This window comes from Saccharopolyspora hattusasensis, assembly GCF_050972075.1.
Taxonomy (GTDB): domain Bacteria; phylum Actinomycetota; class Actinomycetes; order Mycobacteriales; family Pseudonocardiaceae; genus Saccharopolyspora; species Saccharopolyspora hattusasensis.
In genome coordinates this window covers 54,266-107,266 of record NZ_JBPCDC010000002.1, presented here as the reverse complement: position 1 = coordinate 107,266, position 53,001 = coordinate 54,266, and the positions used below count along the sequence as shown (strand labels likewise).

Genomic DNA, 53,001 nt, shown 5'->3' with positions numbered 1-53,001 from the left:
TCGGTCGTCGTCCGCGAGCTCGGCGTCATGCGGGAACGCGGGATGTTGCCGTGGGAGTGTTCTTCGCGCTCAGCGTGTCTCATGAGACATCCGGTGGGAAGCCAGCGATGCGTCTGGCCTCGGGCCTAGCGTTGTTGGCGGGGGCCGCGGGGACGAATGGGCGTGACAGTGGTTGAGACGTCCTTTTGGAGCTGCTGCCGGAGTGCTTCGTTGTCGTGGAAGAGTGCGGCGATCGCGGTGTGGGCGGCCTTGAGCTTCTTCTCCAGGAGCGTGCATTCCTGGGTCTTCGAGGTCAGGCGCTTCTTGAGGTCGGCGATGGTCGCGTCGCGTTTGGCCTCGCCGGGGGTGGCCTTGCCGTGGGCGGCGAGGTGCGCGTCCCATTCGGCCAGGATCGCGTGTGCTCGGTTCATGGTCGCGCGGCTGACCTGGGCCTCTTTGTAGAGGTTCTCCTTCGTGAGGCGGCCGTCGGTCCGTTGCGGGCGGCCCTCGAAGAGGCGGGTCATCGCAGCCCGCAGCGCGGCGGCGGTCTTGGGACTGATTTGGTCTTCGGGGGTGTCGGTGGGGTGGGTCACTGGGGCTGGCCTGCCATCTTGAGCACGTTGCGGGTGATGTCCAGTTCACGTTCGGCGAGGTCTCTGCGGCAGGCGGGTGTGGAGGGGCTGTTGATGAGCTGGAGCTGTTTGCGCTGGTGAGAGTCATAGATCGGTAGGTGCTCGGGGCCGATCATGCTGTTGGCGCATCGGTCCGGTCGGCATCGTTCGTCGAGGGGGCCGGTGTGTCCTTCGGGGACGATCGCGTTCTCCAGGCAGACGGCGCCGACTGGGTTGGTGTGATCGGCGGTGCAGTTGTTGAGCATGCCGAATCGGATGTGGATCCTGGTTGTTCGCAGAAGGGTCTCGGCGGTGCGGGCGTCGCCGTTGCGGGCCTTGACAGTCGTGGTGATCTGGTCGAAGGCGTCCTTGACGCGTTCGGCACCGGGCCCGAATCCGATCTCCTCGCCTTCGGTATGGCGGTGGTAGAGATCTTTGATCTTGCGGAACTTGACATTGTCCAGCGCGTCTTCGAGGTATTTGACCCACTCGGTGTCGGAGGCGGCGTAACTCTGGGTGGTGGCGTTGGCGAGGGCCCGTGTGGCGATGTGCTTGAGCTGGATGCCGCTGGCGATCTCGGAGCCGGGGAACTGGTCGGTGAGCATGGCCATCGTGCGGCGGAACATGTGGGGCCGGATGTAGGTGGTGGGGATCTCGTCGAGCCCGGTCATGGCCCGGTTGGCGTTGGCGAAGGCCACGAACGCGGCCAGCATCCTGACGCCGAGGATGGCGCCGTCCTGCATGCTGGCGGTGACTGGGGAGAAGATGCGTTCGGGGTGCAGGGAGATCGTCTCGGCGACTGCGAGGGCCTCAACGACGGGTTCGGCGACCCACCAGTGCTTGCCGGGGCGTTGGGTGGTGCCCTTGATCTTGGTGGAGGCGATCGCGGGAGTGCTGTAGTGCTCGACGACGGGCTCCCGCAAGATCTCGTGAATCTCCGAATCGCGCATCATAGAGAGGCCCACGACCAGCACGAATGCCGCATCGCGCAGTGCCGTTTTGAGGTCGTTCAGGGCACGGCGTTCGATGCCGGGGTGCCATCCCCCAGTGCTGCCGTCCGGCCGAGCGACCTGGCGGAGCTCCCCGGTCAGGGCATGGGGTGTGATCCGCCCCTCGGCTGCAGCGTCCAAGATGAGGACGCGTCGTCGCTTCGATGCCGGGGAGTCCGGAGAAAAGGCATTCGAGCGGGTGGACGCGTCGAAGCCCAGGAGAAGCAGCAGCAGGTTCCAATTCACCTGCGGGGTCTGGTCATTCGACGCTGCGGGATGGACCGGGATCTTGTTCTGAGGGTCCGCGAGCCACTCCTCAAGTCGTGCGTCAAAGCCGAGCATAGAGGAGGTCGCGACGGCCAGGAGCTCGCTGAGGCGACGGTCAGCACGCAGGACGTCGGGGGCGAAGTCGTGGATGTAGGCCCAGGCGGCCCTGATCAGCGGGAACCAGGTCTGTGGAGGAACACTGGGGGTGGAGATCTTCTCCATCCTGTCCCGGATGTCGCGGGCGACGTCGCGGGCACTCTGGCCCGACCACGGATCTCCGGCAGGCCAGGGCAGGCTGAGGGCTGGCTCGGCCGCTGCCAGGCTCTTGAGGGTAGTCACGTGGCACCTGACCGTTCCTGCGGCGGTGCCTGCGGCAGCTAAATCGGTGATGCGTTGCCGCAGGTCCTCCACTCTCCATGCGTCGGGGTGAGCCGGAAGCCCGCTCTCACGGCCCCAACGCGCTGCCGTCCGAAGGCGCGAGGCGATGTGGGCCAGAGTTCGCGGGTCGCCAGCCCTTTCCAGAACGACGCCGCTCTTGAGGACCTGGGGATGCCGCGGGTTGAAGACGAGCATGATGAACTCACGAGCCAGCAGATTCCAGTACGGGTCCTCCAGCTCCAGGCTGAACATGACCTTCCAGCCACTGGCGGAGGTGTTGGCGGGCCGCTTGAGAACCCCGTTGAAGTCCCAGCAGCCCGTATCGCCGAACCGGGGGACGTAGGCGCCGGGCTCGCGAGCCCCGGGCAGCAACGAGCGGCCGGCGACGACGGGTTCGTCGTCCCGGAACAAGGGCGGACGTCGTTGCTGGGGCAGCGTGACGATCATGCGTCGAACTCCGTGTTCGCGGCCAGCGGCAGGTCCAGGACGGCCTGGCCGGCTTCGATGTGCTTGAGGGCCAGGGCGATGTCCTCGGGCGTGCGGTCCTTCAGGACAGCTCGGAGGTTCACCCAGCTCTGCCCCCATAGTCGAGCGAAGACCGGCGGGGCCAGGACCGTACGCAGTCTTTCCAAGTGACGCTGGAAGAGCAGAAGTTGAGGCAGGTTGGAGGGCAGGATCCAGGCATTGCGGCACTCCAGGCAGCGCAGCGGCGCGACGGCGCAGAGTTCGCCGGGGCGGCTGTAGGGCCCCTGGTAGGGGTTCTTGCAGTGGGAGACGCCCATGTCGAGCTGGCCGGACATGATGGCCTCGGCCTCCTCGGCGGACAAGCCGGTGTCCTTGAGCAGGTCGCTGTCGACGGCCGCGGAGACGTCCGGGACGACGGTGGGGCCGTCGACGCAGTCGAGTGCCTTGTCGAACCAGTGCTGCTGAGCCGTGGTGATCGTCCGGCCGGACAGGATCCGAAGGGTGGTGCCCTGTGCGTAGTGGCCGGCGAAGGCTTCCTCGGTGTGATCGTCCGCCGCGTCGCTGATGCGGCCTTCGGTCACGATGGCCTTCTCGACCTTGACCGATTTCCGCAGGCGGCCGATGTTCCGGTCGCCCTTGATCTCGATACCCATGGCGTCCAGCCAGTGGGCGAACGTCCTCCGGGACTGGGGATCCCATTTGCCGAACTCGGGGGTGAAGCTGGGCGAGACGGCGCCGGTGACGAAGAGCGTGTCGGTGACGTGGGGTGCTTTGGCGCGGACCCGGGCGGTGGTTTCCAGGAGCTGGCGGACCACCGCGCTGGCCTCGCGCCGCGGCCAGTCCATGGTGATCTGGTGGTCACTCGCGCTCTGCGGCTCCAGCTCGTCGGCGGATGCGGGCTGGTCTCGAAAGGCCCTGTGCCGCAGCAGTCGGGCCCTGTTCTTGAGGAGGGTGAGCCGGACTCCCTTCGGCAGGAACTCCACCTGTTTCTCGCCGAACCCGGTGACCTCTTCCGAGGTGTAGCCGGTCGCGTCCATCAGCAGGACGCGGAAGGCATGCAGGTCCATGGTGTGCGGATACAACCTCGCGAACAGCTGTCTCACCAGCTGCTGTCGCGCCGACTGCGGAACGAGGGCCCTGCCGGGGGCGGCGGCGAACGCCTGCAGTTCTGGTGGCCACTCTCGGGACGGAGGTATGTGTCGGCGGATGTCGTCGGGGGTGATCTGCTCGTGGGCCAGTCCGCAGAGCAGGTCAGCGATGCTGGTCCAGCTGCCCGCGTTGGGGTGCTGTCCTTGCTCGGCCAGAGCCCAGCCCTCGTCCAGGCGCTTGCGGGTGGCGTGGACGCTCTGCCAGGCGGCGCGGATCAGGGCCCGCTTCTCCGGCCGGGTGAACTCGTCCCGTTCCGTCTTCTCGCCGCCTGCGAGGAGTGCGGGCCCGCGGGCCCACCTGGCCAGGTCCGGTGCAACATCACGATCGGAGTGGTCGTCGCGACGCACGACCAGCAGCCGCAGTCCGGCGGCCATCACCGCGGGATAGGTCGAGCTCGGAGCGTAGGTCTCGGGCAGGGACAGTTCCCAGCCGATCAGCAGGTCAAAGAGCCCCTGATCGGCCAGGCCCACCGCCTCTGCCTCCGGCCCGAGCTTCTTGTCGACGTACTCGCAGAGCCGGTTGATCGCCATGTGATAGGTCCTCGCGTGGGATGTGATGGCGGTGGCGGCCACGTACTCGACCCACTCGTCCGCCAGCTGCATTGCCAGTCGTGTGCAGCGGAAGCCTGACGGGTCCACTGCCAACAGCTCTCTGGGGATGCTGATCACTCGGGGGCCGATGCCGCCTGGAGGGACGGGATTCGCCAGGGCCATGAGCAGGCGTTCGCGTTCCTGCTTGCTCCGATACTTCCGGCGCGGCTTCGACATCAGCGAACGCCCTTCGTGCTGGCCAGGGCGTGGGAGGCGATCTCGGCGTAGGTCGCCTCGTCGTCGCCAACCCAGCTGGAGAACGCGGCCTCAAACTCGTTGATCAGGTCGTCCGTGTACTGGAGGTACTGGTAGGTGGTCTCCGGGTTGGAGTGACCGAGCCGACGGCTGACGATCAGCAACGGATTGTGCCGGATATGCCCGGTCAAGTATGAGCGGTGCCGACGGCGGCGAGCCTGCATGTCCGGCTCCTCGCCGTCCATGGCGTTCTCCAGATAGGTCAGCAGCTGCAAAGCGTACGTATGTCTCAGGTCGTGCCATCTCCAGCGCCGGGTGGGCAGGTGCGGAGTGGTCCGGTCGGCGAGTTCACTCATGCGCGTCCATGCCCGGTGGCGGTAGCCCTTCCAGGCGTCCGCCCCCGGCATCAGCCCGCCGCGGCAGACGAACAAGGACAGCGCCTCCAAGCCGAACTCGCCTTCGTGGACGGTGATCCGCCGCAGTTTGGCGGGCATGGCGGACATCTGGAACTCGCGCACGACGCCGTCCAGGATGCCCCGCACCCTCCCGCCGGCGATGTCGACCTCACCGACGACAAACAGGTCGCGGGCCTTGCGCTCCAGGCCTCGGGCGGCCCTGCGGACGATGTCCGGACGCTCCAGGAGGCAGAACAGGTCTGCGGAGGCGACCGCATCCTCGGGGACGTAGATGTTGCGGGCTTTGCCGTACTTCGCGCAGGCCTGAACCGTGTATTCCACGGCCCCGCCCGGCATCCCGGGCCACAGCCCCATCTCGGGAAGCAGCACCGTCGACCACTCCCGCCACCGTCCCCCCGTTCCCAGGGCCAGATCGGAACCGGCCCGGCCACGCAGCGGTGACCACCCGCGAAAGCGCTGGTCAACCGTGGCATCAGGCAGCTGTCCTCCCAGTCCCACGTCCCGGAAGTACCGGTACTGCTCGAAGTTCAGATGCCGGATGTCCATGCTGGACCGGACCTGCGGCGCCAGCGCGTTGCGTCCCCGTGCCGCCACCCGCGCCGGCCGGTGCGTCAAGATCTTGCGGTCGACGAGGAACCCGTAGAGGTCGTCCTGGACGAACGACTCCTTGCCCCACGCCGACCAGCCGATCGGCTTCTTCTGCCACCGGGTCCGCTGGTCGCGGAACGAAACGAGATCCGACTCAACCGCCGACAGCACGTCACTGCCCAGGCCCGCGAGATGGTCATCCAGGCGGCCGACCGCCCGCCCGTAGTCCTTCAGCGTCGTCTCGTCCAACAACGCCGTCGACAGGTACCTGCCGTACTCGCACAAGGGCGGCACCGGCATCTGCGTCTCCTCGTCGAGGAACACCGGCGTCCCGTCGAGCACACCCCGCCGCTTCAGCAACGCCTCCACCTCCGCCGCGGAGATGACGTCACTGTCCAGGAACCTCTCCAGCAGCCCGGACTGCACAAAGGCAAGATCCACTCTGCACCCTTCCCAGGGGCCCGGAGAGGAACTCCCGTCGGCTCACCTGTCTCGTACCACCACAACGGATCGAGACTGAACCACAGATCTCATGAGACAGATCTGAACAGCGGAAAGAAGGAGTGGATCACCGACGGCACCCGGCTCGTACGGCAGGAGACCGCCTTCGACTCGATAGAGGACGCCCTGGAGCGCACGGCGGAGGTTTACCGGCGCAACTTGTGGAGTACGCAGGCACGGCGGGTCGAGGTGTGGTGCGAGAGCGACTCGATCGCCGGGGTGCTCCAGCCTGTCACCTCCGCTTGGGGAGTGGGCTTGTACTCCTGTCGCGGCCAGTCCAGCAAAACATTCGTACACGAGGCGGTGCAGCAATATGTCCGGCAGGGCAAGCCCGTGACCGCGGTCTTCGCCGGCGACTGGGATCCCAGTGGCAGGTCGGTACCCCGCTCGGTGAACGAACGCATGGAACGCTACGGCAACGGGGAACTCGATCTGGACTTCCAGCAGATCGCGGTTAGCGCCGCCGACGTCCGCACGGGACAGTTCACCAGTCACGACGTCAATACCCGAGACGTCAACTACCCCCGCTTCCGCGAGGAATGCCAAAGCGAAGGTCTGGATCCGCACATCGCGGTCGAGGTCGAAGCCCTCAGCCCCGGCCTGCTGCGCAGCAGGCTCGACGACGCCCTCGCGAACCTGGTCGACGACGTGCGGCAGTGGAACATCCAGACCCGCATCGAAGAATCCGAGCGCGAGCTACTGTGCACACTGCAAGGTCACATGGGCGAGATCATGCAGCGCACCCCAGACGAGCGCGAAGAAGACGGCGACGGCGAGTAGCCCGCCAGGGGCGCCTGCCGTACCGCTACGGTCGCCACCGTCTGACAAGGCCTGCTGCTCCCGAAGGCCCGGCAGGGTGGCGAAATGAAAGTGCCCCCGGCGCGTACCGAAGTACTGGCGGCCCGGGGGACTTCGGCACCGATGCTAGCAGATCGACGCCGAGTTGGTACAACATCGCGGTGAGTTATCACCGGGCGTTGCCGCCGACCGAGCTCCCGCCGCTGCTGTCCGCCGAGAGGATAGGGACCTACCACCGCCTCGCGCCAGAGTGGGGCGTTGACCCGATCGAGCTATACCTGATCGGCGTCGAACTGGCCTCCTCCTACATGGCTGATCTCCACTTCGTCGAGGTCACGATGCGCAACGCCATGAACGACCAGCTAACCGCACGATATGGACCCCTATGGTGGGCCAACGCCGACTTGCTCGACGACCGATCCCAAGCCGCCATCGCCAAGGCCCACGCCGATGCCCACTTCGGCGACGGAGACCGGCCGGGGCGGTTGCTCGCGCAGCTGCCGCTCGGGTTCTGGGTGCACCTATTGGAAGTCGGCGGGCACACAGGCAAGCCGCCCTTCCGTCAGCGACGAGAATACGAGGCCCTGCTCTGGCGTCCCGCCCTGCGGCACGCCTTCCCGCACTCCTCCCGGCGCCGAGACGACGTCCACGCCACCGCAGCCCGCGTCTATGCCCTGCGAAACCGCGTGGCGCACCACGAGCCCGTCGTCAACGGCGTCCGGCTGCCCGGCGTTCCCCGCAGCGCACCCGGTGCCTACCGCAGCCCACGCGAAATCCACGACGATCTCGTCTCCCTCGTCCGGATGATCTCCATACCGGTCGGAGACTGGGTCGCCCACCACAGTCGCACCCCAGCCCTGCTCAACGGCGTGCCCCACTGACGGTGGTTACCTACGGAGACGTGAAAGTGCCCAGGCGGTGAGGAAGGGGTACCTGAAGAAATGAAGAGCGCCACCTGGCGGGTGGCGCTGACACCTGTCACAGGAGGATTGCCGAAGGGCCGTCTTTTGGTGGAGACGGCCCCTGACGCACCGTAGCAGCTAGGGAGCGAGCGCGGTGGCGAAATCGGGGGCCGTGTCGCCTGCCGTGCGCAACCGTCCGTCGGCACGGGAAGCGATGACCTCGGGGTGTGTGATCACGCTGCCGACCCAGGCCGCGACGACCTCGGGGGTGGGCAGGACGGAGATGCCGCGGTAGATCGGCGGCGGCGCCAGGCCCACGCCCGGTTCGTAGGTGATGCCGATTTCCCAGCCGGTCTCTTCGTGCCAGGTCAGGGTGAGGGCATCGAGGTCGGTGAAGGCGATGTCGTCCTGGGCGGTGTCAAGGTCGATGGTGGCGGTGCGCGGCACCGTGTCGGCATCGGCGCGGTGGGCCAGGACTCGCGTGTCGTCGCCCGCCAGGGCGGCGACGACTGCGTCGATGTAGTCGGCAAGGCTGCTCGGCATTGCTGCTGGTCCTCCTGATCGGGTGTGGGGGATTACAGGGTAGGGCGGTGGGCTGACACCGTCTGGTTGGTGGACTGCGGGCGAGAGGGCGGCGGCACGGGCCTGTTCGTGCCGCCCGGCATGGTGGAGGCGCCGGGGCGCTTGCCCACTGGTTGGGTGAGCGCGGCGGCCGCGCCCCGTGCGGCGGACCGCCGGGGTGTGTCCTGGTCGCGGCCGGAGGTGGCGTACGGGCCGGGCTCGGCGAGCCGCTGCCTGAGATCCCGCGCGGCGGCCGGCATCGGGGAGCCGTCGAGTTCGGCGCTGGCCTCGCCGCGCAGCACCGCATGGCGGGCCAGGCGCGGCAGCAGCGTCGGCTTGCCCGCCAGGGTGCGCGCCAGGTCCGCAGCCCGCTCCTCATCACGCAGATTGAGCCGCACGTCCAGGTGGTGGCCTTCGACGAGGCTCTGCGCTCGCAGCGCCCACCGCCCGTCGATTTGGGCGGCCTCGATGACCGTCAGCCCGCCGTGGTCGGTGAACTGGACCTTCGAGGCTGTCTCCCACTCGGTGTGGTCCTGTGCCGACCACGACCGTGCCACTGGTTCCGGCTCCTGGCCGCCTTCGGCCGCGTCCTGGTCGCGGTGCAGCGCGAGCGTGGCCTCCTCGGTGGCGTCCGCCGGGGCAAGGTCAATCCGCACGTCCACACCGGTGCTGGTCAGGGCGTGCGCGGCGGAGCGCAGCACATGCACGGTTCGAGGTGTGGCCAGCCGCCCGCGGCTGTTGTCGATGGCCCAGGCTCCTTGCGTGCCCGCCGGGGTGATCGCCGTTGGTTCCCACCGCCAATTGCCCACGGTGTGGCCCTGCAGGCGGGCCACGTGCAGCGCATCACGGATGGGATCGCCGGGCTGGGTGCCGAACAGCAACAGCCCGTGCTGCTGGGAGTGGTGCAGCACCAGCGTCCGACGCTGCCGCTGAGCAGCACCTCTCGTTGGCCCGCGTTCGGCCTGCTCGACTTCGGCCTCGACGCGGTCGGTCCGAGGGGCTGCAGGTACAGCACTCCGCTCGTACTCGCCGTCGGCCGCAGCGGTGCGGCTCGCGTGGACAAGCTCGGTGCGGCACAACTGCACGATCATGGCGAGGTCGCGCGCGATCGCCGCGTTCGCCGCCGCGCTGGCCTCGTGCGGAATGGTGATCTCGCGCGTGGAATGGTCGGTGCCCGCCGTGTCGTCACGGTGCTGGAACACCGAGTAGCCCGCGCTGACCAGCACGCTTGTGAGAGCGTTGTACACCGCCTGCTCGGAGCCCGCTGCGATGTTGAACCGGGTGACCGCCCATTCCACCGTATCGTCGTCCCTGCTGGGGAGTCCGTCGTTGAGGGCGTCCGGCGCGATGTGCACCGGGGGAAGATCGCCGAGGTCGATGGAATCGGGCACCGCGTCATCGAGTAGTTGACCGGTGTGGTGCCATGCCAACGCCTCCTCCAGACCCTCGACCGCCCACCGGAGCGGCTCGGTAGCGGCGCCGACGTCAATCACGCCTGGCTCAGGAAAGAGGCCCGTAACGGCTCCTTCTCGGACGACGACGGTGAAGCCCGCCTCGCGGGACAGCTCGACGAGCTGATCCCATCGATGCTGCAGCTCGGTATCGGTGAGCGCCACGAGATCAGCTTCATGCGCGCGCTCGGCCGCCGACTTCGGCCGTGGCTGCGCGTTGCGGGGCATGGTCATCGGTGGCGGCGGCGGTGGCGCGGGCCAGCGATCTGGCTCAACTGGGGCAGGTTCCGGGATCAGCGCCTGCTGCTCACCGACCTCGGCAGCCTGGTTGACATCGAGGGCTTCGGCGGTCGAATTCGCTTGCTCCACCTTCGTGGTGGTGTCTACGACCTCGGAGACATAGGACGACGCCGGGTCCGCGCTGGTCGGAGTGGGGTGAACACTGTGGGCGAGGTCGTGGATGATGGTCCGCCAGTCGCGACCCATCTCCAGCTCGGCGGTTTCGAGCCCGTCGAGCGCCTCCAGCATCCGCCGCGGATAGTTCCGGACTTGGGGATCATCTGGTACAAGAACGTCGACCTCTTCGCCGCCCACGTTGACGATGAACATGCGGGCCCTGGTGTAGCCGTGATCGTCGACCTCGGTCCAGCCGCGCGTCGTGAGATAGGTCGTGAGGCCCTGCGGTGTGATCGTCCGCAGCGCTTCTTCGAACTGGGCACGTGCGGCCTGCCGCAGGTCGGCGGCGCGCGCCCGCGCGGCGGCCATGTTCTCCTCGACGGTGTCCTTGCCCGCGGGGGCCCGCAGGCCCAGGCGGTCGAGTGCTTGCTGGAGGCTGGCGCGTTTGCGGGCGTCGCCGTCGTCGATCTCACCGAGCTGGACATCGACATCGACGGTGAACCCTCGGCTGCGCAGCTGTTCGGCGGTGGTGGCCAGGCATTCCAGGGTGGTGGCCGTGACCGGCCGGTCCCTGGTGCCCACGATGTACCAGGCGCCAGGGGTTTCGGTACCAGTGTGAATGTTGTCCGACCACCACCAGTTGCCGGGCCGCTGCCCGGAGCGCTTGATCTCTCGGAACACCTTGGACAAGGCGTCGCTGGGCTGGGTGCCATACAGCACTACCCCGGCGTCCTGCCGGTAGTGCAGCTGAAGGTGCCGCTCGGGCTGGGAGCCGTAGCCCTGGCGGCGCAGGTCGGACGCGGCGGCCGAGAAATCACCGCCGTGCTTGACCACCGCGTAGGCCCGCCACTTGGAGTAGGCGTGTTCGGAGTCGAACACCGTGGAGGTGGAGAAGACCCACAGGTAGTCGCCGTGGTCGCCGCCGGTGACCGCCGAGATCCCGCGGGTTTTTCCGGGCCGTCGCCAGTAGGTGGCGTTGCCCTGGGTGGAGACCGCAGTCCAGCCGTGCGGTTCGAGCACGTCGTGCCAGCTGCCGCGGACGTCGAAGTCCCGGCCCGGGGTGAGCTCGCCCTCTGCCGCGCTGGTCGGTGCGGGCGTGGGGATCGGTTCGGGGGCTGGCCTGCGGTCGAGTGCGCGCAGGCTGATGTGCAGCTGGTCTCGCTGCGCGGCGGTGATCACCGGCAGCGAGCCGGGGTGGCCAGTGACGATCTCCCATGCTTGGCCGCTGGCGTGCGTGCCGGGTGGGGATCCGGCGGCGACGACCATGCCGTGTTCACCGCGGGTTTCGGCCAGCACCCGCAGCGGGCGCCGACCGCCGGAGGCGACGGTGTCGCGTTCGGCGGCAGTGAGTTCGGTGTCGGTAGCCTCGCGGGCCGCCAGGCGCTGGTTACCCTCCACCCCGCCCTCGACCCGCACGAGCAGGTGGTAGCCCCCGGAGGGGGAGCGCACCACCAGACCCTGCTCGACCACCTGCCGATACAGCTCAGCCGAGCCGGCCAGCACCGACTCGCTCCACTGCTCGAACAGGCCCTCGGCGACCGCGCGGCCCTCGAATTCGATCATCTCCAGATCACCGGAGACCGCACCGCAGACCAGGCCGATGCCGTAGCGGTCCTGCTCACCGAACCAGCCGAGCAGTTCAGCGTCGGTCGGGCGGCGCTGCTGGAACTCGGTCCACGACTTCAACGCCGGCGCCTTGGACCCATCGGTGCACACCGGGATCACGCTGACCCCCGCCGCAGACCAGGCCCGCGCTGCCTGCAACGTCGAATCCCAGGACACTCCGCCTGTGGCTTGCGCGGCACTGCGCTCAACCACCTCGCCGTCGACCACAGCGGTACTGGCGGGGTCGTCGCGCTCCAGCTCAGCGTCGACGTCGCCCTGTACGGTCCGCGCGGATGTCGCGGCTCGTTCGGCCCGGGTGCGGCGGGCGATTGTGTCGGCGACTTTCTCCAGCCGGGTGACGGTGACGCCAGTTCCAGCGTCGTTCAGCATCTGCCCCAACGGGCTGCTGTGGGTCCGGGTGGTGTCCAGCCACTGGATGGCGCCGCGCAGCGCCTGCACGACCTCGTCAGGTCCGTTCTGCAGCGCGGCGGTGACCCCGTCGGTCACGAACATGGGATCCGGCTTGGCGTCGAGCAGGTGCTGCCGCACCAGCCGGAGCGCGATCGGGTTCGCCCGGCTGGACGTCTCGTCGGTGGGGATCCGCCACGCCAGGCTGCGCACGCGCTCCTTCCCGGAGGAATTGCGCTCCGTGGGGCGCAGCTCGTCCTGGCTGAGGAATGCGTTCTGCAGCTCAGCGACCATGCGTGCCGCCTGCAGCGACTCCGGTGTCGCCGAGGCCTCCCGCAGGCGCGACGACACAGCGCGAAGCCGCTTGATCACCAGCGGCGCCGCCGGGTCCAATGGCGACAGCTCGTCTACGGGTGGGGCCCAGGCCAGCTCCAGCACGTCCGCGACCTCGCTCAGGCGTACCGCCAGGTTGCGCGGACCCGCATCGGAGCGAAGTACTCCGGCAACGACCTCGTTCACCAAGGGCGGGGAGGTGGCGAATTCTAGGGCGAGTGCCAGAGCATGATCGATGTGCCGGCCGTAGCGCACGTCGGTGGACGCCAAGACCAGTCGGTCCGACAGAGGCGCGCGCCACAACGGCTGCAGACCGTACACCAGAGACGAAATCTGCCGCACTGCCACGTGGCGGCCCTGAGCGAGGTAGCCGGGCGCTCCTAGGGAGAGGAACGAGCTGGTCCACTGATCGCTGAGGGTAGCCAGCTCGGTGTAGCGCAGCAGCAGTACCTCCGCAGCGGCTTGCATGCTGACCTGGGTGCGTACGGATTCGTCCAGCGTGGCGGAGGTCTGGTAGCACACCAGCTCATCCGCCGAGGTGTACAGCGCGGTCATCCACCTGGCGCTTGCGGTGTCCTCCATCAGCCAGGTGTGCACCGTCCCGCCGACGGTTCCTTCTACCGTCGAGGACACCTCCTCGTCGCGCTCCAGCGCGATGCGAAGCAGCGCGCGTTCCGGATCCCCGGATGCCAGACGTGCCTCGCGGGCGATCCCCCGCGCGCGTTCGGCGGTTTCAGCCGGTTGCGTCGCCGCGATCGTGGCCGCCTCGTCAGACGTGTCAAGAACGTCGTCCTGCTGCTGCGTGATGGTCACGGCCTCGTGCGCGGCGGAGGTTTCGGGTGCGGCATGGTCGAGGTCGAGGATCCAGTCCAGCGACCCCAGCTCGGTGCGCAGTTTGCCGCGGGTGACGGTGACGTAGGACAGCCGCAGCTCGTCGGGGGCGGGCAGTTGCAGCTCGTCGTTTTCGTCGGTGGTCGGGGCCCGGAAGTCATCGGCGATGCGCACCGTGTCCCATTCGCGACCTTTGGCCTTGTGAGCAGTAGAGACCACCAGGTCCGGCCCCGGCTCGCCGTGCTCGTCGACCAGCTCGTCGACCATGTCGATCAGCCCGTCCGGGGTGTGCCGGTCCACGAGCCGGACGAACGTCAACAGCCAGGCGACATCGTGCTCGGTGGCGTACTCGCGCACCTGCTGCCAGTCGGCGAACCCGGACAGGTCCGGGTGCTTGGTGGGTTTCCCGCGCTGCAGGTCTCGGGCCGCGCGGGCGATCTCGCGGATCTGCCCGCCGCCGCCGGCCAGTGCGACGCGTTTGCCCGCGCTCAGCCCGTCGGCCACCGCGTTGATTGCGGCGATGTTGGTCCGGCACAGGATCGCATTCGGGTCCTCGACCGGCTCCAGCCGCGAGTCCAGCGCCGGGTTTCCCTCCAACCGCAGGTCGGCGCGCAGCAACGTCAGGAACCGGTTGCCGAGCGCGGCAACCTCCGGGCCGAACCGCCAGGACTGCGTCAGCGGCAGCACCTCGGTGGCCGGCCAGGTGCGCAGGGCATCGCGGGCGCCGCGGAAGCCGTAGATGGCCTGGTGGGAATCGCCGACGACTACGGTGGGCATGCCCTGCTGCTGTACCACGTGCTCCTGCACAGGGTTGATGTCCTGCGCCTCGTCGAAGAACAGCAGGTCAGCACGAATCTCCGGGTTCGAGAGCGCCCAGATCTTCTGATAATCGTCGTGGGAGAACGCCAGCAGCCGCCCGTTAGGGGAGGCGATGTCCTCCCACGCGTTGCGGGCGTAGTCCAGCACGATCTGCCCCGGCCCCTTGGGCACCCGCAGCGAGGATGCCAAGTGCGTGGTGGTGATCTGCCGGTCGGCGCTGTCGCGGTAGGCCTTGAGGGTGTGCAGCACCAGCGCCCCCAGCCGCTCGGGCTCCAACAGCTCATCGTCGCCGTAGGGCACCGGATCAGTGACCCCGAGCGCGGCCGCCACATCCCGCGGCCACCGAGCCCCCTCACCGCGGTTCATCCGGGCGATCTTGTCTCCGAACGGGCCGTTGGCCAGCTGCCGTCGTGCCAGGGCATGCATCGTCACGGCCGTGACGTTGCGTGGCATCTTCTCCCGGGCCTCTGCGGCGATCGTGGCGTTGAAGCAGATGTAGGTGATCCGCTTCGTCGGGTGGGCTTCGGCCATCATCCGCAGCGTCGTGGTCTTACCGGTCCCGGCCAGTGCCTTGACCGCCACGCTGGCGGAGGCCGGATCCGGCGAAGCTACGGCACGCTCGACCGCGTCGAGGATCTCCTGCTGCTGCGCCGTCGGCGGGAACGTCATCTCCGACGGCGCCGACGCTGCCTGCTGCGCGGCGTTGACCTCGGCCACCATCGACCGCACTGCCACTTCCGCCGCGTCCCGGTCCCTCACCCGGCCGTAGTACTCCCACCGCTGGTCTTCCGGTCGCCAGCGGAACTTGTGGTCCTTGAGCACCTTGCGGACCCGGGGCGGATCCCGCCGCGGATCGGTCCCCGAAACCACCAGCAACCGACCCCACCGCTGCACGGTGATTCCCGCCGAATCCTCGCCAGCGTCAACCTCGAAGGCCCAACCGGCCTCCAACGTCGCCTCCTCCGCGGCTGGTTCAGTGACGGGGGCCTCGGCGTTCGTCGAGTCCTGGGCGGTGGCTTCCGTGTCCTTGTCCGTGTGCTCGGCACTGCTGGTCGCCTCACTGCCAAGCGGCTGACCTGCTGTTACAGCACTGCTCTGCTTAGCATCGGCATCCTGGTCAACGGCGTCAACGGCGTCAACGGCGGCGGGTTCGGCGGGGGCGCGTCGGATCTCGTCGATCCTGCGCATCGCTTGCTGTCGCAGCGCAGCGGCCCGTGCTGCAGGAATCTCTTCGATGGCGGGTTCGCGGTCCAGAAGGTCGTCGGGGGGCGAGTCGAGCCGGGCATGCTCGTCGTACTGGTCCGCTTGGTCTAGGAGAGCGGAGACGTCAACGGGCAGAAGACCTGCCTGCGCGGCGTGGTCGGTCTCGGTCTCGGCCTTCCTGATCAGGGCAGTCCGGTTCTGGTTCGCGAAGCGTGACAGCTCGTCGGCGGCCGCCAGTTCGGCCTCGGGGGACCAGGCCGGATCGGTGATGACCGTGCGCGCCGTATGGTCGATCGAGGGGGCGCCCGTGCCGGGCGCCCGCCGCCACACGTAGCCGTCCCTCCATAGCTGTTCGGCGACCCACCGTGCCTCCGCTTCGAGCAGCTGTCGATCGTCCTCACCCTTGGATTCCACGTCCGGTGAGATGTTCTCGACCTTGGCGGGCGAGGCGTCGGCCTCCAGCTCCTTTTCCCCGGCTGGGGCGTCCAGGTCGATCCCAAGCTCGTCGAGGCGCTGCAACGCCTGGGCACGCAGTGCGTCGGCCGCAGAGGCCAGGGAATCCGCAGGTGAAGGGGCGTTGTCCAGGAGGTTGTCGGGGCGGGGGTCCCGAAAGGCCGCGGTGTCGAGGCGGTCGGCGCGGTGGGCAAGGTCGTCGACCTCTGAGGGCAGCAGCCCGGCGGTGCGGGCGCGGTCGACGGCGGCGTCCAGCCGGTGCTCGGCGTCTTCCCGTGTCCTGACCACGGCGTCCTTGAGCTCGTGGGCCGCCTGGCCCTCAGCTTCAGGTGACCAGGTGGGGTCGGTGGTGATCACACGCGCGTCGTGATCGACCGTGCCGTCCCCGCTGCCGGGTACCCGCCGCCACACATAGCCCTGGACCCACAGCTCTTGGGCGAAATCCAGCGCCTCTTCCTGCGGCAGCTGCTCCCGCTCCTCACCGGCAGGAGCCGAAACTCTCGAATCCAGGACATCACGGGTGTTCTGGCCAGTGCTGTCGGCAAGGCCCAGCGCCATCTCCGGCTCTACGGGAGGCGTTGGTTCCGGCGGCGTGGCGACTGCGGGGTCCGTGCTGGGCTCGGCGGCCGCGGGGCCGCGCTCCATAGCGGGCACCATCTCCACGGTGCGCACATCGGCGTCGGCGAACAGCCCACGATCGAGCAGGCGCTGCGCGCCCTGCTCCAGCGAGGCATCCAGGTAGATGTCCAGGACCGGTTCGATGTGGTAGCTCCTGCTCAGCCGGACGAGCAGGTCACGGGTCCGCGACAGCAGGTCCTCGGTGTGCGGCTGGCCCTGGCTGCCCACCGCCCGCCATGTCCCGGTCTCGATCTTCTCCCACTTGCCGACCCGGTTTTCGAAGTGTTTGTAGTCCCGGAACATCGAGCGTGGGTGGTCATGACTCTCGACCAGGCCGAGCATCATCAGCCCGTGCTCACGGGACAGGTGCAGCATCCGGCGGCCGCGCTTGGTCTGCGGCACCGGCACCGGACGTGCGGGCACCAGCTCACCGCTCACCGCCAGGCCGGCGGCCTGCTGCGGCTGATCGCCCACGCGATCCGCCTCGTCAGAGGCGGCTTGGGCAGCAGGGGTGGCCGTGGCCTCCGGAGCGCCGTCGTGGATTCCGAGTTCGCCGAGTCGACGCAGGATGGTCCGCCTCAGCGCGTCAGCCTGCCGCGCCGGATGGTCTTCCAGGTCGTGCTCGCGTTCCATCAGGTCCTCGGGGATCCCGAGGTAGTCGGCTCGGTAGTTCAGCCAGAATGCTTGGTAGTCGTAGTCGGCGATGTCCTTCGGCAACTCGCCGAGGGCCTGGGCATGATCGACGGCAGCGTTTGCTTGGGCGCCGAGCGCGACCCGCGCCTGGTAAACCTCAAAACTCAGGGCGTCAGCTTCCTGCACCTCGTCCGGGAGCGCGTGGGTTGAGTCGGTGGTGACTGCACGCACGTCATGATCGACCGCGCCGTCGCCACTGCCAGGCTCCCTGCGCCACACGTAGCCCTCTCGCCACAGCTCCTCCGCGATTCTGCGTGCTTCGGTACGAGCCAATTCGTCGTCCGAGGCGTCGTCGGGGCGTTCGGTGTGGGCCTGGATATCAAGAGCCAGCGCCAGAGGCTCTTCGGCCTTCGCGCCCTCACCGGGGTCGGGAGCCTCGTCGACCGGCGCCGCCTGGGTTGAGAGGATGCGGGAGTCCTTCCGGGCATCACGGTCCCGGTCAGTGCTGGCTTCTTCGTCGTGGACGGGCTGCTGCTGGTCCGGTTCAGCTGCCGTCGCGGCCGGAGCGTTGTCAGCTCCAGCGACTGCTGCGGTGTCGGTGGCCGCGGTTTCGGTGGCCGGGGGCGTGCTGGCGGGCACGGTCTCGCCGTCGACCACCATGGGCGGCAGGCTCTGCGTCAGGCCCGGGATCTCCGACACGTCCGGGACCTCGTGCAACAGTTCCACCTCGGGTCCGGCAGGAGCCGAGCGGTTCTCGGTGGTCTGCTGCTGGGCAGCGGTCGCGGACTGGGGTTGGCCTCCGCTGAGATACTCGGCGAAGGCGCGGGCATCGTCGGCGTCCAGCTCCAGTTCTTCGTCCTGATCCACGGTCTGCAGGTCGACATCGTGGGGAAGGTGCCGATCGGCGACGAAGAGCTGCACGTCGCCCCCCAGCAGCCCTGCCATCGCTCCGGCGTCCTGTATGACCAGGTCCGCCACATCATTGGGGTCATACGCCTGCTCGTCCGCAGCGTCCGCAGGCTGGTTGTCCGTGGCGGGGGTCGGCTCGGTGTCGCCGTTTTCCATCTGGGATTCGATCGAGGCCACTCGCTCGCGGGCGGACTGCAGCTCAGCGGCGTGTGGGAACGGCTTGCCAAGCTGCGCCTGGCCCTGCTCGATCTGGCGTTCCAGGGCATCGTGGTCGGCCTGCAGATCAGCGACGCGGTCGGCGGCCTGGTCGACGGCGTCGCTGATGGCTTTGGTGATCCGCCAGTACTGGTTGGCGTGGCTGACCCATTCCGGGCGAAGCGCGACGGTGCCCAGCCCACCACTGCTGAGGTCGGCATTGAGGTGCCACGCACCCAGCACCTGGCGGGCGCGAATGGTGACGGGGATGCCCTGGTAGGAGATGCGGTCATGGCCGCGGCTGCTGCGGCCGACCATCGACGCAGTGAGCAGCTCACCAAGCACACCGTTGACCTTGTCCTCGTCCAGTGGCTGCCCGCGGCGCTGCCAGCCACTGGAGTCGGTTCTGCGCGCCAGCTGGTGCGCGGTGGTCATCTTCTGGCGCAGGACACGCTGCCCGTACCGCCAGTTCTCGATGTCCTGGTCCAAGGCGCGCTGGGTGCGGGCGTGGCTGGTGGCCAGCCGCTGCAGCCGGGTGACCTCCTGTTTGACCTCGGCCTGCTCCAGCAACAGCGGGTTGCCGGAGGCCAGGGCTTTGGCCTCGTGCATCTGCAGCACGGTCTCGTCGAGGTCGATGTCGATGTCCTCGCGAGACGGCGAGCCGCTGAAAAGCTGCGCGATGAACCACGCTTTGCGCTCCAACGTTTGCCACATGAACGCGTCGAACGATCTCTCGGTGATGTACTTGTAGATCTCCACCGGCTCACCGAGGTCGAGCATCATGTTGCCCACCCGCAGGCCGCGGCCGTCGCGCTGGGCGACGTCGGCCGGTCGCCACGGGGCGTCGATGTGGTGCAGGGCCACGATCAGATCCTGCACGTTGGTTCCGACACCCATTTTGTCGGTGCTGCCCAGCAGCACGGCGACGTCGCCGGAACGGCATTGGGCGAACAGTGTGGCTTTCTGGGCGGTGGTGTTCGCCTCGTGGATGAACCGGACTTTGTGCGCTGGTACGCCCGCGTTGATCAGACCGTCGCGGATCTTGCCGTAGACCTGGTCGCCGTGATCGTTGCTGGGCGTGCCCTGATCCAGAAAGCCCAGCTGGAGACTGCCGACGCGCCCGTCGGGCCACTGGCGGTCCTGGGTGCGTTCGTAGATGCCGGACATGGTGGCCACGACCCGCTCCACCTTGCCGGGCTCGGGGTCAATGAGCCCGACCAGCTCCGGATCCAGCGCGGCTTTACGGCCATCGCTGCAGATCTTGAGCATGTTGTCGACATACGGCGGGGTCGTCGCCAGCGAGTCGATGCGCCCGGTGATGTCCTCGATGTAGTCACGCTGCACGGCCGTGGGTGGGATCAGGACGTTCTCGAAGCGGCCGGCGGGACGTTTGAGCCCCAGCTTCTTGGCGTCGCGCACGTCGGCGATCGCGTTGTAGGCGCCCATCAGCTCGGGCGGGTTGCGGAACCCGACCGGCCGGTCCTTGAGCCGGAAGCTCACCCCGTCGGTGCCGACCTCCAGCCGCGAATCGATGCGAATGAAGGTGTTGAGCCACAGGTCGAAGTTCGCCACGCCCATCTGCTTGAGCCGCTCGGGCTGCAAGTAGTGCTGCATGACGTAGATCTCGACGGGGTTGTTGCTCAGCGGGGTGCCGGTGAAAAAAGTCGCGACCCGACCGGTGGGGTTGGTGCGCCGCAGATAGGCCAGCTTGTTGTCCAGGTCGGTGGCCCGGTTGGAGCCCTTGGGCAACGAGATCTCGGGGTTGTTGGCGCGCAAGTGGAGGTTTTTGAAGTAATGCGCCTCATCAACCAACAAATAGTCGCAGCCGAGCATCTCGAAGGTCACCGCACCGTCATCAGCGCGATGGGCTCCCAAGCCCGCCTTGAGGGTGACCTGCTCGCGTTTGAGTGCCTTGGCCAGCGCCTTGGTGCGCCGCGATTTCGGGTTGGGGTTGCATCGCAGCGCGTCTTCCAGCTCACTGGTGTGCTCGGCGAGGTAGGTCGCCTGGGTGCCCGGTGTCACCGGCAACGACTCGAACGCCGAGTGGGTCATCACCACCGCGTCCCAGTCCCCGGTGGCGCAGCGCGCGGCGAACAGCTTGCGCTGATACAGATTGGTCCGCTTGCCGAGCTGCCGTTCGTCGGCCATGAGGATCTTCGCGCCGGGGAACAGGCGCTTGCCGTCGCGGACGATCTGCTCCAGCAGATGGTTGGGCACCACGAACAGTGGTTTGCGCGCCAAGCCCAGCTCCCGCAGCTTGAGCGCCGACATGAACATCGTGGCGGTCTTCCCGCCGCCCACGTCGTGCCCGCACAGCTGGCTGGGGTTGGACAGGATGCGGTGCACCATCTCCCGCTGATGCGCATACGGGTCGAAGCCCGGGTCCAGGCCGGGGAACGTCAGGTGCGCGCCCTCGTAGGAGCGGTTGATGAAGCTGTTGAATTGGCGGTTGTACACCCCGCAGAGCCGGTCAGCGCGCTGCGGGTCCTCCCACGCCCAGTCCGCGAAGCGGGCCCGCAGCTCCTGCTGCTTGGTCACCGCGGCCTGCGTCTCGGCAGGGTTGGTGATCTTCTTGTCGTCGGCGGTGGTGTCCTTGATCTTCGGCGTGCGGCCGGTCAGCGCCAGCTCGACCAGCTGCACGCCGTTGATGCGGGAGGTGCCCCACTCCCGCGCGGCTGCGACGCTGAGGTCGCTGCGCTGGGTGAGGTTCCACTGGCTCACCTGCGGCTCGAACTCGATGTCCACCCGCATTTTGAGGACCTCCCGGACGAACTCCTCGACCACATCCGGCGGGATCCACACCGCCCCGAGCGAGGCGGTGATCTCCTCCGGTGTCAGCGGTGTCGGCTGCACCCCTTCCAGCGCCGTGACGTTGCGCTGGTAACGCTCCGGGTCCGCGTCGTGCGCGGACCGGGCCAGCTCCAGCTTGCTGACCACGTCCCCGGCCAGGTACTCCTCCCGCTGCTGCCAGGCCAGGGCAGCCGGGTCGAAGAAGATCAACTCACCCAGTGCCTCCGGCACTGCGTGAGGCGCGGTGTCCAACAGCTCGCCGATCCGATCCAGATCCACCCGGCCGGTCTCATCGAGGCTGATGGTCAGCGCGTGCTCCGGGTTCTCCGCCCGCTCCAGCCGGGGGCGAGGCCGATTGACGCGCCGGTGGAAGATCGCCGCCTTTTTCCCGGTGTTACTGGCGTCGTCGAAGTCCTCAAGGGACAACACCAGCGGGTAGTCCGGATCCGCGGCGAACCCGCCCATCGACGGCCGCCGTCGGGTGACCTTCGGCAGGCCGGTCTGTTCGTCGGCGCTGTCGGAGTTGTCCGCCCCCGGCTTCGGGGTCTCGGTGGCCACGGTGATCGTGGCGCGGTTGATGAACCCGAACTCGCCCTGGTAGGCGTCGTAGCGGGTGTTGAGGCGCTCCCGCAGCGGCTCCAGCGCGTCATCGGGCAGGGAATGGTCGGCCTCGGCCTCCAGCAGCTCGGCCGCGGCGTCGCGCACCCGCACCAGGGCGGTCAGCTCCCGCAGCGCCTTGCCGGTCATCGGTCCTTTGTCGACCCGGACCTCAGCCACCTCGCCCGGATCCTCACCGCGCTGCTTCGCGGCGGCCCGCGCCTTGTCGGTGGCCTGTTTGCTGGCTTTGCGGTCCTGCACCATCACCGGCGCCAGCACCCCGCCAGTCACCTGGAACGCCCTGCCGTCGCGGATGTGGAACGAGCCCTCCTTGCGGCCCTCGGCGTCCGCCAGCGGCACATCGGGCACCTGGGCGGCCTGGTCGCGCCGCACCGCCGCGAACACCCGGTCCTGCGCCCGCGCGCTGGCCACGATCTCGCCTGCGGCCCGCTCGAACGCCTCCACCAGCTCCGCGCCCTGCGGGCCGACCACGCGCATCGTCCGCCCATATGCCTGCGCGTTCTGCGGCACCATCTCGCCCAGCACCCACTCCGGGTGCTGGTGGAACACGGCGTTGACGTGCGCACCGTCCAGCGCCGGGTGCGGCACGCTGCGCACCCAGGCCGGCGCATCCTCCAGCAACTCCGGTGCCTGCTCGCCCGGGAGCCGCTTGCGCAGCACCAGCACATCCACCGGCACCTCCGTGCCGCCCTCGGACAACGCGCCGCTGGGCAACCGGAGAGCCCCCAGCAAATCCGCCTGCTTGGCGATCGCCAGCCGCGCCAGCGGGGTCTTGCCATCCAGCGTGAAACACGTGGTGACCAGCACCGCCACACCGCCCGGCGCCAGTGCGTCCACCGCACGCCAGATCGCATAGTTGTGCAGGTTGGCGGTGACCGACTCCGGAACCTCCGGGTTGACCTCATGCACCGCGACGTCCTCGAATGGCACGTTGCCCAAAACCGCCTCCGCCAGCGGCAGCGACGTCTCCTCCAACGCCGACGCCCGAATCGTCGCCTCCGGGTGCAACAACGAGGCGATCCGCGCGGTCGAAGGATCCTTCTCCACCCCGACCCAGGCGATCTCGCTTCGCAGATCCGCCGGGGTACGGTCCAGGAACATGCCCGTGCCGCAACCCGGCTCCAGCACCGTGCCACCGGAAAACCCCAGGTCCCGCAACAACTGGTGCATCCGGTCGGCGACCAAAGGCGGGGTGTAGAACGCGTTCGGGGTCGCGAAGAATCCCTCCCCGTATTCCTCCGGCGACAGCAACGCCAGCAGCTGGCCCTGCATCTGCGCCCACGCCCCCTCCGGTTCCGGCCCCAGCGCCTTCGCCAGCGGGCCCCACCCCGAGAACCCCCGCAACACCTGCAAGTCAGCGTCGGAGGCGTCCACACCCGGCTTCACCAACCGCTGAGCGGCCTCCAGCGCCGCGATCGACGCCCGCGCCCGCCCGATCTCCCCAACACCCCAGTCCGCCGACGGCAGATCAGATGATTCGGTGGCCACCAGCACCCCCAGGTCAGCGGAAAACAGCTCTGCCCACCACCGTGATCACCACCTGGCCCACCAGCACCGAATTGACCAGTTGACCTCTCAGTCAATCGGCATACGACTTACCGAAGCGAGAAACCGGGTGTTCGAGCGCTGCAGCGGGGCGGCACGACCTCGGTGTCGAGGGCAACGGCTGGCGCGAGGACCGCACCCGCCTGGATATCGAGGCCGACTTCCCGACCGGCGAATACGAGCCCCGCCGCCGCTGACTCCCGATTACTACGAAGACATACCGGGGCCCTTAGCCGAAGAGGGCGTGCCGATGGCCTCGGCCGTCGGCACGCCGGCCGGCGGCGCCGGTTCGGCCTTGGCGGGGACCGGGCGGAGATGTTGCCCGGTGCTGGCCGCATCAATCACTGCATCACTGTGCATGGGTGGTGTAGGAGTCGGCCGCTTCGCCGGCCACGCCGAGGACGGCCACGCGCACGGCGGTGCCGGGCTCGATGCCGTAGTCGGCGGCGCGGACCAGGAACCCGCAGCTGCACACCACGTCGAGTGCGTCGGCGACGTCGGTGTGGCGGCCGATTTCACGCCAGCCGCCGCTGTCGGTGGCTCGCACGCTGACCGTAACCGTGCCGGGTTCGAATACCTCGACGTCCACTAGATCCTCCAATGTCAGATAACACGCATTAGGAGTGCCGCTGCTGGGGGCGTCGTCCCAGGAACGAACGGCATGGGACACCGCGGCCGTCGGCGCGGCCTGGACGTCCTCGGGCACGAACCCCAACCAGGGCAGCGCGCACAATTGCACGGCAAGCCCAAGCTTCGCCGGGGTGCCCCGCGCGGACTTGTTGACCCAGGCCACGTCCTCTGGGGTCAGCGTGAAGTACTGGACCAGCTCGTCACGGCTGACCTCGACCGGCCACGACTCCACATCCCCAGACGATCACCCGGCATGATCACCGGGACCACATAACAGCAGGTCGGAACCTAAAACGTTGTCTGCGGCGCGAAAGCTACCGGAACGCCGTAACGGGATGGGCCGAGCCGTTTTAGCGGCTCTACGGCGGCGCTCCGGAAGGAGCCGTGCGTTGGTCGGCCCGACGCGAAATGATCAGTGCATGGATCCGTGGGTATCGAACCTCATGCGATTGTTCGTCCGCCCCCGTCGAGGCTCTCCACAGCCACGAAGTCGATCGCAGTTTCAGCGGCTGCACCCGTTGGCCACCGGCCCGATTGGTCTCGGCGACGTCCGCACGGCCAAGCCGAACGTGGTGCGGGACCACCTGCGGCGAACACGACAGGAGTTCATCTGGGCCTGTGACGACCTGACCGACCTCGACGTCACGGTCGACCGGCAGTTCGCCACGCCGGCAGCGTTAGTTGAGGCCGCGTTCGCTGACGTCGCGATGCGCGAGCATTACCACGTCAAGCGAGACGGGGTTCCGTCCGTGATGCTGCTGCTCCTGGAGCCGACGTTTAACAAGATCGCCACCGTCACCAAATTCCGCTACCTAGCCAAACACGGCGACGACTCCAACACTTCAGTCCTGGTTGTTTGCAGCTGGCTACGTCCCACCTGAAGAGATCGGGACCACAGAGATGATCCTGACCCTGGCCAAGCACCCTGACAGCGCCGCGGCCTACGCCGCGCTGAAGAAACTGCGCTGGCGGCCCACTACGAAGAAGTGCTGGGCACAGGTTGTTGAGCCGGTCGGGGTCGCGGTGTTCGTCGACGAGGACAGCTTCGTAGACGTCGGGGTTCCACCCGGCATGCAAGGGCGGTGTCGAGAGCTGGTGCAGGGCACCGGGTTCGAGGGCGTCGACCTCGACTTGGACACGCCCCTGAGCCCTCCCCGCGTTGGTCATGGCGGGTTCCTGCTGTGAACAAGTCGACCGCTACGTTCACCAACCACAACCACAACGACGAGGAATTGGCATGACTGGCCTCGACGAGGCAGACCTCGAACGCCGAGCCCTCAAGGCGTATACCCGCAGCCCGCACGAAACGGCAACGAAGGAGAAGCGACAGCATGAGCTGGATTCAGGTGCAACCGAGTGCGCCGCTGACCTGGAAAGCGATCCGCTGGACCGGGGCCAACCTGGACGACGTTCGCGAAGTGCTGGGCGGTTCCGTCTCCGAGGAGTACGGGGCCATCGGCGGTCTGTCGAACGGGAAGGCCCAGCCTGGCGACTGGATCATCTGGCCACCGCTCGGCATGCAGCAGCCGCCGTTCAGCGTTCGCCATGAGCAGTTTGTTACGGACTGGCAGCAGGACGAATGGACGCCCGAAGAGTGGGAGCTTGCCCGATCAGTGATCGCCAACGATCGCATGAAGGAAGCGCAATGGCGGGCCATGGAGGAGAAGTTCCCGGAATTGCGCGACTAATCCCATCACCACCCCACACAGTTGGGTGACATTCGGTGAGGCAGACTTACACCGTTTGTGATCACGCTTGGGAGGGGCGGGGTTTCGGTGCCAGAGCAACCGCACAGCGGAGGGTTCGCCGACCAGCTCGGCACCGTGATCTCCACGATCTCGTCCCCGCCGACATGGTGGCTGCTGCTGATCACCGGCCTGCTGGCGGTGTTCATCCGGTTCGCTGGCCGGTGGTTCTGGCAGGCGAACGTGCTGACCACCATCGTGCACGAGGCCGCGCACGCGTTGGTGTCGCTGCTGTGCGGCGGTGGTGTCCGCCAGATCATGATCACCTCGCCGGATTCCGGCGTGTGCATGTACCGCTGGATGGTGACCCGGGGCGAGGCTATGGTCCGGTCGTTCGCGGGCTACGCGATGCCCGCGCTGGCCGGGTTGGGGTGCGCGGCGCTGTTATCGAACGGCTACGCCTCGTGGGTGCTGTTCGCGGGGGCCCTGGTGATGCTCGCCGTGCTGCTGGTGGTTCGCGACGGCGTGAGCTTGCTGGTGGTGCTCATCGTCGGCGCCTTGTTCGCCACCGTGCTGTGGTGGGGGCCGTTGTGGCTGCACCTCGGCTTGGCGAGCTTGGTGATGTGGCTGCTGCTCATCGGCGAGATCCCGGGCGTGTGGGACCTGGTCAGGGACAGGTTCAGCTCCGAGGTGGCGTTCGAAACTGACGACGCCTGGTCGTTGTACTGCAACACCGGGCTTCCGGCGCCGGTGTGGTTCGCCGCCTGGTACGGCGTGATCGGCTGGTGCTGCTGGGAAGCGTTCTGGCTGCTCTGGCCGGTCGCGTAACCGGGCGCGTAACCGGGCGCGGGCCGCGCTGATCGCTCGGCGCAGCACGATCTGAAATCCACCACCAGGCGGCCGTTCGCGGGCTGTTCCCAGCGGCGATCAACGCAGCTGGTGAGCGTGTCACTTCATGCGACACTCACGGCGTGCCACGCCTGATCAGCTTCCCGTTTCGTTCGGATTGCACCGGATCGGCGTAGTGGGCGGGCTGAATGACGGGCTGGTCGACGTCGCGGTGGCCGACCGTCACGGCCACGCCCTCGGCGCGCAGCTCCGCGGCGATCTCCTCGGCCAACGCGACCGACCTTTTCCGGACTAAGAAACCCCAGGTCACCGTTCGGCCGCCTTCAGGACGCGGGGGAGGTGGATGTGCTGGTGCTCGATCTCGACGTGGTAGCCGAGTCGGCGGAGTTCGCGGGCACTGAGCTCGACCAGGGAGCCTGCGCGGTGCTTGCCGCCAGCGCATCCGATGGCGATGCTGCGGGGTCCGCATCGCTCGACGTAGTCGATCAGGTTGTCGAGCAGGTCGCGGGCGCCGCGTGTGTTCGCGACGACCTCCTGGACGCGCGGGTCGCGACCGTCGAGGTCGAGGATCCCGGCGGCCGCGGCGGGATCGCGCAGCCGGTCGCGAACGTCTTCGATGCGGTCGGCTTGCGGCGGTGGTCCGCCGTGGAGGTGCAGATAGCCGAAGGAGATCAGTCGGACGGTGTGCATGAGCTGGTTTCCTTTCCTAGCAAGGGTTTTGAGTGGGTCGGTTCGGTGATGATCGGCAGCCTCCGTGCACCGGCCCGGCGTGTCGGCCGTTAGTCCGGTCAATAGGTCGGTGGCGGCCGCCGATTCCGCGCGCCGGGCGTGGCCAGCACGTGGTCACGCACCCGCGCGTCCAAGCCGGTCAGGTACCGCATGGCCGGGTCGCGGTGCGGGTTACGCAGATGCCGGCGCGCGTCGAGCGTGATGTCCGCGTCCGGCGCGGGCGCGGGAATGCTTGGCGGCGCCCGCCCAGCGCGGAAGACTTCAGGGGTTGGTCAGGCGGTTGTGCTTCGGGTGACGGATCCGTTTTGTTGACCGGTGCGCCGGATCTCGTGGATCAATTCCTCATCCCATCGTCATCCCTCCGCTCGTTGCGAGGCGATCCACTGGAGCCGCTGGTGGACATCGGCCTTGGTCGAGCCGTCCCAGCCCGCACGGATGTCGTCGGCTGGTACTTGCGGCACGCGCTTGAACAGCGGCACCAGGTCGTCGGGGTGCAGGTGGTAGCTCAGCTGCCCGGCCGGGCTGGCGATGTAGAGCATCGGCATCTCGGGCTCGTTCGGGTCGTTGTAGGAGATCACCGACGGCCACAGTCCGGTCAGCGCAGCGAGCAGGTGCGCCCGTTCGCGGTAGAGGCAGCGCACCTGCTCGGTGTCGGCCGAAAGGTCAGTTCCCATCACGTCCTCTTCTTGTTGGGGAGTCCAGCAGCACACCGGTTTGGCAGCAGTTGCACCAACCTTCGCCGTCCCAGCCCAGCGGGTTGAGCACGTAGCTGCGCTGCCAGAACGGTCCCTTGCGGTGCCGCTGGTCGTGGTCGGCCCACGTCAGGTTCCACGGGCCGTGAACAATCCCGGTCGCCGTCACCGTCATTCGTCTTCCTCGAACCCGGCCAGCGCGTCCTCGCCGTAGATCTCGACGAACTGCCGGCGCACGTTGTCCTTAATGGCCGCCGTGTCCTGCACCTGCCGGACCAACTCGGGGTCTGCGCGCTCGAATGGATTGCTCATCTGTCCTCCTGTTCGTACTGGTAGTTGCTGTGATGGCTCATCAGCCCCGCCATCCGGTACGCCGGGGAGTTGTCGAGCTTCCGCTTCCCGTGGTGGTACAGCTCTGTCGTGCGCGGATCGCGGTGCCCAACGAGGTACTGCACCTCGTGCAGCGGCACACCGGCGTCCAGCAGTGCCGTGATGACGCTGTGCCGGGTGGAGTGGCTGGTCAGCCTCTCGAACGATTCGAGTCCGGCTTTCCGCGCGTACCGGCGGACCATCTCGATCAGGTCCTTGTGCTGGATGGCCTTGTCGCCGCCCTTGCCACGGTACGGAGCGGACACGAAGATCCGGCCTTCCAGCTCGTTGACCGGTAAGCCGTATCGTTGTGCCCGTAGTTCGAGGTAGCGGTCTAGACGCACGCTGACCAGCGGCGGAATCACGACTTCGAGGATCGTCCCGCCCTTGTTGCGGAGGCCGAACACGTGGTGCCCGCCCTTGCGGTAGAGCTGATCGAGCGTGCCATCCAGCACCGGCGCCGACCGTATACCGGTGGCGAGCATCAAGTTCAGCTCCGAGGCGTTGCGGCCCGCGGTCTCGGTGCCCACCTCGTCGGCGTAGCGGTTGGCGTAGTCGAGCAGCTGCCCGATCTCCTCCGGCGACATGAACGCCGTGTTCGACGTTTCACGCTTGGCCTCCTTGCGGCCGATCGCCCCGACTGGGTCGTTCTCCGTGGCTTTGTTCGTGCGCATGTAGCCGTACCAGGACCGCACAGCGGACTGCCGGGCGTTCCAGGTCGATGGTGAGATCTCCCCGAGCGTCATGAGCCAGTCGTCGACGTCGGCCCGGCGAGCTTCGAACGGGTGCACACCCTGATCACGGCAGTAGCTCAACCACGACGTCAGCGCGAACTCATACGACTTGCGCGTGTGCTTGCTGTCGCGCTCCAACATCTCTAACCACAGATCGGTCAACCCACGCGGGTTGTACCGATCATCGCCATTACGCGTGGCAAGAGTCTTGCGTTTTCTGGCCAACTTGATCACGTTGCCCATGAACACCCCCCTTCTTCTGTGAACCCAAGATAATCGGGATTATTTGGGGTTCGATCAGGTTACCAGAGTGACGCACGTCTTGCGCAATAGTTTTCTGTTGCGCAAGTTGCGCAGGTGGTATGGTGTGGATATGAGCGAGTTGAACGAGAAGGATGATGTTGCCTGGAAGTTGGCCCTGTCGAAGTTCGCGACCAAGCGGAGCGAGGTGAAGATTCACGTCCTCTTGGGCGGCGTGGTCCACTTGTTCGACCGCGGCGAGCACGTCATGTCGATCACGCCGAAGGACTTCGGTGTGGAGTACGAAGGACGGCGCAGCAAGGAGATCGAGGCCTTCGAGGCGTTCAAGGCCGCGCGGAACGCGAGTGTCGTGGACGAGCCACAGGCAGGTGACGGGATGATCGCCCCATGACGACCGACGACGAAGCGCTGCCCATACCCAACCAGGCCGCCGAGGAGGACCAGGTGACAAGCCAGACAATCGCGGACATCACTGCGAGAGCTCACGAACTTTACAACGAAACCGCTAGCCGTCTCGCGGCACTTCGGGCCGAGCACCCCGACGTGCTCGGCAACCACGACGAAGACGACGACGAGGACCAGCGCGCGCAGGCCAACTTCGGCAGCTAGCCGAGTTTCAGCTCGCTGCCGCGCAGTTCGAAGATGCTGCCTCGATCTACGAGATCCTGGAGCCCATCGACAAGTACACACGCAAGCCGACGATCCGGTCAGGCTGATGTTGGAACAGATCACCGAGTCGCTGTACTCGGCACGCAGCGCCGGACGGCCGCGCAGGACGTACCAGACCCGCTGCCACCGCAGAACTGAAACTCCGACGCGAAAGGGGTGAGCCTGATGTGCCATCGGGCTCACCCCTTTCGCCGTTTCCAGACCACCGCCTTCTGACCTTCTGACCAGAGATGCGGGCACTGTGAGCCCAAAAGCCGCCATGAGCTCGGCCCCGGGTTTGACTTTCTGAGGCTCGGCGGGGGGTGGCGTGGGTGTGTGGCCTACGGTGACGATTACGTCAACCTGAGCGCTTGCTAGGCGATTGCCTGAGCCGCATCGGTGACACGCCGTGGTTGCCCACTGATCTACCCCTGAGCATGTTTCCGCTGGTCAAGCAAATCCGCCCAGAATTCCGCCGATACTGCGGCAACCCCGATGGGTGCCCCGCCCGGACCTCGAACACCACGTGCTGGATTGCATGTGGCCGGGACCACCGCCGCGCAATCGAATGACCAGCCTCATCTCGGCGGGCCTTCTGCCGACCCTCACCACTGTGGACAAAAGTCAGCGTCGATCCCGCGAAAGATCGGCGCGCCTCCCGCGAATCGCCTAGGTGATTCGCTAGCTTCCGGTCCCATGGAGCGCAGGAAGTCAGGTCGCCGGTCGAAAGGTGACCGACGCCAGGTGAACACACTCCAGCCTCGTGTGCTCGCTGAGGCAGCCGCGGCTGAAGCTCAGCGCCGCGGAATGGACCTGACCGAGTTCGTTGGCGAGGCCCTCGCCGCTGCACTGGGCATGAACTATGCCGAAGCCCTCGCTGCTGCACTGAATCCGAAGGCTGACCAGGAGGTTCTGCCACTGGCCAAGAGCGCCTAGATACGGAAACGCCCCGACCAGTCGGTCGAGGCGAACTTCCGTTGCTACCTACGAACTTCATATCGCGCTGAAAACTTTCTCGACTGGCCTGTGGTTTGGCCGCCTCTTCGCCAGTCGGTGTAGTTCCTGCGCGGCTTTTGCCTTGCTGAGGTGCTTTTGACTGTAGCAAAAACACCCCGGCGCGACCCAGCATTGCCTGCGGACGACACGCGGGCGGATTACGTTGCGCCGACTGCGGTTCTCTCCGGGTACAGCCCGGCCAAGCTCGACGCGCTGGAACGTCGAGCATTTGCCGCACCGTTCGTGCTGGTCACGGCGGACAACAGCGGCGCTGGCACTGTCACCGACAGGGCCGAGGCCCGGCGCCTGGCGGCCGAGCGGCCCGAGGTGGTCACGCTCGTCGGCACGTTGGTCCCGCAGTGCTGGGCGGTGGACGTCGATCCCGCCGACACCGGTGCCGACCCGGAGGCCGGCGAAGCCGCCGGCGAGGAACTCGCCGTCTGGTGCGACGGGCACGGGCTTCCGTGGTTGCTGCGCGCTTCCGGCCGGCCCGGCGGCCGCCATCTGATTGCCCGTGTCCCGGCCGAGCTGGTGCGTGAGCTGCGGCAGCTGTGCCGCCGCCTGGCCGCCGCGCACGGCCCGGCCTGCACACCGCGCCGGACGCTGCGGCTGCTGACTGCGCCGCACCGGGCTGGGCTGGACGCGCCGGTGCTGGCGGGCACCCTCACCGCTTCCGATCTCCCGCAGCGCGCCGCCAAGCCCACCGCAGCGAGTGTTCCCGCTGGTCGCACCGCCCGCCGACGTCGCCGCAGCACCGCCGCCGAGGCCGCCGAGGGCGACCGGTCGCCAGGCGAATTCGGCGACGCGATCGTGCGGGTGCGCGCTGGGTGGGGGCCCGGCCGCGCCTGGAACGCGGCGAACGTACCCGGTGCCAAGTCTGCGGAGCGTGGCGAGCTGTGGTGGCGGTGCTACGTCTGGTCCGTCGCGGTGACCGTTGTGGCCGCGGAGGACGGCGCGAGCGAGCCCGAGGCGTGGGCACGGTTCCAGCGCGCCTCACCGGGCCGGGCGCGCCAGCTCGGCCTCGCCGCCTGGCGCGAGGCCTACTGGCAGCCTGCCCTGGCCGAAGCGCAGCGCGACCGCCCGCGCCGCAGGCACGTCGAGCGCCGCCCAGCTGGGCAGCCGGCGCCGCTACGCTCGCCGGAAGAGGTGAGCGCCGAGCAGGCCGAGGCCGCGCTGCTGGCCGACGCGCTGCGCGCCGCCGCCGCGGAGCAGGCCGCGCTGGCCGGCCTGCGGCCGCAGTTCGCGCACTCGGTCGCGGCCGCGGTGCACGCCCTGGCCGAGGTCATCACCACCCGCGAAGGCTCGATCTCGACCCGTGACTGGGCAGAGGCGTCCCGCCTGGACCCGAAGACCCTGCGCAAGGCCCGCGATTTCGCCGCTGAGCGCGGCGTCCTTTACCGCGCACGTACCTACGCCGAAGGTGCTGACGATACGGATGCGTGGCTGCCAGGCCCGGCAACGACCCCGTTCATCGAGGCTCGCCGCGAAACTTCCCCCACTAGGTGGTACACCCCCCTCCCCGGCCCCACCCCCACCGGAAAGGCCTGCCCGGTCCGCCTCCGACGGGCCCACGCCACCGACCGGAAGCTCTGGCACCTCCGGTGCCTCCTTTCAACCGCTACTGAAGCGTCAGGAGAGAACTTCGCTACAAGTCGACACCCCGCAGCCCGCGCACTGCGGAGTTTGTGGCACCAACGCCGATGGTGGACAGGCCTCGCCCCGGCTCAGCAGGAGGAGCGTCGACGGCAGCGGCGCGCGATCCTCGGCGCCCTGCACCGCTCCGAGCGTGTGGCGTGGTTCGAGTGGCTCGGCCGGCGCTCGGTCATCGCGGCGGCCGCCGACCGAGCCACTGACGACCAGGTCAGCCCGATCGACGTGGCCCTGCTGGAGAGTGCACCGTGCACCATCCACCTCGGGATGCGCGACCCGGCTTGGCGCACCGGCCGCACTTCAGCTGTCGGGGCACCGGTCGAGCAGCACGCCTTGATCGCCGCGTAGGAGGGGGACGACCGGAAACGGTCGGACCTGCCATCCGGGTCTATCTCCTCAGCCAACGTGACCGACCTTTTCCAGACTAAGAAACCGCAGTTAACTGGTCCGCCGCCTTCAACACGCGAGGCAGGTGGATGTGCAGGTGTTCGACGTCGATCTGGTGGCCGCGGTCGCGCAGTTCTCGTGCGAGCAGTTCGGCTTTTGGGCTTACCAGTGCCATATCCCTATATCCGGACGTTTCGTGTGCTTGCTCTACGTCAAACTGACGTAAGACATCGGGGGGTCTGCGAGATCTCGCAGACCCCCCGACCTGCGGAGATCATGCTGCGGTGCTGGACGGGTCGGGTTAGGCGTCGGCCAGCGATCACCTGCGTCGGGTGTCGGTGCTGTGCTGCTTACGCAGCCGCTCGATCTCGGCGCGCAAGTCGCGCACGGTGGCCTCGTAGGTCTCGCGCTGTTCTGCGCGGTAGCCGCGTTCGGTCTCGGCGGCCTGTTCGGCGGCGGTGGCCTTGGCGCGCAGCTCGGCGCTGGCCGTCTGCTGCTTGGCCAGCTGCTCGCGGGCGGTGGCCAGCTCGCCGACGGCGTGTTGCTGCTGCTCGCGTAGCTGCTCGGCCTGGCCGGCGGCGGTGTCGGCCCGCTGGCGCTGCTCTTCGGTGTGGCCTTGCTCGGTCTCCAACTGGCCGCGCAACTGGTTGCGTTCCTCGGTGAGGTCGGCAACGTGCTGCGTGCTCGTGGCCAGCTTGGCGCGGACTTGTTCGAGCTGCTCGCCGGTGGCGTTCGCCTCGGCCTGTGCGGTCTTCAGCTGCTCTGCAGTCTCGGCCTGCGCACGCTCGGCTTCCTCGGCGCGCCCGCGCTGCGCGTCCCGGTCGGCGGTGACCTGCTCCAGCTCAACCCGGGTCTGCTCGGCCTGGTGGTCGGCGGCCTCGCGGGCCTGTTCGCTGGTCTCCAGTTCGGCGATCGCTTCATCCCGCGCCCCGGTGGCTTCCTCGAGCTGTTCGCGCAGATGCCGTGCCTCGGCCAGGGCTTGGTCCCGTTCGGTGTGGGCGGTGGTCACCGCCTCATCGGCCTCCAGCTGCACCCGTCGTACGGTGCGCTTGGCTGCGCTCAGCTCCGCCCCCACCGACTCGGGGTCGGTGGCCTCACCGAGGGCCTCCAGCCCGAGCTGCAATGTGCTGTTGGCCTTGGCCACCTCGGCCCGGAACTGCTCAAGCAGTGACGCGGCCCGGGCCTGGGCGGCACTGGCCGGGCTCTCCCCGGTCTCCGGTTCGTTGCGGCCACCGTCCCCGCTAGCTTGCCGCTCCCGCTTCGCCTGCTCGCGTGCCGCGGTGAGCGCGGTGTGCGCGTACTTCCCGGTCTTCTCGTTGAGCAAGGCGCAGTACTTCGGCGGCTTCCCGCCGCCATCGCCGGCGCGCTCCCGCACCGGCCGCGTGCAACCCGCAAACGCGCAGGTCTGTGCGCTCTCGCTGACCTCCGTGCTGGTTGTCGCTTCTCGCGGATTGTGGCGGGGTTGACCGGGGTTGACCTGCGGTCCGCCAGTTGGGGGTGGTGTCGTCATCGTTCATCGTTCCTCACTTGAAGTGGCGGATTTCCGGGAAAGGGTCGTCAAGGCGGCCGGGGCCGGGGGCCCAGGCTCGTCGCCAGTGCTCGGTGCGGACGGCTTCGAAGCGGTGCCGGACGCTGTTGACCCACCACCGAAGCGGGTCTCGGCTGCCGGAGCAGCGGGTGGTGATGGCGAACATGCGTGGCTGGCCGAGCTTCGCGGCGACGCGGTGGAAGAAGGGTCGGAGATCGGTGTCGTAGCGGGCCATCGCGACATGCCGGTGCCAGTGCAGATCGGTGATGATCTCGGCCAGGGCGACCGCTTCGGGGAAGACCAGCGGGTCGGACGGAACCGCGACGGTCAGCCAAGGCCAAAGCGCGGCCGTCCGGGCGGACCAGGTTTCGTGCAGCCGGGGGTGGTCGCGGCGGCTGGGGATGACCCAAGCCGACACGATGTCCATCGCGGTGAGCATCTGCCGCCGGAACCACTCGCTGCTGTCGGCGTCGACGACGATGCGGGCGTGCATCCGCCGGTAGCGGCGGTGCGCGGTCAGGATCTCGGGCGCGTGGTCGAGGTCGACCTGGGAGAGCGCCGGCCGCTGCTGCTTGTCGGCGTCGAGCCAGCGGCGGTGGCGGAGGCAGATCGCCGGGAATTCCTGTCGGTAGGCCAGAATCGTCGGCGTGCCGGGGATGCGGGCGGCGCAGCGGTCGCAGATGCGGCGCAGTCCCCAGTGGCGGAACAGCTTGATGCGCGGGATATCGGCGGGCAGGTCGAAGGAACGGTTGTTGACCACGGGCAACGACTTGCGTAGCCGCTGGGCGGGGATGCCGGTGAAGGTCTCCAGCCGGGCCAGCGCGGGCGGGTTGAGAGCGATGTCGTAGTCGTTCATCGTGGTCGCCGCGAGGTTGCCGTGCGGATGTCCGAGGGCGCGCAGCAGGATCGTCGGCCGGGCCAGCTCGTTCGCCGCGGCGAGCCGGGTGGCGTAGGAGGTCAGGGTTTCCAGCCGCAGCGGCCGGACCCGGACCGGGAGCTGCTGGGCGTGCTGCTGCCAGAGCTTCATCGACCATCACCGCGGCGGTGCCGCGCGCGTCCCGGGCCGGGGTCCGGGTCGTACTGGTTGATCGCGGCCAGGTCGAGGATCACCTCGTCGAGGTGGTTCTTGGTGATCCGCTCGGTGCCATCGGCGATCGCGTCATTGGCCGCGTCGTGGATGAGCTGGTCGAGGCTGCCGATCATCCCGCCAGTGCGGGCGTGCAGGTAGGGCGCCAGCTCGATCAGCGAGCCCGGCTTGTGCCGGTGCAGCCGCAGCGCCTGCTCCATCGTCGCGACGAGCTTGGCCCAGTCCCGCTGGGCCTCAGCGCCGCGGTGAGTGAACGGTCCGGTGGTGACCGGGATGAACCGCCCGGCGATCTGCCGTCCCCGGACGCCGTCGAACATCCCGGTCTCGGCCAGGTCCAGGCCGGCGTAGACGAACGTCGCGCTGATCGTGTCGAAGAAGTACTTCAGCTGGTCCGAGGCGTCCCGGCCGCGTTTGCCCGACAAGTAGAGACGGTGGATCTCATCGACCAGGACCAGACCGGTCCCGACCCGGCGCATCACCGCGGCGACCGAGTGCGCGACCGACTGCGGGCTGTCCCGCTCGGCGACGGGCAGGCCGAGGAAGATCGCCATCTCGGTGGCCAGCATCTTCGGCGTGGCGTCGGCCGGGCAGACGATGTAAACGACCGGGATGCGGTCGCGGACGCCCGGCGTGCGGCGTTCGGTCTCGATCTGGAACTTCTTGCCGAGCTGGGTGATCGAGGTCGACTTCCCGGTTCCGGACGCGCCGGAGACGAGCAGCCCGCGGCGGCCGAGCTGCTTGCCGCGGTTGTTGATGAGCAGCTTCGACCCGGTGGTGATGATCTTCTTGATGTCCGGGGTGGCGACCAGCAGCAGCGTCGAGTGGTAGTCCTGGCGGGCCGCGTTGTAGACCTCCCGCTCCAGCCCGTCCAGCCGCTCGAAGTCGGCGACGGGCAGCAACCGCGGCGGTGCCTGGGTGGCCGCCTGCGCGGTGAACGAGGCCCATCCTTCCTTGGTGGCCAGCGGATGCCGGACGATCTCGGTGTAGGTGCTGGTCACCGGCTCGCCTCCAGGTCGTCGGCGAACGGGTCGAAGATGCCGAACGGCACCACCTCAGCGACGGCCGAGCCCGGCTCGACGTCCTGCTCGGGCTCGACGGCCGGCGCCGCCGGGAGCTCGGCGCGGGCCGGGCGGGCGGGCAGCACCGGCACCGGAGCGGGGTCCGGGTCGGGTTCGATGGCCAGCTCGGTGACGTCGGGCGGCAGGTGATTGGTCAGCTGCTGGGCCGAGGTGTGCCGGGCCAGCGCCCGCTCGGTGCCGGGGCCTTCCTCGGCGCGGCGCAGCAGCGCGGCGAGGATGACCGCGACGGCCATCTCGTTGGTGTCGTCGACCCCGCGCTGCGCGGCGATCCGCCGTGATGCGCGCCAGGTGAAGTCCGCGAACGGTTGCCCGACAACGGTTTGGTGCGTCCAGCCGACGGTGATCCAGCCGCCGTGGTGGTGGTTACGGACCCAGATCCGGGAGACGTCGTAGGGGTCGTAGTGGACCTCCCAGCGCCCGCCTCGGGCCGCGACGCCGGAGTTCTGGCGGGCGTAGCGTTTCAGCTCGCGGGAGGCGTAGGTGCGGTACTCGATCTGGATGCCCGCGTCGGTGACCGCCCGCCAGTCCGCGGGCAGCAGCTCGATGTAGTCCTCGCCGGTCAGCGACACCGGGACGTAGCCCGCAGCGGCGACCAGCGCGGCGTAGGCGTCGTTCGGGGAGGCGGCCTGGTCCGGGGTGAACGGGTGGCGCAGTCCGTCGTGCGCCCGAGTTTGCCACCCTGCGATGACCCACTCGTCGAACAGTTCCTGCAAATCGGCCAGGGACCAGACCGCGCGCTCGGCGACGTCGCGGCCGCGGCGGGTGGTGTCCCGGCCGGTGTAACCGGCGACATGCTGGCAGAACAGCGTGTTGATCGACTCGAAGGTCCGCTCCACGATCGCCTTGTCCGTGGCGGTCTGCTGATGCGCCGGCTGCACCGAGATGCCCAGCGTGTCCGCCGCGCGCAGGAACACCTCCGACAGGAACACCTTGCCGTGGTCGATGACCACGGTGTCCGGCACGATCACCGGCTTCGCCGCGGCCAGCTGCATCCGCGCGTCCAAGGTGACCAGCCGCTGGTGCGGGATGCGCGAGGCCGACATCGCGAGCGCGGTGTCCCAGCCCGGCCGCATCGGCTCCGGGACCATCACCCGCGCCAGCAGCAGCGCCGCGTCCACCGCCTTCGCCCCGACCGGGCGCAGCACCCCGGCGCAGATCGTGCGGGTGGCGATGTCGATGGCCAGCACCAGCTCGCAGCGGCCGATCACCCCGTCGTCCAGCACCGCCATCACGTCCAGCGGGGTCGCATCCAGCTGGACCTGCTCGCCCGGCCGCGCGGCGATGGTGGCGGTGTAGGCGCCGGACGGCTTGTTCGCCGTCTGCCGCCGTGTGACCGCCGACCCGAAGCTGTACTTCCCGGCGGAGAGGACTTCCAGTAGGCGGTAGCAGGTCGCCTGCGACGGCATCTCCACCACGCCGGCGCCGTGCTCGTCCTCCAGCAGCTGGCGGATCTGCCGGATCGCGCGGGACTTCGTGCCCGTCGAGGTGCCGGTCTGCGCCTCGACCACCGCCGCGGCGGCGGCGACCACGCGGGCGTCGACGTTGCCGGTCGGCTTGACCTTGCGGGCCTGCCGGGAGTCGATCAGGCCCCAGATGCCCTGGTCGCGGTAGCGGCGCCGCATCCGCTCAACCGTGCGGAAACTCGTCGACGTCCCGGCCTCGGTCAGCTCGGCGGCCTTCGCCCGCTGCCGCGCGGCCAGCGAGGTCGACGCCGGGTCGTACTCGGGCCGCGGCACCGCGTCCTCCGCGGCGTCCGGCGGCAGGCCGGTCTCGACCTCGATCAGGTGCCGTTCCCAGGTCCGGGCGGCGGTCAGCACCGGCTCGGGCAGCGTGTCCAGCAGGCTGTGCGCGTCGATCTTCGGTGCCGGGGCGGCGCCGACCAGGTCGAAATCCTCCGCGCCCAGCAGGTAGGCCAGAGCGACCACGGTGGTCTGCCCGGCCGTCGACACCAGCCGGATCGTCGCGCCGGAGATTGCCACGACGGTGTGCGTGGCGCCGGAGAAGATGACGCGGTCGTTCACGCGCAGCACGTTCGGTCGCTCAGCCACGACGACCACCGTCCTGCTCGGCGAGCACGAGGTCGTGCGCCCGGCTCGCGTCCGGGGCGGTCCGGACGATCGTGCGGTCCGACAGCACCAGCGACAGGTCGATCAGCAGCCGTCGTGTCCAGAGCAGGTGATAGAGCACCGGCAGCGTGCCCAGCGGGTCACCGGCGGTCTCGGCGCCGTCCATCAGCGGCCGGGGCCGGGTGAACACCTCCAGCAGACGCTCGGCGACCGGCTCGACGAAGCAGCGTGGGTGCCGGTAGCCGGCCAGCCACTTCTGGTTGGCCACCACCACGCCGTCCAGCCGGTCCCAGACCGCGTACCGCCAGTCCAGCAGCGCGCAGGCCCGGTCCGTCGCGTCGAACGCGGCCCGGTCCTCCTCGGCGATCAGCTCCAGCGGCCGGGAGTCCAGCACCAGCACCGCGTCCTCGGCGGAGCCGTCCTCCAGCAGGACCAGGAAGTCCGGGGCATGCCGCCGGCGCTTCCCGGCCGACGTAGTCCAGCACAGCCAGAACGGCTGCGATACGATCCGCGTCACCGTGGGGTCGAAGTCCAGCGCGACCAGGTGGTCCCGCTCCACCCACGACTCGAACCCGATCCGGCCGCCCATCGTGGCCGACCAGTACCAGCCGGGGTAGTTCCGCTGCCCGCGGTACGACGGGAACGACCGCACCGGGCGGCCGAGCTCGGCCACCACCTCCGGCATGAAGGCCCACGGCACGCGCTGCTCGACACCGTCCTCGGCGACGAACACCGCCTCGAAGCCCTCAACCGTCCCCGGCCGCACCACCTGTTTCTCCTGCCTCGTCGGCACCATGCGGGCGATCTTGCCCCGCCACTTGCGCTGAGAATCCGCCACCTACCGGCGAGCCCGCCGCCCAGCCGGTCTGCTATCGCCACACTCCCGCTCGCGCCGCGCGGCGACCGTCAGCGCGCCGCTGTCCCGCCACTTCCAGCGAGAAGCCGCCAACTCCGCCGCCACATCAGCCGAGAAGCCGCCAGATCAGGCGCGAAGCGACACCACCCGTGCGCGCCTCGTGCGTGTCGTCGGTCATGGCGATCATTCTAGCGTTTCGTATCGTATCGAGTCAAACCGAATCATGATGTTTTATATCATATCATATCGTATCGTATCGTATCGTATCGTATCGTATCGTATCGTATCGTATCGTTGTAACATCATAATTAGAAACGATACTATATGCGATCGCACATGATCGAAACCGCGCATAATCTCGGTTATGAGCGGTGCACACTTCCGCACGATTTCCGTGCGCCACTTCCGGCGCATGGTCAACATTGCGTGCGTGTGTTAGACGCGTGGCAGAGTTGTTAGACATTGGGCGTGCGTGTGTTCGGAGAGCTGTATACGGTTGACGTTCGGCGTATTCTGGTGACATGAGCGATGACCGCGTCACCGTGCGCCAGTTGGCTCACGAGACACGCAAGGTGTTTGACCGGCTGCAGCACGATCGACGGCTGGTGGTCGTCCGGGACGGCCGGCCCATCGGCATCCTCACCGCGCCGGACCCGGACGAGCAGCAGCTCGACGACTGGGCGGCCGCCGGCGAGGCATCGCCGGACTGGCGCGCTGACCAGGAAGGGCTGCGGTCGTTCCTCGCGGCGGCTCCGGTGCGCACCGCGGCCGCCGGCGATCCGGTCGGGAGCGCGGCGATCCTGGCGGACCGAGCGGAGGACGAGCGGTGATCGACTGGGACACGATCGTGCAACTCGCGCCGGGCGGGCTTGCCCTGCTCGGCGCGTTCGCGGTGCTCCCCCCGTGGGCCCGGCGATTCGGCTTGGAGCCCAGCTTGGTGTCGGTGCTGGTGCTGGTCACCCTCTTCGCGGGCTGTATGTCCGTCACCATTCCGGGCTGGACCGGCGTGTTCACCCGGCTCGCCGTGAACGATCCGCGCTTCGTAGGCGCGTTGTCGATCGCGGTCCTGTTCGGCGCCGGGGCCGCCGGCCTCCTCGTCCGGTGGTTCCGGGTGGATCTCGGCGAGGTCCCCGCTCGATGATCTATCTCGACTCCTGCGCCGCGATCAAGCTCCTAATCCCCGAACCGGAATCCGCCGCACTGCTCGAATGGCTGGCCGCCCGGGACTCCGAGGTGATCATGTCTTCCGGGCTGATCACGGTGGAGATTCACCGCGCGCTGCACCGGATCGCCGCGGACACGCCCCTGCACGACCAGGCCGAGCAGCTGCTCAAGGGCATCTACAAGCGCCCGGTCGACGCCGTGCTCGCGCAGGCCGCTGCGCTGCTGGGCCAGCATCTACGAAGCCTCGACGCGATCCACTTGGCGACGGCACTGAGCGCCGACGTGCCGCCGACGTTCGTCACCTACGACGATCGGCTCGCCCAGGACGCCGACCAGGCCGGGCTCACCGTCACCGCACCCGGAGGAGCACCGTGAACGAAGTACGGGACGTCCCCAAGTCCGCAGGTCGTCGCCGTGCTCGGGCTGGGCTGATCGGTACCGCGGGCGTCCTGGCGCTGCTCACGGGGCTGGGGCTGCTCGGGATCCTGCTGGTGATCGGCGCCTTCGTCGTGGTCGCGGCGCTGCTGTTCGGGGTAGCGCTGTGGCGCACCGGGCATTCGGTGCGGCCGGCTCTCGTCACGGGTGCGGCGGGCCTGCTGCTCCCAGCGACGCCCTGGCTCGCCGCGTTGTTGACCGGTGCCCCGGCGCCGTTGTGATCTCCTATTCCCCGGTGCCGTCCTGCTCGATCAGGCGGGTCAGCAGGCCGGCGATCTGCTCCTGACCGGCGGCCAGCTGGTCGAACTTCCCGCGCACCTCGGAACCGAGGTCGGCCAAGTTCTTCCGCAGGTCGGCCAGGTCCTCGCGGTGCGCGTTGAAGCTGGTGGTCGTGGCCTGCCTGAAGTCGCGAATCTCGGTCAGCACCGCGGCGGTGTCCCGATCGTTCACGGCCGCCAGGTGCCGCGCGGCGGCCGCGTCCTGGCGGGCGGCCTGTGCCTCGGCGGACAGCTCGCCGATGCGGGCCTCCAGGGCGGCTACGCGGGCTTCGAGATCGGAGGGCGCCATGCCGAGCAGCGTACCGATCAGCCGACGAGCGGCGGAACGACCGGCAGTGCGCCGGCTAGGCGCGGTTGTCTCTCGTCACCCGGCACTCCCGGCCGTCACTTCCCTTGTGAGCTGGGAATTTGCCGTTCTTGTTCAGAGTGAGCTTCTGGTCGCAGGACGGGCATGGGCGTCGGCTTCGTGGGCGGGTGCACTGGCCGATGCGGTCGACGAACCTCGTGGTCCCTGATGCCGGGCACCGTCGCTGCACCCAGCTGAAGGTGTGCACGGCCTCCAGATAGTGGACCGGCACCGTGCCTGCCTTGGTCTTCCGCAGAGGTAGACAGCAGTCCCCGCAGTGCATCCCGGCTCCTCTCCGTCCAGTCAGCTCTGTTGATCATGCCCGGCCTGGCCGTGCCCGAGCAGCGTCCAACGGGGTGGCCTGGCCCCGGCCAATTCCGAGCCGAAGCTGCTGATCGTCGGGCACGATCACCACATGGTCGAATCTCGTCAGCAACGACGCGCCCGGGAGCGCGCGGAAGCCAAGTCCGCTCGACGAACCGCCGGCGTGGCCGGTCTCCGCGAACAGGACCTCGTACAGGGCTGGCCCCTCAGCGAGGACACCACGATCCGGCTCGCTGCCCCGGATGACATCGAGAGGGTGGCCGAACTGGTCCAGCTCGCGGGGGTATCGCTGGAGCGACGCACTGGTCGACACGCTGCGCACCGACGAGGGAATCGCCGCCGTATCCCGGCCCATCACGTTGCGTTTATTTCGTTTATTGCGGATACTGCGGATAAGCACAGGAGGGGAAGGTCGCCATGTCCCAACTCGCTCTCGACCCGATCCAGCCGAGCCAGACCGACTCGGCCACGGCCGACAAGGCGCTGCACCACATCCGCGACTACCTCAGCCGCCACCACGAAACCAGCGTCCCCCTCGCCGTCGACGACGAGGACGGCGACCAACTGATCGTCCCCCGGGGAGCCGTCGAACTGCTCGCTCGGATCCTGGCGCACATGGCCGCGGGCAAGGGCGTCTCCGTCGTGCCCGCCGGCGCCGACCTGACCACCCAGCAGGCCGCGGACATGCTCAATGTCTCCCGGCCCTACCTGGTCGGTCTGCTGGAGGCAGGCGAGATCGACTACCGCAAGGTCGGCACCCATCGCCGAGTGAAGGTCGAATCTCTGCTGGAGTACATGCGCCGCGACGATCAGCGCCGCCGCGAAGCCGCCGACGAACTCACCAGCCTCACCGACGAACTGGGGCTTTGATGGCCTTCGTCGTCATCTACGACGCCAACGTCCTCTACCCCAACGTCCTGCGCGACCTACTGATCCGGGTCGCGCAGGCCGGGCTCGTCCAGGCCAAGTGGACCCACCGGATCCTCGACGAAACCTTCCGCAACCTCAAAGCCAACCGCCCCGACCTTGACCCCGACAATCTCGACCGCACCCGCAAACTGATGATCCGGGCGATCCGGGACTGCCTGGTCCAGGGCTACGCACCGCTCATCGACGCCGTCACACTGCCCGACCCCGACGACCGTCACGTCCTGGCCGCCGCGATCAAAGCGCGCGCCCAGATCATCGTGACCGTCAACCTCAAGGACTTCCCGACGGACTCCCTCGGCCAGTGGGACATCGAGGCCAAACATCCCGACGCCTTCATCCTCGACCAGATCCACCTCGACCGGCCCAGCGTCTACGGCTGCATCCAGCGCATCGCCGACTCCTGCACCAAGCAACCGCGCACCATTCACGACATCCTCGCCAGGCTCGAAGACCTGGGCCTGCTCGAATCAGTAGCATCCCTGCGCACCGAGTAGATGAAGTCATGGCGGGTTAGACCGGACCGCGACCAGGAGAAGCCTTTCGTCACCGTGACAATTGAGCGCGGCACAGCGGGTCCACACTGGGCGTGATCAGGTGCGCAGTTCGGCGAGAGCGGTGGATTCACCTGGCCAGCGTGAATTCGTGCAGGTCCCACCCGGTCCCCGGCCCCTGGAAGGCGGTGTGAGCGTCGAGCGGAGCGCGGGCCCGGCCGTAGGAGCCGCATGACCGACGACGCGCGCCCGTTCCCTTGTTCCCCGTGGTTTCCGAACGAAGGGAACGACGGGGAACGTTGGGCAGATCCGGTGATCTCCCCGCGCATTCGTTGATCTACGTGACTCTGTCTGCACCAAGTTTCCGCAGCTCAGACGGCTCGATTCACTTGACTTATGCCCTGAACGGGCGTGTACTAAAAGTGCGGTGAATCGATTGAGAGGGTCGGTGAACCGAAGGGGCGATGGCGCGACAGCCCCGAAGGAATGCATGGTCCAACTCAAGGACGTTCGTAGTCCTGAGCCCTGCCGGAAGTTCTGGAGCAGGCGGAGTTCAGCAGTGCGAAAGACGCTCGTCAAACTCGAGCTGGCGTTCCGGTAAGGGCCTCCGCAGCTGCGGAGGCCTTTTCATACGCCCAGAAGCAACCGCCAGGTCACCCTGCACACGGCACTGCGCCCCGGAGCTAATCCGGGGCGCAGTGCCGTGTGCAGGGTCTTTTAGTGGTACAGCGACGTATTCGATGGCGACGAGTTGGGGTGCCGGTAGTAACGGCGGCAGAACCACCCGGATTTCCTGGTCGGCGCTTCACCAGACTTACCGCCCAAGACTGCCTGGCGTAGCCGGTGACCTGCATATTCGCCGTTTTGTCAGCGGACACGGAAAAATCTGGGTGGGTGGACAGTTTGGTCCGGATCGGCGGACATGAGATTTCCGGGTGTGCGGACGTGTGATCTCCGGGACACGCCTGAGCAGTAATGCGGGGAGGGATCCCTCCGGCGGGGTTGGCTCTGATTGCTGATCAATGCCGACGTCGTCCTGGAGGGATCCCGTGACCAAGTCTGACAGGGAGATCATGGAGATTTTGGAAGCGTTCGACCTCACCCGCTGCGCGCACTCCGCTGCCCAGTTGGCTGGGGTGGATGAGAAGACCGTGACGCGTTACGTCGCGATCCGCGATGCCGGGCGGGATCCGCTGGTGCGAACTCGCCGGGCTCGCTCGATCGACCCGTTTGTGGGCAAGCTCGAGGAGCTGGTGGAGGCATCCCAGGGCAGGGTGCGCGCGGATGTGGTGCACCAGCGTCTGGTGGCGATGGGGTTCACCGGCACCGACCGCTCCACGCGGCGTGCGGTGGCCGAGGCGAAAGCGGCGTTTCGGGCCGGGCACCGGCGCAAGTACCGGCCGTGGGTGCCCGAGCCGGGCATGTGGTGCCAGTTCGACTGGGGCGAAGGCCCGCGGGTCGGTGGCCGCCGTACTCAGTTGTTCTGCGCGTGGCTGTCGTGGTCACGATACCGGGTGGTGCTGCCGGTGTGGGACCAGACTCTGGGCACCCTGGTGTCCTGTGTGGACATGATGCTCCGCAGGATCGGTGGCGCACCAACCTATCTGCTCACCGACAATCCGAGGACGGTGACGATTGACAGGGTGGCCGGGGTACCGGTGCGGCATCCCGACATCGTCGCCGCGGGCCGGCACTACGGCTGCAAGGTCGAGACATGCGAGCCGTTCGACCCGGAGTCCAAAGGCGGCTCAGAACACACGGTGAAGATCGCTAAAGCGGACCTGGTGCCCACGACGGCGAACCTGCTGCCGGACTACTCCTCGTTCACCGAACTCGCGGATGCGTGCTTTGAGTGGTGTGAACGCGTCAACGCCCGCCCGCACCGGGAGACCGGGACGGCACCGGTGCAGCGGCTGGCGGCCGAACGGCAGCATTTGCATGTCCTACCCGCCGAACCACACGCGATCGCGCTGGGCGAGGAACGTCTGGTGGACACCGATCAGACGATCCGGTTCGGGTCGGTGCGCTACTCCACCCCGGACGGATATCAGGGCAGCAAGGTATGGGTCCGGGTGACCGGCGACGAGCTGGTCATCACCGGCCGAAGCCCGGCCGGGCCGGCCGAGATCGCCCGGCACGAGCTGTCCACCCCGGGCAACCCGCGCATCGCCGACGCCCACTACCCGCACCATCCGGGCGGGAACCTGCCCCGCACGCCCAAGGTGCGCGCCCGCACCCCGGAAGAGGTCGCGTTCCTCGCTGTGGGCGAAGGGGCCAGACGCTGGCTGGTCGAGGCGGCTGCGACCGGCGTGACCCGCATCCGCGCCAAGATGGCCCGGGCGGTCGAGCTCGCCGCCCTGCTCGGCACCGACCGCGTCGACGAGGCGCTGGGGCTGGCCGCGATCGCCGGCAGGTTCGCCGAGGACGACCTCGCCTCGATCTGTGACCACATCACCGCCCGCGGACCGGCCGAGACGGTCATCCGGGCCGACGAGAACCACTCGGTCCAGCCCGGCACCCGGGGGTGGGAGGTGTTCGGCGCATGAGCAGCCCCAAAGCACCCGCCATCCCCGACGAGCTGGATCGTATCCTGCGCCGGATGCGGCTGCCCTACCTGCGCAAAGCCGCACCCGACGTGCTCGCCACCGCCCGCGCCCAGCGCTGGGATCCCGCTGAAGTCCTGCGTGTCCTGCTCGACGAAGAAGTCACCGGGCGAGCCTCGGCCACCCGCAGGCAACGCCGCAAGACCGCGAACTTCCCCACCGGCAAGACGTTCTCCTCCTGGCGGCCCGAGAAATCCTCGATTCCCGAGGCCACCCAGAACGCCCTGTCCACTCTGGAATGGGTTGGCAGGCAAGAGAATCTTGCGGTCGCGGGACCTTCCGGCACGGGCAAGAGCCACTTCGTCGAGGCCCTGGCACACGCGGCCATCGAAAACGACATGCGCGTCGCGTGGTTCACCCTGGAAACCCTGACCACCGCGGTCGGCAAAGCCAAAGTCGACGGCACCATAGCGCGCGCCATCAGCAAGATCTGCGGCTGCGACCTCATCGTCATCGACGACATCGGCATGCTGCCCACCGGGCAAGACGCCGCCGAAGCGTTCTACCGGATCACCGACGCCGCCTACGAACGCCGCTCCATCGCAGTCACCAGCAACATCCACCCCAGCGGCTTCGACTCGATCCTGCCCAAAACCCTCGCCACCGCGACAGTCGACCGGCTACTGCACCACGCACACCTCGTCACCACCAAGGGCGACTCCCACCGACTCGCCGAAGCACTCGCCGGCAAGGGGGTGATCCCGTTGAACTGACCACCCCCCGGAGAACCGCTGTCCATCAACCCGGAACACCGATGTCCACCACCCCGGAGGCCAACTGTCCACCCATCCGGACTACCAAACGTCCGTTGACACGTTTCCTCGGCCATTACTACCGGTACCCCCACACCTTCCCGTGACCCGCCGCTACGTCGCCGAGATCACCGAAGGACTCGTCCCCGCACTCCAACGGCGCGGCCTCGTCCGAACCACCTACGAGCACGAAAGATTCCGAGACAACCTGCTGTCCTTCTGATCCGGGGCGCGGCGTTCTCCCACGAGACGAAGCACCCCGCCACCCGGCCGCGCTGGAGGGTGGCCGGGCGCTTTCAATTCGTGCGTGCTGTGGTGGTTCCCGGGCCCTGGATGGTGAGGCCGCCGTCGACCGGGATCGTCTGGCCGGTGATGTAGGACGCCGCGGGGGTGGTGAGGAAGGCGATCACTTCGGCGATCTCCGCGGGGCGGGCGAAACGGCCGAGCGGTGTGCGGTTCTCCACCGGGGTGGGGTCCAGGATTTTCCGGTCGATGAGCTCGGCGATCGCTGGTGTGCGCACCCAGCCGGGCGCGACTCCGTTGACCCGGATGTGGTCTGGTGCCCATTCGACGGCCAGTGTTCGGACGACGGACTCCACTCCGCCTTTGGCGGCGTTGTACCCGAGGCGGTGCGGCAGTCCCAGCCGGGCGCCCATCGACGAGATGGCGACGATGCAACCGCCCGATTGCCGCAGGTGCGGGTAGGCGGCTCTGGCGCAGCGGATGAGGCCCATGAGGTGGATGTCGATGAGCGCCCCGAGTTGCTCGTCGGTGCTCGTGTGGGAGGGATGGGGCCGGGCGATGCCTGCGCAGGCGATCAGGGCATCGAGCCGGCCGTACCGCTGGTGGGTCTCGTCGAGCGCGGCGTTGACCGACGCGCTGTCGCGCACGTCGCAGGACACCGCGATCGCCTTGCCGGGCCCGTGTTGGCCCAGCGTGTCGGCGACTTCTCGGGCCCGGTCCAGGTCGATGTCGGCCAGCGTGGCGAGCCAGCCCTGCCGCACGAGCGCCTCAGCGGTCGCCCGGCCGATTCCGCTGGAGCCGCCGGTGACGATCGCTGCGGGTGGGTGGTGTGCGTCCGTCATGCGCGTGCCTCCCGCCCTGCGTCGTGTTCGGACACAAGGTCGCGCCCCTTGGTCTCCGGAGCCGCGATCGCGCAAACGAACGCCACGCCCGCGAGCAGGGCGATGTAGCAGCCGATGGGCCACAGGCTGCCGGTGGCGGCGGTCAGCGCGGCGGCGATCATCGGGGCGATGCCCCCGCCGAGTAGCCCGCCGATCTCCTTGGCGGCGGTGAGTCCGGCCAGCCGGTAGCGCGAGCCGAACATCTCCGGCATGTAGGAGGATTCCACCGCGTACATGCCCAGCACGGCGGTGCCGAAGGCAAGCACGAAGGCGAGGATGATCAGCACAGGCCTGCCCGACTGGATCATCATGATTCCCGGCACGGCGAAGACCAGCTGGAAACCGCTGAGCGCCCGGAAGACGATCCGGCGGCCGTACCGGTCGGAGAGATGCCCGAGCAGCGGGATGCTCAGGTAGGCGTACACCGAGGCCAGTACGAGTGCCAGGGTGCCGGTCGAGCGGTCGACGCCGAGCATGGTGGAGAGGTAGCCGACCAGGAAGACCTGGTAGAGGATCGACGTCCCGGCCTCGCCCAGGCGCATGCCGAAGCACAGCAGGAACGCCCGCCACCCGTTGCGCACCAGGTCGCGGTAGACCGTCTTGAAGGACAGTGCCTTCTGCCGGTCGGCCACCTCGTGGAAGGCGTGGCCTTCGCTGAGATCGCGGCGCATCCAGAGTCCCCAGGCGGCGACCAGGATGCTCACCAGGAAAGGAGCCCGCCAGCCCCACGAGAACAGCTGGTCGTCGGGCAGCAGCGATACGAGCAGCCAGATGCCGGAGGCGACCAGTGTCCCGGTGTTGGTGCCGATGCACACCAGCGATCCGACCAGGCCGCGCCGCCGTCGCGGCGCGCTTTCCACCATCAGGGTCGACGCGCTGGCCAGTTCGGCGCCGGCGCCGAAGCCCTGCATGATCCGCAGCAGCACCAGCAGCAGCGGGGCCGCCAGCCCGATGGTTTCGTAGGTCGGCAGCAGGCCGATGCCGAAGGACGACAGTCCCATCAGCAGCACGGTGATCACGAGGACAGACTTGCGACCCAGCCGGTCGCCGAGCGCGCCGAGCACGATGCCGCCGATCGGCCGGGCCAGGAAACCGACCGCGTAGGTGGCGAAACTGGCCAGCAGTCCCACCGCGGGGTCGGTTTCCGGGAAGAACAACTTGTTGAACACGAAGGCTGCGGCCAGGCCGTAGAGCACGAAGTCGTAGTACTCGAGCGCGGTGCCGATGGTGCCGGACAGCGTGCTTTTCCGGAGCTGCCGCAGGTCTTCGTTCGGGTCGGATTCGGTCGACTGTGAGTGAGCGATCTTCATCTCTGTCTGCTTCCGTGAAGACGAGATACCGAATTCTCTAGTGCCGCGTCAAGCAACGTTGACCGGGTAATCGGTGCGGGCGATTTCGCGCGAAATTGACGGCCCGTGTGCGAGAGAGGCGGCGATTTCGTGCGAAATCGGCGTTCCAACTCGGGTTCCTCGTATGATGAGTGGTCGAGCGCTCACGGTGATCAATAGCCCGATCAAGGTTCATGGACGCTAGCGGGTCGGTGGTAGCTGGGGAGTGGCCTGCTGGGTGTTGCCGAGGGATTGCAGGCGGGTTGCGACGATGCTGATTTCGGCGATGTTGGCTCGCGGCGGCAGGCTGACGGCGCACAGCGCGGCGTCAGCGACGTCTTCCGGCTGCAGGCACAGTTCCCGCACTTCCTGTGGCGGCGGGGACGGGCGGCGGTCCAGGATGGGCGTGTTCACGATGCCGGGCAGGATGGTGCACACCCGCACTCCGTTGGCGTGCTCGTCGCGGGACGCGCCGCGGGCCAGGCCCAGCAGCGCGGACTTCGAGGCACCGTAGGCGGCGCCGCTGTGATCCGGCCAGTCGGCGGCGATGCTGGAGATCAGCACGACGTCCCCGCTGCGCTCCCGGATCTGGTCCATTGTGGACTTCATGACGGTGAACACGCCGTGCAGGTTGGTGCGGATCACCTCATCGAAGCTTTCGTCGGTCAGCTGGTGGAAACGGCGATCCTTGACGTTCGTGCCGGCCGCGCACACCAGGATGTCGACCGGGTCGCTGCCGGCCAGGTCATCGGCGAGGTGCTGCACGGCGGCGGTGTCGGCGACGTCGACGGCATGCGGCACGAAGCGACCATCGGCCAGGGCATCCGGGGCGACCTGGTCGAGCGCGTCCTTGCGGCGGGCCAGACCGTGGACTCGGGCGCCAGCGTCCAGGAACCGCCGGACGATACCGGCGCCGATTCCGCTGCTGGCGCCGGTGACGAGTGCGACGCGACCGGACAGCACTCCACTGGATCCGGTGGTGGACATGGGACCTCCTTGGTTCGAAAACCCCGCTGAGATGGGCGGAGTCGGTTTCGTCGACGCGCCAGTGCGCCCGTCGGCACGGGCGGTCGGCCGTGGCGAGCTCGGCACGTGGACCATGAGCGGCGTCACAGCGAGGCCTAGTTTCTATCACTCAGTGGACGAGGTGTCCACGTCTTGATAATTTTGGGTCGTTCGTTTTTTAATGGCACGGCCGGGCTCGGAACCGAGCTGGGAGGTATCGATGACCATCAAACAGGCGTCGTCCCAGATGATCAGCAAGATTTCCGCACTGCTGGAAACGCTGGGCGCGCACGACGAGCTGAACGCGACGGAACTGTCCGAACTGCTGGGAGAACCGCGCAGCAGCGTGTACCGGATGTTGCGCAGCCTGGCCGACATCGGCTGGGTCGACGAAGGCACCGCGAAGGGCAGCTGGCGACTGGGATTGCAGTTGTTCCGGTTGAGTTCCGGCGCGGTGCAACGGATGGACGTGCGCCGCATCGCTCGGCCGCACATGGAGCGGCTGAACAAGCTCACCGAACAGACGGTGTTCCTGTGCATCCGCCACGAGTGGAGCGCCGTGTGCATCGAACGCATCGAGGGCCTGCGGGTGGCGAGCCTGGAACTCCAGCTCGGCGGTTCGCTGCCGCTGCAAGTCGGTGCCGCGCCGCAGAGCCTGCTCGCCTACGCCGACCAGGACGTGCTCGACGGCTGGCAGGTGCTGGCCGAGCAGGCCGAGCTGACCGGTTACACGCAGGAAAGCCCGCGAACAGCGGCGGAAGTGCTGCCCAAGCTCGACGAGATTCGCCGGGTCGGCTACTCGCTGTCCGACGGTGACGTCACTCCTGGCGTCGGTGCCATCGGAGCCCCGTTGTACGACCACTCCGGCGAGGTCCGGGCGGCACTGTCGGTCTGCGGGCTGCGCGACTTCATCTTCCCGTCGGACTCGTCGGTACTGCGGGAGACCCTCGCCACCGCACGGGCGATATCCCGATCGCTGGGCGCCCCGCCGGCGTTGCTGGGTCCAGAAGTGCAAGATTCGTAAGGAGAAGACAGAAATGTCCACATCGGTCACATCGGCCGTTGAGCCGCCGGAGTTGTCCACCGAGGATGTCGCGCGACTCACCGAGCGGGCCCGGTTCGTCCGCACTGAGACGGTTCGGCTAATCGGGATCGCCAAGACCGGCCACTACGCCTCCACGTTCTCCTGCGCGGAGATCTTCGCGGCCCTCTACTACAGCGTGCTCAACCTGCGCGAGGGGGAACCGGACTGGCCGGGGCGCGACCGGTTGCACCTGGGCAAGGGACATGCTGCGGTCGGGTTGTACCCGTTGCTGGCCGACTGGGGATTCTTCGACCCCGCTCTGCTCGACAGCTACACCAGGCTGGGAAATCCGCTCGGCGACCACCCGGACATGACCCAGGTGCCGGGTGTCGATTTCTCCTCGGGCTCCCTCGGGCACGCGTTGTCGACGTCGCTGGGCGCGGCGCTGGCCGGGCGCTGCACCGGGCAGCCGTACACGGTCTTCGCGCTGCTCGGGGACGGGGAGCTGCATGAAGGCCAGATCTGGGAGGCGGCGTTCTCGGCCGCGCACCACCGCGTCGACAACCTCATCGCGATCGTGGACCGAAACCGGTACTCCCTAGATGGGCCGGTCGACGACGTGATCGGACTGGAACCACTGGCCGACAAGTGGCGGGCGTGCAACTGGGACGTGCGCGAGGTCGACGGTCACGACGTCGCCGTCGTCACCCGGTTGCTGCACGAGTTGAAAGCGCGACCTGCGGGGTGCGGTCCGGCCGTGGTCATCGCGCACACGGTCAAGGGCAAGGGCGTGGAGTTCATGGAATCCGAGAACGGCTGGCACCTGGGCTGGCTGGACACCGAAGACGAACACGACGTTTACGCCGAGCTGGCGGGAGGCCTGAAGTGAGCACGGACATCAGCACACCGGCAGCGGTCGCCGACACCCCGCGCAAAGGTGCCCGCGGTGGTTCCTGGCAGCTGACCAACATGCTGGAGCAGGCCCCCGGCCTGGAGGTGCTGGCCGGAACACTCGCGGACCTCGCGGACGAAGGCGTGCCGCTGGCGGTCGGAACAGCCGACCTGAAGTACTCGAACGGCCTGGTGCGCTTCGAGGAACGCCACCCCGACCGGTTCTTCCAGTTCGGCATCTCCGAGCAGAACATGGTGAGCGCGGCAGCGGGCCTGGCCGCCAACGGGCTGCAGACCTACGTCGCAACCTTCGCGAGCTTCCTCGCCCTGCTGTGTGCCGAGCAGATCCGCACCGACCTCGCCTACACCAAGCTGCCGGTGCGTCTGATCGGCCACCACGCGGGATTCCTGCTCGGGTTCTACGGCACCTCGCACCACGCCACCGAAGACCTCGCGATCACCCGCAGCATGGCGAACATGACCGTGCTGGCACCGGCGGACGAGAACCAGCTCGCCGCCCTGCTGCGCGCGACGACCACGCTGGAAGGTCCCGCCTACATCCGCATCGGCCGTGGCCGTGAACCCCAGGTCTACAGCCGGGCCGAGTTGGCCGAGCTGCGCCTCGGCAAGGCCATCGTTGATCGGATCGGCGGCGAACTCACGATCGTGGCGACCGGTTCGATGGTGCACCCGTCGCGGGAGGCGGTGCGCACCCTGCGGGCCGAAGGCCGCGACGTCGGGTTCGTCGACATGCACACCGTCAAGCCGCTGGACTCCGATGCGGTGGCTGCGATCGCGGCCGCCGATGGGACAGTGCTCTCCGTCGAGGAGCACAACGTGATCGGCGGCCTCGGCTCGGCGCTC

Annotated in this window: 46 protein-coding genes (1 of these 46 running past the window's edge); 21 read left to right on the top strand and 25 right to left on the bottom strand. The window is 68.1% G+C overall.

Annotation, left to right across the window (positions count from 1 at the left end; translation table 11 throughout):
- Nucleotides 1-125 precede the first annotated feature (125 nt).
- Genes ACRXBZ_RS42125 through ACRXBZ_RS42110 form a run of 4 tightly spaced genes read right to left on the bottom strand, consistent with a single transcriptional unit; the run spans nt 126 to nt 6,068 of the window.
- Nucleotides 126-572 (bottom strand): hypothetical protein, encoded by a 447-nt coding sequence (locus ACRXBZ_RS42125; protein ID WP_433883582.1) that lies wholly within the window; start codon nt 570-572, stop codon nt 126-128.
- Nucleotides 569-2,671 carry an integrase gene (locus tag ACRXBZ_RS42120; protein ID WP_433883581.1) on the bottom strand — a complete coding sequence of 701 codons (2,103 nt, stop codon included), beginning with the start codon at nt 2,669-2,671 and terminating at the stop codon, nt 569-571. The genes ACRXBZ_RS42125 and ACRXBZ_RS42120 overlap by 4 nt, the downstream gene beginning before the upstream one ends.
- Complete coding sequence (locus tag ACRXBZ_RS42115) at nt 2,668-4,605, bottom strand: hypothetical protein (protein ID WP_433883580.1); 1,938 nt, start codon at nt 4,603-4,605, stop codon at nt 2,668-2,670. The genes ACRXBZ_RS42120 and ACRXBZ_RS42115 overlap by 4 nt, the downstream gene beginning before the upstream one ends.
- The gene (locus ACRXBZ_RS42110) at nt 4,605-6,068 is read right to left on the bottom strand and encodes a site-specific integrase (RefSeq protein WP_433883579.1); all 1,464 of its coding nucleotides are present in this window, start codon (nt 6,066-6,068) and stop codon (nt 4,605-4,607) included. Before ACRXBZ_RS42110 ends, ACRXBZ_RS42115 begins: the two co-directional genes overlap by 1 nt.
- A gap of 363 nt (nt 6,069-6,431) precedes the next feature.
- Between ACRXBZ_RS42110 and ACRXBZ_RS42105 the strand changes: the two genes are divergently transcribed.
- The gene (locus ACRXBZ_RS42105; RefSeq protein ID WP_433884278.1) at nt 6,432-6,908 is read left to right on the top strand and encodes a hypothetical protein; all 477 of its coding nucleotides are present in this window, start codon (nt 6,432-6,434) and stop codon (nt 6,906-6,908) included.
- A gap of 179 nt (nt 6,909-7,087) precedes the next feature.
- Entirely contained in the window at nt 7,088-7,807 is a 720-nt protein-coding gene (locus tag ACRXBZ_RS42100) for a CAAX protease (protein ID WP_433884277.1), read from the top strand.
- A gap of 159 nt (nt 7,808-7,966) precedes the next feature.
- On the opposite strand, the gene ACRXBZ_RS42095 is transcribed toward ACRXBZ_RS42100, so the two are convergent.
- From ACRXBZ_RS42095 to ACRXBZ_RS42085, 3 genes are all read right to left on the bottom strand, one after another.
- On the bottom strand, nt 7,967-8,371 hold the full coding sequence (locus ACRXBZ_RS42095; RefSeq protein ID WP_433884276.1) for a DUF6292 family protein: 405 nt from the start codon (nt 8,369-8,371) through the stop codon (nt 7,967-7,969).
- A 32-nt stretch (nt 8,372-8,403) separates the two neighbouring features.
- On the bottom strand, nt 8,404-23,139 hold the full coding sequence (locus tag ACRXBZ_RS42090; RefSeq protein WP_433884275.1) for an AAA family ATPase: 14,736 nt from the start codon (nt 23,137-23,139) through the stop codon (nt 8,404-8,406).
- Nucleotides 23,140-23,545: 406 nt separating this feature from the next.
- Nucleotides 23,546-24,058, bottom strand: coding sequence for a DUF4158 domain-containing protein (locus ACRXBZ_RS42085; RefSeq protein WP_433884274.1), 513 nt, complete (start codon nt 24,056-24,058; stop codon nt 23,546-23,548).
- Nucleotides 24,059-24,344: 286 nt separating this feature from the next.
- Here ACRXBZ_RS42085 and ACRXBZ_RS42080 point away from each other — a divergent pair, with 286 nt between their 5' ends.
- The 4 genes from ACRXBZ_RS42080 (at nt 24,345) to ACRXBZ_RS42065 (ending at nt 26,339) form a co-directional block, all read left to right on the top strand.
- The gene (locus tag ACRXBZ_RS42080) at nt 24,345-24,707 is read left to right on the top strand and encodes a hypothetical protein (RefSeq protein ID WP_433884273.1); all 363 of its coding nucleotides are present in this window, start codon (nt 24,345-24,347) and stop codon (nt 24,705-24,707) included.
- Between the two features lie 19 nt (nt 24,708-24,726).
- Nucleotides 24,727-25,011 (top strand): hypothetical protein, encoded by a 285-nt coding sequence (locus ACRXBZ_RS42075; protein WP_433884272.1) that lies wholly within the window; start codon nt 24,727-24,729, stop codon nt 25,009-25,011.
- A 146-nt stretch (nt 25,012-25,157) separates the two neighbouring features.
- Nucleotides 25,158-25,514, top strand: a complete 357-nt coding sequence (locus ACRXBZ_RS42070; protein WP_433884271.1) for a hypothetical protein — start codon at nt 25,158-25,160, stop codon at nt 25,512-25,514.
- 87 nt (nt 25,515-25,601) lie between these two features.
- Complete coding sequence (locus ACRXBZ_RS42065; protein WP_433884270.1) at nt 25,602-26,339, top strand: M50 family metallopeptidase; 738 nt, start codon at nt 25,602-25,604, stop codon at nt 26,337-26,339.
- Between the two features lie 136 nt (nt 26,340-26,475).
- Here the strand turns inward: ACRXBZ_RS42065 and ACRXBZ_RS42060 are convergent, their stop codons facing one another.
- The 7 genes from ACRXBZ_RS42060 to ACRXBZ_RS42030 all read right to left on the bottom strand — a co-directional run bounded on the left by ACRXBZ_RS42060 (nt 26,476) and on the right by ACRXBZ_RS42030 (nt 29,127).
- Nucleotides 26,476-26,631, bottom strand: a complete 156-nt coding sequence (locus ACRXBZ_RS42060) for a hypothetical protein (RefSeq protein ID WP_433884269.1) — start codon at nt 26,629-26,631, stop codon at nt 26,476-26,478.
- A 35-nt stretch (nt 26,632-26,666) separates the two neighbouring features.
- Entirely contained in the window at nt 26,667-27,050 is a 384-nt protein-coding gene (locus ACRXBZ_RS42055) for a RapZ C-terminal domain-containing protein (protein ID WP_433884268.1), read from the bottom strand.
- Between the two features lie 98 nt (nt 27,051-27,148).
- Nucleotides 27,149-27,319 (bottom strand): RapZ C-terminal domain-containing protein, encoded by a 171-nt coding sequence (locus ACRXBZ_RS42050; protein WP_433884279.1) that lies wholly within the window; start codon nt 27,317-27,319, stop codon nt 27,149-27,151.
- Between the two features lie 123 nt (nt 27,320-27,442).
- Nucleotides 27,443-27,763 (bottom strand): WDGH domain-containing protein, encoded by a 321-nt coding sequence (locus tag ACRXBZ_RS42045; RefSeq protein WP_433884267.1) that lies wholly within the window; start codon nt 27,761-27,763, stop codon nt 27,443-27,445.
- Nucleotides 27,753-27,956 (bottom strand): hypothetical protein, encoded by a 204-nt coding sequence (locus tag ACRXBZ_RS42040; protein ID WP_433884266.1) that lies wholly within the window; start codon nt 27,954-27,956, stop codon nt 27,753-27,755. Before ACRXBZ_RS42040 ends, ACRXBZ_RS42045 begins: the two co-directional genes overlap by 11 nt.
- On the bottom strand, nt 27,953-28,093 hold the full coding sequence (locus ACRXBZ_RS42035) for a hypothetical protein (protein WP_433884265.1): 141 nt from the start codon (nt 28,091-28,093) through the stop codon (nt 27,953-27,955). Before ACRXBZ_RS42035 ends, ACRXBZ_RS42040 begins: the two co-directional genes overlap by 4 nt.
- The gene (locus tag ACRXBZ_RS42030) at nt 28,090-29,127 is read right to left on the bottom strand and encodes a tyrosine-type recombinase/integrase (protein WP_433884264.1); all 1,038 of its coding nucleotides are present in this window, start codon (nt 29,125-29,127) and stop codon (nt 28,090-28,092) included. Before ACRXBZ_RS42030 ends, ACRXBZ_RS42035 begins: the two co-directional genes overlap by 4 nt.
- A 130-nt stretch (nt 29,128-29,257) precedes the next feature.
- On the opposite strand from ACRXBZ_RS42030, the gene ACRXBZ_RS42025 reads away from it, so the two are divergent.
- From ACRXBZ_RS42025 to ACRXBZ_RS42010, 4 genes are all read left to right on the top strand, one after another.
- Nucleotides 29,258-29,536, top strand: coding sequence for a hypothetical protein (locus ACRXBZ_RS42025; protein WP_433884263.1), 279 nt, complete (start codon nt 29,258-29,260; stop codon nt 29,534-29,536).
- Nucleotides 29,533-29,754, top strand: coding sequence for a hypothetical protein (locus ACRXBZ_RS42020; protein WP_433884262.1), 222 nt, complete (start codon nt 29,533-29,535; stop codon nt 29,752-29,754). The genes ACRXBZ_RS42025 and ACRXBZ_RS42020 overlap by 4 nt, the downstream gene beginning before the upstream one ends.
- A 783-nt stretch (nt 29,755-30,537) precedes the next feature.
- Entirely contained in the window at nt 30,538-30,729 is a 192-nt protein-coding gene (locus ACRXBZ_RS42015) for a hypothetical protein (protein ID WP_433884261.1), read from the top strand.
- 156 nt (nt 30,730-30,885) lie between these two features.
- The gene (locus ACRXBZ_RS42010) at nt 30,886-32,787 is read left to right on the top strand and encodes a hypothetical protein (protein ID WP_433884260.1); all 1,902 of its coding nucleotides are present in this window, start codon (nt 30,886-30,888) and stop codon (nt 32,785-32,787) included.
- A gap of 76 nt (nt 32,788-32,863) precedes the next feature.
- Here the strand turns inward: ACRXBZ_RS42010 and ACRXBZ_RS42005 are convergent, their stop codons facing one another.
- From ACRXBZ_RS42005 to ACRXBZ_RS41980, 6 genes are all read right to left on the bottom strand, one after another.
- Nucleotides 32,864-33,001, bottom strand: coding sequence for a hypothetical protein (locus ACRXBZ_RS42005; protein WP_433884259.1), 138 nt, complete (start codon nt 32,999-33,001; stop codon nt 32,864-32,866).
- 144 nt (nt 33,002-33,145) lie between these two features.
- Nucleotides 33,146-34,336 (bottom strand): coiled-coil domain-containing protein, encoded by a 1,191-nt coding sequence (locus ACRXBZ_RS42000; protein ID WP_433884258.1) that lies wholly within the window; start codon nt 34,334-34,336, stop codon nt 33,146-33,148.
- 13 nt (nt 34,337-34,349) lie between these two features.
- Nucleotides 34,350-35,381 (bottom strand): TniQ family protein, encoded by a 1,032-nt coding sequence (locus tag ACRXBZ_RS41995; RefSeq protein ID WP_433884257.1) that lies wholly within the window; start codon nt 35,379-35,381, stop codon nt 34,350-34,352.
- Nucleotides 35,378-36,439, bottom strand: coding sequence for a TniB family NTP-binding protein (locus ACRXBZ_RS41990; protein WP_433884256.1), 1,062 nt, complete (start codon nt 36,437-36,439; stop codon nt 35,378-35,380). The genes ACRXBZ_RS41995 and ACRXBZ_RS41990 overlap by 4 nt, the downstream gene beginning before the upstream one ends.
- Complete coding sequence (locus ACRXBZ_RS41985) at nt 36,436-38,568, bottom strand: Mu transposase C-terminal domain-containing protein (protein ID WP_433884255.1); 2,133 nt, start codon at nt 38,566-38,568, stop codon at nt 36,436-36,438. Before ACRXBZ_RS41985 ends, ACRXBZ_RS41990 begins: the two co-directional genes overlap by 4 nt.
- Nucleotides 38,561-39,424: a TnsA-like heteromeric transposase endonuclease subunit gene (locus ACRXBZ_RS41980; protein WP_433884254.1), complete on the bottom strand. Its 864-nt coding sequence runs from the start codon at nt 39,422-39,424 to the stop codon at nt 38,561-38,563. The genes ACRXBZ_RS41985 and ACRXBZ_RS41980 overlap by 8 nt, the downstream gene beginning before the upstream one ends.
- 539 nt (nt 39,425-39,963) lie before the next feature.
- Here ACRXBZ_RS41980 and ACRXBZ_RS41975 point away from each other — a divergent pair.
- The 4 genes from ACRXBZ_RS41975 to ACRXBZ_RS41960 are packed head-to-tail and all read left to right on the top strand — an operon-like array spanning nt 39,964 to nt 41,262.
- A complete protein-coding gene (locus ACRXBZ_RS41975; protein ID WP_433884253.1) occupies nt 39,964-40,272 on the top strand; it encodes a hypothetical protein in 309 nt (102 codons plus the stop codon).
- Entirely contained in the window at nt 40,269-40,583 is a 315-nt protein-coding gene (locus tag ACRXBZ_RS41970) for a hypothetical protein (RefSeq protein WP_433884252.1), read from the top strand. Before ACRXBZ_RS41975 ends, ACRXBZ_RS41970 begins: the two co-directional genes overlap by 4 nt.
- Nucleotides 40,580-40,981, top strand: coding sequence for a type II toxin-antitoxin system VapC family toxin (locus tag ACRXBZ_RS41965; protein ID WP_433884251.1), 402 nt, complete (start codon nt 40,580-40,582; stop codon nt 40,979-40,981). The genes ACRXBZ_RS41970 and ACRXBZ_RS41965 overlap by 4 nt, the downstream gene beginning before the upstream one ends.
- Nucleotides 40,978-41,262: a hypothetical protein gene (locus ACRXBZ_RS41960; RefSeq protein WP_433884250.1), complete on the top strand. Its 285-nt coding sequence runs from the start codon at nt 40,978-40,980 to the stop codon at nt 41,260-41,262. Before ACRXBZ_RS41965 ends, ACRXBZ_RS41960 begins: the two co-directional genes overlap by 4 nt.
- 4 nt (nt 41,263-41,266) lie before the next feature.
- Here the strand turns inward: ACRXBZ_RS41960 and ACRXBZ_RS41955 are convergent, their stop codons facing one another.
- Together ACRXBZ_RS41955 and ACRXBZ_RS41950 are read right to left on the bottom strand one after the other, a co-directional pair.
- Nucleotides 41,267-41,608 carry a permease gene (locus ACRXBZ_RS41955; RefSeq protein ID WP_433884249.1) on the bottom strand — a complete coding sequence of 114 codons (342 nt, stop codon included), beginning with the start codon at nt 41,606-41,608 and terminating at the stop codon, nt 41,267-41,269.
- Nucleotides 41,609-41,981: 373 nt separating this feature from the next.
- Nucleotides 41,982-42,302, bottom strand: a complete 321-nt coding sequence (locus ACRXBZ_RS41950) for a hypothetical protein (RefSeq protein ID WP_433884248.1) — start codon at nt 42,300-42,302, stop codon at nt 41,982-41,984.
- Nucleotides 42,303-42,406: 104 nt separating this feature from the next.
- Here ACRXBZ_RS41950 and ACRXBZ_RS41945 point away from each other — a divergent pair, with 104 nt between their 5' ends.
- The 4 genes from ACRXBZ_RS41945 (at nt 42,407) to istB (ending at nt 46,726) form a co-directional block, all read left to right on the top strand.
- On the top strand, nt 42,407-42,859 hold the full coding sequence (locus ACRXBZ_RS41945; protein ID WP_433884247.1) for a helix-turn-helix domain-containing protein: 453 nt from the start codon (nt 42,407-42,409) through the stop codon (nt 42,857-42,859).
- Nucleotides 42,859-43,413: a PIN domain-containing protein gene (locus ACRXBZ_RS41940; RefSeq protein ID WP_433884246.1), complete on the top strand. Its 555-nt coding sequence runs from the start codon at nt 42,859-42,861 to the stop codon at nt 43,411-43,413. The genes ACRXBZ_RS41945 and ACRXBZ_RS41940 overlap by 1 nt, the downstream gene beginning before the upstream one ends.
- A 1,070-nt stretch (nt 43,414-44,483) precedes the next feature.
- On the top strand, nt 44,484-45,956 hold the full coding sequence (gene istA / locus ACRXBZ_RS41935) for an IS21 family transposase (RefSeq protein WP_433883877.1): 1,473 nt from the start codon (nt 44,484-44,486) through the stop codon (nt 45,954-45,956).
- Nucleotides 45,953-46,726: an IS21-like element helper ATPase IstB gene (istB, locus tag ACRXBZ_RS41930; protein ID WP_433879554.1), complete on the top strand. Its 774-nt coding sequence runs from the start codon at nt 45,953-45,955 to the stop codon at nt 46,724-46,726. Before istA ends, istB begins: the two co-directional genes overlap by 4 nt.
- A 335-nt stretch (nt 46,727-47,061) precedes the next feature.
- On the opposite strand, the gene ACRXBZ_RS41925 is transcribed toward istB, so the two are convergent.
- From ACRXBZ_RS41925 to ACRXBZ_RS41915, 3 genes are all read right to left on the bottom strand, one after another.
- Nucleotides 47,062-47,850: an SDR family NAD(P)-dependent oxidoreductase gene (locus tag ACRXBZ_RS41925; RefSeq protein WP_433884245.1), complete on the bottom strand. Its 789-nt coding sequence runs from the start codon at nt 47,848-47,850 to the stop codon at nt 47,062-47,064.
- Nucleotides 47,847-49,199, bottom strand: a complete 1,353-nt coding sequence (locus ACRXBZ_RS41920; RefSeq protein ID WP_433884244.1) for an MFS transporter — start codon at nt 49,197-49,199, stop codon at nt 47,847-47,849. Before ACRXBZ_RS41920 ends, ACRXBZ_RS41925 begins: the two co-directional genes overlap by 4 nt.
- A 219-nt stretch (nt 49,200-49,418) precedes the next feature.
- On the bottom strand, nt 49,419-50,204 hold the full coding sequence (locus ACRXBZ_RS41915) for an SDR family oxidoreductase (RefSeq protein ID WP_433884243.1): 786 nt from the start codon (nt 50,202-50,204) through the stop codon (nt 49,419-49,421).
- A gap of 238 nt (nt 50,205-50,442) precedes the next feature.
- Here ACRXBZ_RS41915 and ACRXBZ_RS41910 point away from each other — a divergent pair, with 238 nt between their 5' ends.
- The 3 genes in view from ACRXBZ_RS41910 to ACRXBZ_RS41900 are tightly spaced (at most 13 nt apart) and all read left to right on the top strand, a layout consistent with a single transcriptional unit that may run on beyond the window.
- A complete protein-coding gene (locus ACRXBZ_RS41910) occupies nt 50,443-51,246 on the top strand; it encodes an IclR family transcriptional regulator (RefSeq protein ID WP_433884242.1) in 804 nt (267 codons plus the stop codon).
- Nucleotides 51,247-51,259: 13 nt separating this feature from the next.
- Nucleotides 51,260-52,135 carry a transketolase gene (locus ACRXBZ_RS41905; protein WP_433884241.1) on the top strand — a complete coding sequence of 292 codons (876 nt, stop codon included), beginning with the start codon at nt 51,260-51,262 and terminating at the stop codon, nt 52,133-52,135.
- Nucleotides 52,132-53,001 carry the 5' portion of a transketolase family protein gene (locus ACRXBZ_RS41900; protein ID WP_433884240.1) on the top strand. Its footprint extends 168 nt past the window's final position, so 870 of the gene's 1,038 nt are visible here — the first part of the coding sequence; the start codon lies at nt 52,132-52,134; its stop codon lies beyond the right edge, outside the window. Before ACRXBZ_RS41905 ends, ACRXBZ_RS41900 begins: the two co-directional genes overlap by 4 nt.

Bases quoted from the DNA above. Each gene is read 5' to 3' on its own strand.
- istA (WP_433883877.1), top strand. From the start codon at position 44,484: ATGGAGATTTTGGAAGCGTTCGACCTCACCCGCTGCGCGCACTCCGCT.
- ACRXBZ_RS42000 (WP_433884258.1), bottom strand. From the start codon at position 34,336: ATGACGACACCACCCCCAACTGGCGGACCGCAGGTCAACCCCGGTCAA.
- ACRXBZ_RS42070 (WP_433884271.1), top strand. From the start codon at position 25,158: ATGAGCTGGATTCAGGTGCAACCGAGTGCGCCGCTGACCTGGAAAGCG.
- ACRXBZ_RS42055 (WP_433884268.1), bottom strand. From the start codon at position 27,050: ATGCACACCGTCCGACTGATCTCCTTCGGCTATCTGCACCTCCACGGC.
- ACRXBZ_RS41975 (WP_433884253.1), top strand. From the start codon at position 39,964: ATGAGCGATGACCGCGTCACCGTGCGCCAGTTGGCTCACGAGACACGC.
- ACRXBZ_RS42095 (WP_433884276.1), bottom strand. From the start codon at position 8,371: ATGCCGAGCAGCCTTGCCGACTACATCGACGCAGTCGTCGCCGCCCTG.
- ACRXBZ_RS41920 (WP_433884244.1), bottom strand. From the start codon at position 49,199: ATGAAGATCGCTCACTCACAGTCGACCGAATCCGACCCGAACGAAGAC.
- ACRXBZ_RS42030 (WP_433884264.1), bottom strand. From the start codon at position 29,127: ATGGGCAACGTGATCAAGTTGGCCAGAAAACGCAAGACTCTTGCCACG.
- ACRXBZ_RS42120 (WP_433883581.1), bottom strand. From the start codon at position 2,671: ATGATCGTCACGCTGCCCCAGCAACGACGTCCGCCCTTGTTCCGGGAC.
- ACRXBZ_RS41905 (WP_433884241.1), top strand. From the start codon at position 51,260: ATGTCCACATCGGTCACATCGGCCGTTGAGCCGCCGGAGTTGTCCACC.
- ACRXBZ_RS42075 (WP_433884272.1), top strand. From the start codon at position 24,727: ATGATCCTGACCCTGGCCAAGCACCCTGACAGCGCCGCGGCCTACGCC.
- ACRXBZ_RS42115 (WP_433883580.1), bottom strand. From the start codon at position 4,605: ATGTCGAAGCCGCGCCGGAAGTATCGGAGCAAGCAGGAACGCGAACGC.
- ACRXBZ_RS41925 (WP_433884245.1), bottom strand. From the start codon at position 47,850: ATGACGGACGCACACCACCCACCCGCAGCGATCGTCACCGGCGGCTCC.
- ACRXBZ_RS41910 (WP_433884242.1), top strand. From the start codon at position 50,443: ATGACCATCAAACAGGCGTCGTCCCAGATGATCAGCAAGATTTCCGCA.
- ACRXBZ_RS41955 (WP_433884249.1), bottom strand. From the start codon at position 41,608: ATGGCGCCCTCCGATCTCGAAGCCCGCGTAGCCGCCCTGGAGGCCCGC.
- ACRXBZ_RS42020 (WP_433884262.1), top strand. From the start codon at position 29,533: ATGACGACCGACGACGAAGCGCTGCCCATACCCAACCAGGCCGCCGAG.
- ACRXBZ_RS42040 (WP_433884266.1), bottom strand. From the start codon at position 27,956: ATGACGGTGACGGCGACCGGGATTGTTCACGGCCCGTGGAACCTGACG.
- ACRXBZ_RS41995 (WP_433884257.1), bottom strand. From the start codon at position 35,381: ATGAAGCTCTGGCAGCAGCACGCCCAGCAGCTCCCGGTCCGGGTCCGG.
- ACRXBZ_RS42035 (WP_433884265.1), bottom strand. From the start codon at position 28,093: ATGAGCAATCCATTCGAGCGCGCAGACCCCGAGTTGGTCCGGCAGGTG.
- ACRXBZ_RS41915 (WP_433884243.1), bottom strand. From the start codon at position 50,204: ATGTCCACCACCGGATCCAGTGGAGTGCTGTCCGGTCGCGTCGCACTC.
- ACRXBZ_RS42045 (WP_433884267.1), bottom strand. From the start codon at position 27,763: ATGGGAACTGACCTTTCGGCCGACACCGAGCAGGTGCGCTGCCTCTAC.
- istB (WP_433879554.1), top strand. From the start codon at position 45,953: ATGAGCAGCCCCAAAGCACCCGCCATCCCCGACGAGCTGGATCGTATC.
- ACRXBZ_RS42025 (WP_433884263.1), top strand. From the start codon at position 29,258: ATGAGCGAGTTGAACGAGAAGGATGATGTTGCCTGGAAGTTGGCCCTG.
- ACRXBZ_RS42005 (WP_433884259.1), bottom strand. From the start codon at position 33,001: ATGGCACTGGTAAGCCCAAAAGCCGAACTGCTCGCACGAGAACTGCGC.
- ACRXBZ_RS41945 (WP_433884247.1), top strand. From the start codon at position 42,407: ATGTCCCAACTCGCTCTCGACCCGATCCAGCCGAGCCAGACCGACTCG.
- ACRXBZ_RS41940 (WP_433884246.1), top strand. From the start codon at position 42,859: ATGGCCTTCGTCGTCATCTACGACGCCAACGTCCTCTACCCCAACGTC.
- ACRXBZ_RS41965 (WP_433884251.1), top strand. From the start codon at position 40,580: ATGATCTATCTCGACTCCTGCGCCGCGATCAAGCTCCTAATCCCCGAA.